Annotated in this window: 52 protein-coding genes and 1 pseudogene (2 of these 53 running past the window's edge); 24 read left to right on the top strand and 29 right to left on the bottom strand. The window is 46.2% G+C overall.

Annotated elements, in window-relative coordinates; all coding sequences use genetic code 11:
- Nucleotides 1–133 carry the 3' end of a DNA polymerase III subunit delta gene (holA, locus tag H3S94_RS04255; protein ID WP_198240361.1) on the top strand. It extends 905 nt beyond the left edge of the window, so only the last 133 of its 1,038 coding nucleotides appear in the window; its start codon lies off the left edge, out of view; its stop codon occupies nucleotides 131–133.
- A gap of 21 nt (nucleotides 134–154) precedes the next feature.
- Here holA and H3S94_RS04250 read toward each other — a convergent pair whose 3' ends face one another.
- Nucleotides 155–1,003, bottom strand: coding sequence for a D-amino-acid transaminase (locus tag H3S94_RS04250; protein WP_198240360.1), 849 nt, complete (start codon nucleotides 1,001–1,003; stop codon nucleotides 155–157).
- 239 nt (nucleotides 1,004–1,242) lie between these two features.
- Between H3S94_RS04250 and H3S94_RS04245 the strand changes: the two genes are divergently transcribed.
- The 5 genes from H3S94_RS04245 (at nucleotide 1,243) to modC (ending at nucleotide 5,650) form a co-directional block, all read left to right on the top strand.
- The gene (locus H3S94_RS04245) at nucleotides 1,243–2,187 is read left to right on the top strand and encodes a glyoxylate/hydroxypyruvate reductase A (protein WP_198240359.1); all 945 of its coding nucleotides are present in this window, start codon (nucleotides 1,243–1,245) and stop codon (nucleotides 2,185–2,187) included.
- A gap of 132 nt (nucleotides 2,188–2,319) precedes the next feature.
- Nucleotides 2,320–3,111 carry a TOBE domain-containing protein gene (locus H3S94_RS04240; protein WP_198230372.1) on the top strand — a complete coding sequence of 264 codons (792 nt, stop codon included), beginning with the start codon at nucleotides 2,320–2,322 and terminating at the stop codon, nucleotides 3,109–3,111.
- A 9-nt stretch (nucleotides 3,112–3,120) separates the two neighbouring features.
- Complete coding sequence (modA, locus tag H3S94_RS04235) at nucleotides 3,121–3,870, top strand: molybdate ABC transporter substrate-binding protein (protein ID WP_077994295.1); 750 nt, start codon at nucleotides 3,121–3,123, stop codon at nucleotides 3,868–3,870.
- A 5-nt stretch (nucleotides 3,871–3,875) separates the two neighbouring features.
- Complete coding sequence (gene modB, locus H3S94_RS04230; RefSeq protein WP_077973323.1) at nucleotides 3,876–4,562, top strand: molybdate ABC transporter permease subunit; 687 nt, start codon at nucleotides 3,876–3,878, stop codon at nucleotides 4,560–4,562.
- Nucleotides 4,559–5,650, top strand: a complete 1,092-nt coding sequence (gene modC, locus H3S94_RS04225; RefSeq protein WP_198230373.1) for a molybdenum ABC transporter ATP-binding protein — start codon at nucleotides 4,559–4,561, stop codon at nucleotides 5,648–5,650. The genes modB and modC overlap by 4 nt, the downstream gene beginning before the upstream one ends.
- Here modC and H3S94_RS04220 read toward each other — a convergent pair.
- Genes H3S94_RS04220 through H3S94_RS04210 form a run of 3 tightly spaced genes read right to left on the bottom strand, consistent with a single transcriptional unit; the run spans nucleotide 5,613 to nucleotide 8,418 of the window.
- Nucleotides 5,613–6,608, bottom strand: coding sequence for a phosphotransferase enzyme family protein (locus H3S94_RS04220; protein ID WP_198230374.1), 996 nt, complete (start codon nucleotides 6,606–6,608; stop codon nucleotides 5,613–5,615). The two genes, modC and H3S94_RS04220, sit on opposite strands and share 38 nt — an antisense overlap.
- Complete coding sequence (metW, locus tag H3S94_RS04215; protein ID WP_077994298.1) at nucleotides 6,605–7,237, bottom strand: methionine biosynthesis protein MetW; 633 nt, start codon at nucleotides 7,235–7,237, stop codon at nucleotides 6,605–6,607. Before metW ends, H3S94_RS04220 begins: the two co-directional genes overlap by 4 nt.
- Nucleotides 7,234–8,418, bottom strand: coding sequence for a homoserine O-acetyltransferase (locus tag H3S94_RS04210; protein ID WP_198230375.1), 1,185 nt, complete (start codon nucleotides 8,416–8,418; stop codon nucleotides 7,234–7,236). The genes metW and H3S94_RS04210 overlap by 4 nt, the downstream gene beginning before the upstream one ends.
- 133 nt (nucleotides 8,419–8,551) lie before the next feature.
- Here H3S94_RS04210 and hisC point away from each other — a divergent pair, with 133 nt between their 5' ends.
- Together hisC and H3S94_RS04200 are read left to right on the top strand one after the other, a co-directional pair.
- A complete protein-coding gene (hisC, locus tag H3S94_RS04205) occupies nucleotides 8,552–9,658 on the top strand; it encodes a histidinol-phosphate transaminase (RefSeq protein WP_198230376.1) in 1,107 nt (368 codons plus the stop codon).
- 4 nt (nucleotides 9,659–9,662) lie between these two features.
- Complete coding sequence (locus tag H3S94_RS04200) at nucleotides 9,663–10,607, top strand: prephenate/arogenate dehydrogenase family protein (RefSeq protein WP_198230377.1); 945 nt, start codon at nucleotides 9,663–9,665, stop codon at nucleotides 10,605–10,607.
- Between the two features lie 245 nt (nucleotides 10,608–10,852).
- Here the strand turns inward: H3S94_RS04200 and mnhG are convergent, their stop codons facing one another.
- The 7 genes from mnhG to H3S94_RS04165 form a co-directional block, all read right to left on the bottom strand.
- Nucleotides 10,853–11,269, bottom strand: a complete 417-nt coding sequence (gene mnhG, locus H3S94_RS04195) for a monovalent cation/H(+) antiporter subunit G (protein WP_075869468.1) — start codon at nucleotides 11,267–11,269, stop codon at nucleotides 10,853–10,855.
- Entirely contained in the window at nucleotides 11,266–11,547 is a 282-nt protein-coding gene (locus H3S94_RS04190) for a K+/H+ antiporter subunit F (protein WP_077994303.1), read from the bottom strand. The genes mnhG and H3S94_RS04190 overlap by 4 nt, the downstream gene beginning before the upstream one ends.
- Complete coding sequence (locus tag H3S94_RS04185; protein WP_198230378.1) at nucleotides 11,544–12,035, bottom strand: Na+/H+ antiporter subunit E; 492 nt, start codon at nucleotides 12,033–12,035, stop codon at nucleotides 11,544–11,546. The genes H3S94_RS04190 and H3S94_RS04185 overlap by 4 nt, the downstream gene beginning before the upstream one ends.
- Nucleotides 12,032–13,711, bottom strand: a complete 1,680-nt coding sequence (locus H3S94_RS04180; protein WP_210327966.1) for a monovalent cation/H+ antiporter subunit D — start codon at nucleotides 13,709–13,711, stop codon at nucleotides 12,032–12,034. The genes H3S94_RS04185 and H3S94_RS04180 overlap by 4 nt, the downstream gene beginning before the upstream one ends.
- Nucleotides 13,708–14,049, bottom strand: coding sequence for a Na+/H+ antiporter subunit C (locus H3S94_RS04175; RefSeq protein WP_077994306.1), 342 nt, complete (start codon nucleotides 14,047–14,049; stop codon nucleotides 13,708–13,710). The genes H3S94_RS04180 and H3S94_RS04175 overlap by 4 nt, the downstream gene beginning before the upstream one ends.
- Complete coding sequence (locus tag H3S94_RS04170; protein ID WP_198240358.1) at nucleotides 14,049–16,970, bottom strand: monovalent cation/H+ antiporter subunit A; 2,922 nt, start codon at nucleotides 16,968–16,970, stop codon at nucleotides 14,049–14,051. The genes H3S94_RS04175 and H3S94_RS04170 overlap by 1 nt, the downstream gene beginning before the upstream one ends.
- 215 nt (nucleotides 16,971–17,185) lie before the next feature.
- Nucleotides 17,186–17,644, bottom strand: a complete 459-nt coding sequence (locus H3S94_RS04165; RefSeq protein WP_077994309.1) for a BA14K family protein — start codon at nucleotides 17,642–17,644, stop codon at nucleotides 17,186–17,188.
- 176 nt (nucleotides 17,645–17,820) lie between these two features.
- Here H3S94_RS04165 and H3S94_RS04160 point away from each other — a divergent pair, with 176 nt between their 5' ends.
- Genes H3S94_RS04160 through H3S94_RS04150 form a run of 3 tightly spaced genes read left to right on the top strand, consistent with a single transcriptional unit; the run spans nucleotide 17,821 to nucleotide 21,378 of the window.
- Complete coding sequence (locus H3S94_RS04160) at nucleotides 17,821–18,918, top strand: carboxynorspermidine decarboxylase (RefSeq protein WP_198240357.1); 1,098 nt, start codon at nucleotides 17,821–17,823, stop codon at nucleotides 18,916–18,918.
- 56 nt (nucleotides 18,919–18,974) lie between these two features.
- Nucleotides 18,975–20,213 carry a saccharopine dehydrogenase family protein gene (locus H3S94_RS04155; RefSeq protein WP_198240356.1) on the top strand — a complete coding sequence of 413 codons (1,239 nt, stop codon included), beginning with the start codon at nucleotides 18,975–18,977 and terminating at the stop codon, nucleotides 20,211–20,213.
- 40 nt (nucleotides 20,214–20,253) lie between these two features.
- Nucleotides 20,254–21,378, top strand: coding sequence for a TraB/GumN family protein (locus tag H3S94_RS04150; protein WP_198240355.1), 1,125 nt, complete (start codon nucleotides 20,254–20,256; stop codon nucleotides 21,376–21,378).
- Nucleotides 21,379–21,773: 395 nt separating this feature from the next.
- Here H3S94_RS04150 and lpdA read toward each other — a convergent pair whose 3' ends face one another.
- The 10 genes from lpdA to H3S94_RS04100 all read right to left on the bottom strand — a co-directional run bounded on the left by lpdA (nucleotide 21,774) and on the right by H3S94_RS04100 (nucleotide 33,904).
- A complete protein-coding gene (gene lpdA / locus H3S94_RS04145) occupies nucleotides 21,774–23,180 on the bottom strand; it encodes a dihydrolipoyl dehydrogenase (RefSeq protein WP_198240354.1) in 1,407 nt (468 codons plus the stop codon).
- Between the two features lie 46 nt (nucleotides 23,181–23,226).
- Complete coding sequence (locus tag H3S94_RS04140; RefSeq protein ID WP_198240353.1) at nucleotides 23,227–23,865, bottom strand: LysE family translocator; 639 nt, start codon at nucleotides 23,863–23,865, stop codon at nucleotides 23,227–23,229.
- A gap of 3 nt (nucleotides 23,866–23,868) precedes the next feature.
- Entirely contained in the window at nucleotides 23,869–24,264 is a 396-nt protein-coding gene (locus H3S94_RS04135; RefSeq protein WP_198240352.1) for an MAPEG family protein, read from the bottom strand.
- A 16-nt stretch (nucleotides 24,265–24,280) separates the two neighbouring features.
- Nucleotides 24,281–25,501, bottom strand: coding sequence for a 2-oxoglutarate dehydrogenase complex dihydrolipoyllysine-residue succinyltransferase (odhB, locus tag H3S94_RS04130; protein WP_077994325.1), 1,221 nt, complete (start codon nucleotides 25,499–25,501; stop codon nucleotides 24,281–24,283).
- Between the two features lie 33 nt (nucleotides 25,502–25,534).
- A complete protein-coding gene (locus H3S94_RS04125) occupies nucleotides 25,535–28,531 on the bottom strand; it encodes a 2-oxoglutarate dehydrogenase E1 component (RefSeq protein WP_198240351.1) in 2,997 nt (998 codons plus the stop codon).
- A gap of 133 nt (nucleotides 28,532–28,664) precedes the next feature.
- Nucleotides 28,665–29,567 carry a succinate--CoA ligase subunit alpha gene (sucD, locus tag H3S94_RS04120; protein WP_077994329.1) on the bottom strand — a complete coding sequence of 301 codons (903 nt, stop codon included), beginning with the start codon at nucleotides 29,565–29,567 and terminating at the stop codon, nucleotides 28,665–28,667.
- 4 nt (nucleotides 29,568–29,571) lie between these two features.
- Nucleotides 29,572–30,768, bottom strand: coding sequence for an ADP-forming succinate--CoA ligase subunit beta (gene sucC, locus H3S94_RS04115; protein WP_077994331.1), 1,197 nt, complete (start codon nucleotides 30,766–30,768; stop codon nucleotides 29,572–29,574).
- Nucleotides 30,769–30,861: 93 nt separating this feature from the next.
- Nucleotides 30,862–31,824 carry a malate dehydrogenase gene (gene mdh, locus H3S94_RS04110; RefSeq protein WP_077994333.1) on the bottom strand — a complete coding sequence of 321 codons (963 nt, stop codon included), beginning with the start codon at nucleotides 31,822–31,824 and terminating at the stop codon, nucleotides 30,862–30,864.
- 334 nt (nucleotides 31,825–32,158) lie between these two features.
- Nucleotides 32,159–33,301 carry a cell division protein ZapE gene (gene zapE / locus H3S94_RS04105; protein ID WP_077994337.1) on the bottom strand — a complete coding sequence of 381 codons (1,143 nt, stop codon included), beginning with the start codon at nucleotides 33,299–33,301 and terminating at the stop codon, nucleotides 32,159–32,161.
- 60 nt (nucleotides 33,302–33,361) lie between these two features.
- Nucleotides 33,362–33,904, bottom strand: a complete 543-nt coding sequence (locus H3S94_RS04100) for an AprI/Inh family metalloprotease inhibitor (protein WP_077994338.1) — start codon at nucleotides 33,902–33,904, stop codon at nucleotides 33,362–33,364.
- A gap of 501 nt (nucleotides 33,905–34,405) precedes the next feature.
- Here H3S94_RS04100 and dapF point away from each other — a divergent pair.
- From dapF to H3S94_RS04070, 6 genes and pseudogenes are all read left to right on the top strand, one after another.
- Nucleotides 34,406–35,251, top strand: coding sequence for a diaminopimelate epimerase (dapF, locus tag H3S94_RS04095; RefSeq protein WP_198240492.1), 846 nt, complete (start codon nucleotides 34,406–34,408; stop codon nucleotides 35,249–35,251).
- Nucleotides 35,251–36,534, top strand: coding sequence for a tRNA (N(6)-L-threonylcarbamoyladenosine(37)-C(2))-methylthiotransferase MtaB (gene mtaB / locus H3S94_RS04090; RefSeq protein ID WP_198240350.1), 1,284 nt, complete (start codon nucleotides 35,251–35,253; stop codon nucleotides 36,532–36,534). Before dapF ends, mtaB begins: the two co-directional genes overlap by 1 nt.
- Before the next feature lie 441 nt (nucleotides 36,535–36,975).
- Nucleotides 36,976–37,896, top strand: a pseudogene (gene ftsY / locus H3S94_RS04085) (signal recognition particle-docking protein FtsY); the annotation flags it as partial.
- On the top strand, nucleotides 37,893–38,567 hold the full coding sequence (locus H3S94_RS04080; RefSeq protein ID WP_077994341.1) for a septation protein A: 675 nt from the start codon (nucleotides 37,893–37,895) through the stop codon (nucleotides 38,565–38,567). The pseudogene ftsY and the gene H3S94_RS04080, both read left to right, overlap by 4 nt.
- Before the next feature lie 34 nt (nucleotides 38,568–38,601).
- The gene (gene gloB, locus H3S94_RS04075) at nucleotides 38,602–39,363 is read left to right on the top strand and encodes a hydroxyacylglutathione hydrolase (RefSeq protein ID WP_198240348.1); all 762 of its coding nucleotides are present in this window, start codon (nucleotides 38,602–38,604) and stop codon (nucleotides 39,361–39,363) included.
- Nucleotides 39,364–39,849, top strand: coding sequence for a hypothetical protein (locus tag H3S94_RS04070; RefSeq protein ID WP_198230390.1), 486 nt, complete (start codon nucleotides 39,364–39,366; stop codon nucleotides 39,847–39,849). It abuts the gene before it with no gap.
- Between the two features lie 517 nt (nucleotides 39,850–40,366).
- Here H3S94_RS04070 and H3S94_RS04065 read toward each other — a convergent pair.
- From H3S94_RS04065 to hemE, 8 genes are all read right to left on the bottom strand, one after another.
- Complete coding sequence (locus H3S94_RS04065) at nucleotides 40,367–41,242, bottom strand: ParB/RepB/Spo0J family partition protein (RefSeq protein WP_198240347.1); 876 nt, start codon at nucleotides 41,240–41,242, stop codon at nucleotides 40,367–40,369.
- Nucleotides 41,243–41,277: 35 nt separating this feature from the next.
- Nucleotides 41,278–42,072: a ParA family protein gene (locus H3S94_RS04060; protein ID WP_077994345.1), complete on the bottom strand. Its 795-nt coding sequence runs from the start codon at nucleotides 42,070–42,072 to the stop codon at nucleotides 41,278–41,280.
- Between the two features lie 5 nt (nucleotides 42,073–42,077).
- Entirely contained in the window at nucleotides 42,078–42,725 is a 648-nt protein-coding gene (rsmG, locus tag H3S94_RS04055; RefSeq protein ID WP_198240346.1) for a 16S rRNA (guanine(527)-N(7))-methyltransferase RsmG, read from the bottom strand.
- Nucleotides 42,725–44,596, bottom strand: coding sequence for a tRNA uridine-5-carboxymethylaminomethyl(34) synthesis enzyme MnmG (gene mnmG / locus H3S94_RS04050; RefSeq protein WP_198240345.1), 1,872 nt, complete (start codon nucleotides 44,594–44,596; stop codon nucleotides 42,725–42,727). Before mnmG ends, rsmG begins: the two co-directional genes overlap by 1 nt.
- A 229-nt stretch (nucleotides 44,597–44,825) precedes the next feature.
- Nucleotides 44,826–46,133: a tRNA uridine-5-carboxymethylaminomethyl(34) synthesis GTPase MnmE gene (gene mnmE, locus H3S94_RS04045; protein ID WP_198240344.1), complete on the bottom strand. Its 1,308-nt coding sequence runs from the start codon at nucleotides 46,131–46,133 to the stop codon at nucleotides 44,826–44,828.
- A 378-nt stretch (nucleotides 46,134–46,511) separates the two neighbouring features.
- A complete protein-coding gene (rho, locus tag H3S94_RS04040) occupies nucleotides 46,512–47,777 on the bottom strand; it encodes a transcription termination factor Rho (RefSeq protein WP_077994731.1) in 1,266 nt (421 codons plus the stop codon).
- A gap of 141 nt (nucleotides 47,778–47,918) precedes the next feature.
- Nucleotides 47,919–48,464 (bottom strand): protoporphyrinogen oxidase HemJ, encoded by a 546-nt coding sequence (gene hemJ / locus H3S94_RS04035; RefSeq protein WP_198240343.1) that lies wholly within the window; start codon nucleotides 48,462–48,464, stop codon nucleotides 47,919–47,921.
- Complete coding sequence (hemE, locus tag H3S94_RS04030) at nucleotides 48,461–49,486, bottom strand: uroporphyrinogen decarboxylase (RefSeq protein WP_198240342.1); 1,026 nt, start codon at nucleotides 49,484–49,486, stop codon at nucleotides 48,461–48,463. The genes hemJ and hemE overlap by 4 nt, the downstream gene beginning before the upstream one ends.
- 414 nt (nucleotides 49,487–49,900) lie before the next feature.
- Between hemE and H3S94_RS04025 the strand changes: the two genes are divergently transcribed.
- From H3S94_RS04025 to H3S94_RS03995, 7 genes are all read left to right on the top strand, one after another.
- The gene (locus H3S94_RS04025; RefSeq protein ID WP_077994356.1) at nucleotides 49,901–50,722 is read left to right on the top strand and encodes a pyruvate, water dikinase regulatory protein; all 822 of its coding nucleotides are present in this window, start codon (nucleotides 49,901–49,903) and stop codon (nucleotides 50,720–50,722) included.
- 21 nt (nucleotides 50,723–50,743) lie between these two features.
- Complete coding sequence (locus H3S94_RS04020) at nucleotides 50,744–51,340, top strand: Maf family nucleotide pyrophosphatase (RefSeq protein WP_198240341.1); 597 nt, start codon at nucleotides 50,744–50,746, stop codon at nucleotides 51,338–51,340.
- Between the two features lies 1 nt (nucleotide 51,341).
- Nucleotides 51,342–52,199 (top strand): shikimate dehydrogenase, encoded by an 858-nt coding sequence (locus H3S94_RS04015; RefSeq protein ID WP_198240340.1) that lies wholly within the window; start codon nucleotides 51,342–51,344, stop codon nucleotides 52,197–52,199.
- The gene (coaE, locus tag H3S94_RS04010) at nucleotides 52,200–52,787 is read left to right on the top strand and encodes a dephospho-CoA kinase (protein WP_198240339.1); all 588 of its coding nucleotides are present in this window, start codon (nucleotides 52,200–52,202) and stop codon (nucleotides 52,785–52,787) included.
- Nucleotides 52,788–53,138: 351 nt separating this feature from the next.
- A complete protein-coding gene (gene dnaQ / locus H3S94_RS04005) occupies nucleotides 53,139–53,840 on the top strand; it encodes a DNA polymerase III subunit epsilon (protein WP_077990210.1) in 702 nt (233 codons plus the stop codon).
- A gap of 629 nt (nucleotides 53,841–54,469) precedes the next feature.
- Nucleotides 54,470–57,433 (top strand): DNA polymerase I, encoded by a 2,964-nt coding sequence (polA, locus tag H3S94_RS04000; RefSeq protein WP_369805691.1) that lies wholly within the window; start codon nucleotides 54,470–54,472, stop codon nucleotides 57,431–57,433.
- A gap of 121 nt (nucleotides 57,434–57,554) precedes the next feature.
- Nucleotides 57,555–57,671 carry the 5' portion of a hypothetical protein gene (locus tag H3S94_RS03995; protein ID WP_188318054.1) on the top strand. Its footprint extends 36 nt past the window's final position, so the window shows 117 of its 153 coding nt (coding positions 1–117); its start codon is at nucleotides 57,555–57,557; its stop codon lies off the right edge, out of view.

Raw genomic sequence — 57,671 nt, 5'->3', positions numbered from 1 at the left:
GAAGCGGATTGCGGAAGCCATGGAACGGCTACAAAAAGCTGTTCTTGAAAGCAGGCAAAATACAGCTCTTGCCGAACCGATTATCCGGCAGGCACTTCTGGCGCTTGCTGTCCAATCAAAGCGCCAGAACTAGAACCCATTTTAAACAAAAGCTCTAACTGCGCTTGACGTGTTCGATATAAAGTTCGCGTAAGCGCATTGTTACTTTTCCGGGCTTACCATCGCCAATTTTACGCCCGTCAACGCTCAAAACAGGAGCGGCAAAATTGGTGGTCGAGGTAATCAGCGCCTCACTGGCGGCATAAGTTTCTTCCAATGTAAAGAGCCGTTCTTCGACATTAATGCCGTTTTTGCGGGCAAGTTCGAGAATCGTACCGCGGGTAATACCGGGCAAAATGGAGTGATCCAATTGGCGGGTTATGAGTGTTCCCTGACCATCGACAATGAAGAAATTGGACGAGGTTGCTTCGGTCAGATAGCCATCTTCGACATAAACAGCATCATCAACACCCTCGGCATGGGCGTGAGTCTTGGTCAATGACGAATAAAGAAGCTGCGTCGTCTTGATGTCGCGGCGGCACCAACGGCCTTCTTTCACCGATATCATTTTCAACTGCGGCATTTTATCGAGATTTTTGACAATGCCTGTCTGGGTGAACATGAAAAGGCAAGGTTTCAATTCGCTATTGTCATAAACAAAATTACGATCACCGGCGCCACGCGAAACCTGAAGATAGACAGTGCCGTTATCAAGACCGTTTCGTTTGATAAGCTCGCGATGAATATCAAGAAATTCATCTCTATCCACGTTGAATTCTATCTCCAGCGCTTTCAGAGAATTTTTCAGCCTTTTGATATGTCCGTCAAAGTCGAGAAACTTTCCGTCAAGAAAAGAGGTGACTTCATAAACGGAATCGGCAAACATGACAGACCTGTCAAAAATCGAAATCCGGGCATTTGTTTCATCAAACCAATCGCCGTTGACATAAACGGTGCGTGTCATCGTATTTTAACCTCTTCAACATCATTCACCAGTGGAAAACATTTATCCTGCCGGAGAGAATCCGGATATTCCGGTTTTAGAAACCGGAAGTCTTCCAGTCTTTCCGGACGATCATTTTCCGCGTTTAAAAATCACTATGGAATTTTGGCTGAACTTAAGGCAGATTTGACAGAGCAGCAATAGCCGAGATGTCGCGGCCAATCAATTCATGCCGCTTTTTTTCATGAGGAAAATATCCGATGGCAGAACCGATCGCTTTTGTCAGCCGTAGCGCACAAACCGAAAGAGATAACTGGTTAAAAGTCCTTTCCGAAAATTTGGGCGATGAAAAGATTGTAGATTTCAACGATTTGAAACCGGAAGATTATGGCGCAATCGAACTTGCCATTGTTGCAAACCCCGATCCCGACCAATTGAAAAAACTCAAAAATCTGAAATGGATACAAAGCCTATGGGCAGGTGTCGAACGGATGGTGAAGGAATTACCCGAAAATGCACCACCGATTGTCCGGCTCGTTGATCCCGCTTTGACCGAAGCCATGGCCGAAGCTGTTCTTGCGTGGACGCTTTATTTAACCCGCGATATGCCGCGCTATCATCGTCAGCAACAAAAGCGACTCTGGCAACCGCATAGCTATAAGCCCGCCTCACAATGGAAAATCGGCCTTCTTGGTTTAGGTCAATTGGGAAAAGCTGCGGCCAAATTGCTGACACTTACCGGATTTCAGGTAAACGGTTGGTCAAAGAGCCAAAAAACACTTGATAATGTCACATGTTCGAGTGGAAGAGCCGGTTTTATGCAAGTTGTTGAAACAAGTGATATTGTCGTTCTGCTTATACCGCTCACCAATGAAACAACAGGGCTTCTCGGAAAAAACGAATTTGCCCATATGAAAAAGGGAGCAAGCCTTATCAATTTTTCCAGAGGGCCTGTTATTGATACTGATGCTCTTGTTGAGGCTCTTAATAAACATGAGCTCGATCATGCGGTTCTTGACGTTTTCGATCAGGAACCTTTGCCGCCCGATTCGCCCTTATGGCAAAATGAAAATATAACCGTACTCCCCCATATTTCGGCTCCTACAAACAAAGAAAGTGCCGCAAAAATTGTGGCAAAAAATATAGCTCATTGGCGAAAAACCGGAAACTTGCCGACCGTAGTCAACCGGATGCGCGGCTATTAATCGGCCACTCAAATAGTCGTTCGATAAAACACCGGAAAAACATGGAAAACCGGCTTTAGAAAAATTGGTGCGGAAACCTTGCTTTCGTCATGAACGTTATATAGTTAATCTATATAACAGAATGGTGTATCTATGTCGGTCAAAGCAACCTTATCTTTCACAGAAGATCATATCGGCTCGGTCGGTCGGGAGCGTATCAAGCTTCTTGAGGCTGTCGGCCGTGAAGGTTCGATTTCTGCCGCCGCCCGTTCTGTCGGGCTTAGCTACAAAGCGGCATGGGATGGCATTGGCGCCATGCAAAACCTCGTTGCAAAACCGCTCTTGAAAAAGAACATCGGCGGGAAAAATGGTGGTGGTGCTACCCTGACACCGGAAGCGCTAAAACTCATCGAAACTTTTCACCATCTTGAAACCGGACTTGCCACAATGATGAAGCAAGCCTCCGATAATCTGTCGGAAATAGGTCTGAGTTCGACAGGGCTTTTACAAGGTTTCATGATGAGAACCTCGGCGCGCAATGTTTTATCAGGCCATATTTTAACCATCAAAAGTGCACCGCCCGCCGCATTTGTAACCATCGGTATTTCCCGAAAAATCGAAATCAAAGCCGAAATTACCGAAAAAAGTGTCGAACGGCTCGGACTTGTCAAGGGGCGGCAGGTTGCAGCTCTTATCAAAGCACCCTTTGTGAGGGTCGTACCTTTTGAAGACAAGGAAGATTTTTCTGAACAAAACCGGATTCCGGGAATTTTAGAGTCGATAACGATTGGCAAAAAAAGTGTCGAGCTTAACGTTGAAATTGGTGAAGACAAAACATTGATTGCAACAACCCGACCGGACGACCCAGTACTTAAAGGACTTACGGCCAATCAACCTGTTCTTGCGCTTATCAAGGCTGAAAACATCATTATTGCAACATGTTAGGAGAAGGCAATGAAATCCAAACTCGCTTTATCGATAGGTCTGTTGCTGGCAAGTGTAACCTTTGCCCATGCCGGTGAAACCGTTGTTGCGGTGGCTGCCAATTTTACCGAACCCGTCAAGGAAATTGCCGAACAATTCAAAGAAAAGACCGGGCACACGGCAACACTTTCATTCGGTGCCACCGGTAATTTCTATACACAGATAAAGAATGGTGCTCCTTTCGAGGTATTTCTTGCAGCCGATACCGAAAGGCCAACCAAGGCCGTTGAAGAAGGCTATGGTGTCAAAGGAACCGAATTTACCTATGCAATCGGCACATTGGTGTTGTGGAGCGCAAAAGATGACCTTGTAAAGGGTCCTGAAACTTTGACGGATAGCAAAATCACCCACATTTCCTTCTGCAATCCCGATGCTGCCCCTTATGGCAAGGCGGCTGTCGAAACCATGGATGCGCTCAAAGTTCACGACAAAATCAAGGACAAACTTGTCGAAGGACAAAACATTTCGCAAGCCTACCAGTTTGTCAAAACCGGAAATGCCGAAATCGGCTTTGTCGCTCTTTCGCAGATTATCAATGAAAAAGGCGGCTCGAAATGGGTTGTTCCTCAAACCGACTATAACCCGATCCGTCAGGATGCCGTGCTTTTGAAAACCGGTGAAAATAATGAAGCGGCAAAGGCTTTTGTGAGCTTCCTCAAAGGTCCGGAAGCAGCAACCATTATCAAAAAATATGGCTACGCCCTGCCGGAAACAAAGTAGCAAGCATGATGCTTCTTTCCAATGAGACATGGACCGCGATCAAGCTTACGGCCGAATTGGCGACGGTAACCACATTTTTTCTGATGGCTATCGGAACGCCGATTGCTTTGTGGCTGTCGCGATCCAAAACTTATGGAAAAGAAATCGTCGCGTCCATTATCTCCATACCTTTGGTTTTACCACCAACGGTTCTGGGCTTTTATCTTCTGGTATTTCTGGGGCCTAATGGACCGGGTGGCTTTATTGCACCATGGTTCGGCATGGATAAATTTGCCTTCACTTTTGAAGGGCTGGTCATCGGCTCGGTCATTTATTCCATGCCTTTTGTTGTTCAACCCATCCGCAATTCATTCGAGGCTATGGGAAAGCGGCCGATGGAGGTCGCAGCAACGTTGCGTGCTTCGCCCTGGAAAGCATTCTGGAAAGTAGCGCTTCCGATTGCGAGCCCCGGTTTTATGACTGCCGCTGTTTTGGGCTTTGCCCATACAGTGGGCGAATTCGGTGTTGTGCAGATGATTGGTGGAAACCTGCCCGGCAAGACGGCCGTGATCTCGACCACCATTATGAGCTATGTCGAAGCCGGTCAAATGCATGAAGCCAATGTTTTATCAATCATTATGGTTATCTTTTCATTCTGCATCATTCTTACTGTTTCACTCTTGCAAAAATTCATGCAGGCGCGAACATTATGAGTGAAACTATTTCTGTCGATCTTAAAGGGACACTGGGCAATTTTACGCTCGATTGTTCATTTCATGCCCCGCTTCGCGGCGTCATTGCGCTTTACGGCCCTTCCGGATGCGGGAAAACTTCTGTTTTACGCGGCATTGCCGGACTTAACCGGTTTTCAGGAAAAGTCGAAATCGGCAATGAATGCTGGCAGAACGAAACCGGTTTCGTTCCTGTTTATAAACGTCCCCTCGGCTATGTTTTTCAGGAAGCCAGTTTGTTTCCGCATTTGTCTGTCAGAAAGAACCTTACCTTTGCTATGGCGAAAGGCGAAAACAATCTCTCGCCGACATTCGACGAAGTGGTGGAATTTTTGAATATTGCCCACCTTATCGATCGGGCACCCCACAATCTCTCCGGTGGTGAACGTCAACGTGTAGCGATTGGCCGCGCACTCTTGTCGCATCCCAAGATTCTCCTTATGGATGAACCGCTATCGGCACTCGACAAACGGTCGAGAGATGAAATCCTTCCCTTTCTGATTGGTCTGCGTGACCGTCTTTCAATGCCGATCATTTATATCACCCATGATATTTACGAAGTCGAACGGTTGGCCGACACATTGGTTTTGATGGATAGTGGCAAAGTTATTGCCTCCGGCAGTTTGAGAGAAATCGAAGCAAATCCTGATCTGCCGCTTGCCAATACTCGCGAAGCCGCTGTCAATCTTGACGGCTATGTCAAATCCTATAACGAACATACCGGCCTTGTCGAAGTGGATGTACCGGGCGGCACGTTCATTGCCCCGTCCGCACCTTTTGTAGGGGGGAAAAAAATGCGCATTCGCATTGCTGCCAATGATGTGAGCCTTGCTGTCGAAAAACCGCTGAAAAGCTCGATCCTCAATGTGATGCCGGCGCGTATTCTGACAATGCGGGAACAGGGGCATTTTGAAGTTCTGGTCAAACTGGAATTGGGTGGCAATGGAGAGGGAGCGCATTTTCTTTCACGCCTCACACGCCATTCATGGCAAATATTAGGGCTTAAAGAAGGAATGGACGTTTATGCCCAAATTAAAGGCGTTGCCCTGATCGACCAGCAAGAGGGCTAACTTTTTCAAGATAGATTCGCGCAAGTTCAACCGTGCCTTTCAAAAAAGTTTTGCGAAGTTTTTCAGCTGTTGGCGTTTGATTGTGCGTTTCAAGCCAAGCCGTCAGTTGCAAACGGCGCATCATGACGAGGTGGACAATCATATCTGCCATTTCCCGGTTTACCGGCATCACTTCTCCATAGCCTTGAAGCCATGCACTGATATAGCTTGGTACAAATGGATTATCTTCAATAAAGCTCAAAGAATTGGCAAGATCCAGTCCGAACCATGAAAAGCCGCAATCATCAAAATCGATCGCGGCAAGGTTTTCGCCATCAATCAACAGATTTGCAAGCCGCAAATCGCCATGGATAAGACCGTAATGGGCTTTATCTTTCGGAAAAGTTGAAGAAAAAAATTCAAGCATTCTATCGCAATTTTCAAGAATTTCACGGTCAGCGGGCTGAAGATTTTCGGCCTTTCGCCAATCTCCCCAGATAGCATTCGGGCCGATCATTGTTTCATAAGTCCAATGTTTACGATTGAACCTTTCCGGCCTTACCCAATTTATAGATTGTTGATGCAATTTGGCGGAAATTTTACCAAGTTCAAAAAACCGGCGCACAAGTCTGTCATCCGCCTGCGGTTCATGACCGCTTATAAAAGAAAAACAGGCAAGCCTGAAAATGCCCGCTTCGACAAACAATTGACCAAAACGGGAAACGAAAAGATGTGGAACGGTCACAATGCCGGATTGCTCGATTGCCTGAAGCCAAAGGAGTTCGGATAAAATTTCATCATTTTGATGATAGGAAGGCCGATAAACCCGTATAATTCTCGTCTCGTTCCCGAACGTTACCCGAAAAGTCGCATTTTCCGATATGGTAAGAAGGTCGATGCGGGCGCTATCTGGAATATCCCAACAAGCAAGATGATCCCTTACCAAAGTCGGAAGATCGTTTTCGGCTTTCATCATCATCTATGTAACAGAAACACTGCCTGCTGCCCGAACAAATTCCAGGCTCCCAAAGGCAATTTGCGTTTGACGGGTTTTCCCTGCCGGTTCAACACCACCGCTTCTTCTATTTTTGCCCCTATTTCATTGACCAGATCGACAAAATCCTCAATCGTACAGAAATGGATATTCGGCGTATCATACCAGCTATAGGGAAGCTCTTTGGTAACCGGCATACGACCGAGAAAAAGCAGATGTGCGCGGGCGCGCCAATAACCGAAATTGGGAATCGAGACAACGGCCCTCTCGCCGATGCGCAAAAGTTGTTCAAGCACAGCTTTCGGATTGCGCGTTGCCTGCAAGGTTTGTGACAGAACAACATAGTCGAAGCCGGAATCAGGATAATAGATAAGATCGCTATCGGCATCTCCCTGAATGACCGAGAGACCTTTAAGCAAACATTGGTCAACACCCTGTTGCGACAATTCGACACCGCGTCCATCGACATTGCGCCGCGTTTGCAACAGATAAAGCAAACTGCCATCGCCGCAACCGACATCAAGAACACGCGCCCCCGGCCTGATAAAATTGGCGATTACTTCAAAATCGGTACGGGATTTTAACGCCGACAACAATTCTTCATCCTCGTTCATGCCGTCAATCCCCTCTGTTCTGCAGCCGCTGTCAGGAAACTGTGAATGGCAGAAAACATCACCGGTTCATCAAGCAGAAAAGCGTCATGGCCTTTGTCGGTTTTGATTTCAACGAATGAAACCCGCGCTCCGGCAGCGTTGAGTGCGTGCACAAAGGTACGGCATTGTGCGGTGGTAAACAGCCAGTCACTGGAAAACGAAGCAACAAAAAACCGCCCGCGCGAACCCTTGAAAGCGTCTGCCAGATGGCCGCCATATTCGGCTTCAAGATCGAAATAATCCATCGCACGCGTCAAATAAAGATAGCTATTGGCATCAAAGCGCTCGACAAATGTCATCCCCTGATGACGCAAATAGCTTTCAATCTGGAAATCGGCATCGAAACCGAATGTTATCTGATCTCTATTTTGTAAATTCCGCCCGAATTTACGATGGAGTGCTGCTTCCGAAAGATAGGTCACATGGGCTGTCATTCTGGCAACTGCCAAGCCTTTTGTCGGGCGTTTTCCCGCTTCGAGATACCGCCCGCCCAACCAGTTGGGATCGGCCATAACGGCTTGTCTGCCAATTTCATCAAAAGCGATATTTTGTGCCGAATGGCGCGCGCCGGTTGCAAGAATGACAGATGAAAACACTTTTTCCTTATAGGCTGCAGCCCATTGCAATGCCTGCATTCCGCCCATGGAACCACCAACCACACAAAACAATGTCTTGATTCCCAGTTTTTCGACAAGCATTGCCTGCGCGCGCACCATATCGCCTATCGTGATGACAGGAAAATCGAGTGCATAGGGTTTTCCCGTTTTCGGATTTTTCGATGCCGGACCGGTCGAGCCGAGGCACCCCCCTAACACATTGGAACAGATTACATAATAGCGTTCGGTATCAATAATTTTACCAGGCCCCACCAATATATCCCACCAACCGGGCTTTCCGGTTACCGGATGGGTATTGGCAACATGCTGGTCGCCAGTGAGGGCATGGCAGATTAAAATGGCGTTGCTTTTGTCTTCATTCAATGTGCCATAGTCCTGATAGGCAATCTGGAAAGGCGATAAAACAACGCCGCTATCAAGCTGTAGCGGCTCGTCTTGCCCGAACAGCGCTACTTTACTGTCAGGAAAATCGGCTTGGGAATTTTTCGCGCCGGAAGATTTTCCGGACGATTTTATTTGTGTCATGTCGGTTGCACCGTCTTGAAAGAAAAAGAATAGCTAGTCGCCTCCTCTGACAAATGTCAAGAATTTCTCTCGACTTCCGATGAAAGCAAGGGTATTTCCTAAAATATTAAACTACCAGACCGGATAAATATCGATGAAAAAAGATGTTCTTGTTGACCGTCCACAGCCTAGAAAAGGTATTCTGGATATTGCAGCTTACGTTCCCGGATCAAGCGAGACCGAAAATACAAGAAAAGTTTTCAAACTTTCTTCCAATGAGTCGCCGCTTGGCCCCTGTCCTGCAGCGATTGATGCTTATCGTCAGGCCGCAGCACATCTTGAACTCTATCCGGATGGTTCGGCCACACCCCTTCTTGAAGCCATTTCCGAAGTGACAGGGCTTGCAAGAAGCAATTTGATGGCGGGAAACGGTTCGGATGATTTGTTAGGTCTTTTATCCAATACCTATCTTACAGCCGGTGATGAAGGAATCATGACCGAACACGGCTTTAGCGTTTACGAGATACAAATCAGAGGGACCGGCGCAAAACCTGTTATTGTGAAAGAAAAAGACTGCCGCATTGACATTGACGCTATTCTTGCCGCAGTAACAGAAAGAACAAAAATCGTATTTATCGCCAATCCCGGTAATCCGACGGGCACTTATCTGACAGCAACCGAGGTCAAAAGACTTCATGCGGGGCTACCTAAAAATGTACTTTTAGTTCTTGACGGTGCCTATGCCGAATTTGTTACCGAGGATGATTACGATACCGGCGTCGAACTTGTTTCGGCCAATGAAAATGTTGTCATGACGCGCACATTTTCCAAAATCTACGGACTTGCCGGTTTGCGTGTGGGGTGGATGTATGCGCCTCTTCATGTCATTGATGCGGTCAACCGTATTCGTGGAGCTTTCAATGTCAGTGTTCCGGCACAGGCTGCTGCAAGTGTTGCTTTTCGTGACCGTGCCTATATCCGGAATGCGATAGCCTATAATTCAAAATGGCGTTCCTGGCTCACACATGAAATCGAGGCTTTGGGGCTCAAGGTTACGCCTTCTGTCACCAATTTTCTGCTCATCCATTTTCCGGCAGACAAGGAAAAATCGGCTGCTCTGGCTGATGATTATCTGAAATCCAACGGGTATATTTTGCGCCGCGTTACCGGATACGGATTTCCGAACGCGTTGCGCCTTTCCATTGGATCCGAAGAAGCAAATCGCGGCGTTGTCGCCACATTGAAAAATTTTTTGAAGTAGAAAAATGTCTGAAGTGAAATTTAAAAAAATCGCCCTTATCGGTATCGGCCTTATCGGCTCTTCTCTTGCCCGTGTTATCCGTGAAAAAAAATTGGCCGATCTTATTGCCATTTCCACCCGCACAGGCACAACGCTTGAGCGGGCACGCGAACTCAAACTGGGTGACAGCTATACCACCGACAATGGCAAAGCGGTTGAAGATGCCGATCTCGTTATTGTTTCGGTGCCGGTCGGTTCATCCGGTCAGGTCGCAAAAGAAATTGCACCACATCTAAAACCCGGTGCCATTGTTACCGATGTCGGTTCTACCAAAGCTTCGGTTATTCGCCAGATGAAACCGGAACTGCCAGATAATGTTATTTTTATCCCCGGTCACCCTATTGCCGGTACAGAATTTTCCGGTCCCGATGCCGGTTTTGCCGACCTTTTCATCAATCGCTGGTGCATTTTGACACCGCTTCCCGATACGGATGAAAAAGCAATCGCCAAATTGACCGAATTCTGGGAAGCCTGTGGTGCAAAAGTTGACAGAATGGACCCCGAACATCACGATCTGGTTCTGGCAATCACATCGCATCTGCCACATCTTATTGCCTATAACATTGTCGGCACGGCAAGCGACCTTGAAAAAGTCACCAATTCCGAAGTTATTGCCTATTCGGCTTCCGGTTTTCGCGATTTTACCCGTCTTGCCTCTTCCGATCCGACAATGTGGCGCGACATCTGCCTGAACAATAAAGACGCTATTATTGAAATGCTCGGACGTTTCAGTGAAGACCTTGCTTCGCTCCAACGCGCAATCCGCTGGGGAGATGGGCAGGCTCTGTTTGACCTTTTCACGCGTACACGTGCCGTAAGACGCGGCATTATTGATGCGGGACAGGAAGTCGACGCACCCGATTTTGGTCGTCAGGTTGCCCGCAAACACCCCGAAGATCTGAAAAAATAACCCATTTTGAAAAGGGAGCGCATTTGAACAGAACCAGATGCGCTTCTTTGCATTCTTTTCCATAATTCGATTTTCTATTGTCCGGATATAGGATTGCGGCTTTTCCGGCGATAGAATTGAAGGGCATGTGGCGCAAAACATTCGCCGGTTTTTTTTAAGCCACAATCAGGTAGTCACATTATCAATCATGCGGGATAATTGCTTCGGCATTTGCCCGAACAATATATGACTGCACGTTTCACAATTTACTTGAAATCATCAAGGCTCGGCGTTTTTTCAAGAAGCTCTTGCGGCGTCGGCAAACTATCGTCGATCTTTTGATAGCGCATTTTCTCCGGCAATTCGGTTGAATTGGAGGATTGATCGCGCTGCATAGCTGCCCGCGATAACAACATGAGTGTGACAGGTGTTGTTACGATAATAAATATGGCAAGCAATATAGAATGGGAAATGAGTTTGTGACCGCTTACCGTTGAATAGATGATCGAGGCAATGATAATGCCACTGACACCCCAGCTTGTTCCAAGCGTTGGCATATGTAAACGTTCATAAAAGCTTTTTGCACGATTAAGACCGATGGCGCCGATCAATGTCAGCCCTGAGCCTAAAAGCAGGAAAAACACAATGACAATAGAAAGCCAAAGAGGAAAGTCTTCAATCATTCGATCACTTCCCCGCGCATCAGAAATTTCGCCAAAGCCGAACTTGAAACAAATCCCAAAAGGCCGATAACCAATGCGGAATCGAAATAGATTGTCGTGCCGGTACGCATGCCGAAGGTGACAAATAACATCAATGTCGCTGTGTAGAGTGCATCAAGCCCCAAAATTCTGTCCTGTGCACGGGGACCGCGTGCAAGCCGTATGAACGACAATATCATTGCTAATCCCAGAAACAGTTGCGAAATATTGATGCCCCAATAAAGAATAACAATACTCATTGGAATATCTCCAGAAGCAGACTTTCATAACGGTTTTTAATGAAATCTCTCCAATAATTTTCATCATCCATATCAAAATCGAGAATATGGACAAGAAGACTGCTTTCCTTGCTGTGATAGGCTATCCAGGCAGTCCCCGGCGTTGCCGTCATAATACAGGATAAAACAGCCAGTCCTGTGCGATTTTTGAGTGCCAGCGGAACCGTTATAAAGCCTGATTTTTTCCGTTTTGTTCCGTTAAAAAGCACATAGAGGGCAACATCATAATTCGATTTCACAATATCCAGCGTAACACGGAAAAACAGCTTTATAACAGAACTCCAATTATGGATGTGCACCTTCTGCGGTTTTAAAAGCCGAATTAAAAACCCGCCCGCAATGCCAACGACAATACCGATGACGCCCTGCCCCAAGGTAAAGCCGTTCAAAATCATCCACATGAGAAGAAGCGACAAGGTCAACAAAGGATAGGGGATTATGCGGGTCATTCCATACCCCTTTCAACTTCAACCTTATCAATAAACCCCGCCGTTATTTCTTCTGACGAGATCCGGCTTGCTGTGACTGTTTTTTGTGGCAAAACACTGCCGATATAATTTTGCGGATGATGCAATTCTCTGGCAGTCTGTCCCATATAATCGGCAACCGGACCGGCAGCAATGGTCAATAGAAGACACAAGCCGAGCAAACCTGCAACGGGAGCAAATTCTATCACTTGTACGCGTGGCACTTTACCTTCAATCGAAGCCCAGAAAGTGCGGATACCGGTTCTTGTCATAGCGATAAGTGCGGCAAAACCGGAAAAAATGAGAAGAGCAACAAAAGTCCAATCCCGCGCGCTAGGTTGGTAACCATCGCCATTCAACCCGTCCGGATTGAAAACACCGGTAATCATCATGAATTTTGCGACAAACCCCGAAAATGGCGGCATACCGATAATGAGAATGGCCGTTATTCCGAAACATGCACCCAAAATTGCAAGCGTTGCCGGAAGATAAGTGCCGACTTCATCCTCTTCATCTTCCTCGTCTTCGCCGTAAACTTCCATTGTTACCGCAAGAACATTGGCTGCTGTGTCCTGAGTGCGTTCGACAAGCTCGACCAACAGAAAAAATGCCGCAAGAGACAAAGTGGAGGAAACAATATAAAAAAGCGCACCAGCGGTAAGTGAAGCATTGCCGGTTCCGATAGCGGCAAGCAGTGTTCCCGACGACACCAGAACGCTATAAGAAGCAAGTCTTCCCAGAGCCTGACTTGCGAGCACGCCGATAAAGCCGAATATCAAAGTTGCAAGGCCGCCATAAAACAATATGTCATTGCCAAAACCGCTTAAAGTTCCGCCATCCGTTCCGAAAACCAGTAATGTAAGGCGCAAAACAACGTAAATGCCGACCTTGCTTAAAATAGCAAATGTTGCTCCAACCGGTGCCGCCGCAGCACTATAAGTCGGTGTCAGCCAGAAGTTGAGTGGCCACATGCCGGCCTTGACCAGAAAGGCAATGCCGAGAATTGCCGCGCCGGACTCGAAAATAATACGATCGGCCGATTTGAGAGTTTGGAGTTTCAAGGCAAGATCGGCCATATTCAATGTTCCGCAAACACCATAAATGAGTGCTGCGCCGATCAGAAAAAACGAAGAGGCAATAAGATTGACCACCACATAATGCATACCGGCGCGCACCCTCGCCTGCCCGCTACCGTGAAGGGCAAGCCCATAGGATGCTGTCAACATAACTTCAAAGAACACAAAAAGATTGAACAGGTCTCCGGTCAGGAAAGCGCCGTTTACACCGGCAATCATGAATTGCATGAGAGAATGGAAGTGCGGACCGGCTTTATGCCAATGGGCAGCCGAAAAAACCAATGAAGCTGCCGCAAGAATGCTTGCCAGAAAAACCATCGCCGCACTTAACCGGTCGAGCACCAGAACTATTCCGAAAGGCGCTTGCCAATTTCCGAGGTTATAAACCTCTGCTTCAGGTGAAAAATCAATAGCGCGCCCGATCAACCCGATAGAAACAAGAATGAGAAGCCCTATCGACGAAAGGCTTATCCATAATTTGAGTTTGCGGCGTCTTTCATCATAAAAAAGGAGAAGTGCCGCAGTCGCAATAGGAAGGAGGATGGGCAAAATAACGAGATGTTGGAGAAAATTTTCTATCATTTATTTTCCCTTCCATCGACATGGTCCGAACCGGTTAGACCGCGTGAAACCAGCAGAATAACAAGAAACAATGCGGTTGTCGCAAAACCGATCACAATGGCTGTAAGAACCAGCGCTTGCGGTATCGGATCGGCATAATTTGCCGGATTGACAGGATTGGAGGGGTCAACAATCGGTGCTGCGTTCGAGCGGGGACGCGCCATCGAAAAAATAAACAGATTGACCGCATAGGAAATAAGTGAAAGCCCTAGAATGACCTGATAGGTTCTTGGCCGCAAAACGAGCCAGATTCCTGAACCGGCAAGCACACCAATCCCCAAAGAAAGAACAATTTCCATCAGCGTTCCTCCTCTTTACGGATTGTGCGTTTACCAACACGATAATGCCGGATTGATTGGTGGGCTATTGCGATGAGCATCAGCACGGTTGCACCGACCACCAGTGAAAAAACACCGAGGTCGAATGCCATAGCGCTGGCTGTCGGCATTTTTCCGATAAACGGAATCTTCGTATATTGAAAATAGGAGGTAAGAAACGGATAGCCGAAAAACCACGAACCGATACCGGTTACCAATGCCAGAAGAATACCGAAACCGATCCAGCGCAGTGGTAAAACTGTCAGATGACTTTCCACCCACCGCGTTCCCGATGCCACATATTGTAAAATAAATCCGATGGCCATGGTGACACCGCCGGCAAAACCGCCACCCGGCAAATCATGCCCGCGCATGAACAAATAGACGGCAAAGGCCATAATAACCGGAAACAGCCAATGCATGATGATGCGCGGAATAACAAGATAATCGGAAACTGTGTCTCCGACCTCGCGATCGGGTCTTGCCTCGTCAAAAGCTGACTGAACCCGTTGTTGTGTGGGGGCCTCGATACTTTCAACGGCCGGACGGAAGCGACGCAGCAGGGCAAAAACGGTGAGCGCCACAATACCAAGCACCGTTATTTCGCCCATCGTATCAAAGCCACGGAAATCCACGAGAAGCACATTGACGACATTGCGCCCACCGGCATCCGCATAGGAATGGGTGAGGAAAAAGTCGGAAATCGTTGCGCCCTGCGGGCGCGTCATCACACAATAGGAAAGCCACGCAAGCCCGCCCCCGCCTGCAACAGCGATAAGGAAGTCGCGGCCTCTTCGCAACCAAGGTCTAAAACCATCCGGTATAGGGTCAGGAGCCTGCAAGCGTTTGGGCAACCATCTAAGCCCCAAAAGCAGAAGAACTGTTGTGACAACCTCCACAACCAGTTGTGTCAAGGCAAGGTCGGGGGCGGAAAGCCACAAGAATGTGGCACATGTCATAAGCCCCGTGACACCCAGAAGTATCAACGAAGCGAAGCGGTGGAATTTTGCCTGCCATGCAACCAATATTGCGCAAACACCACCGATCAACCAGATTATTAAAAATGGCAGATCAAGCGGGAAAAGCGGCAATGCTCCCGCATCAATCCATTGATTTCCGGCAATCAACAACAAGAGTGCAACGATTGGCGCAAGGATAATCCAGCGCACTTCAACTTGCAGGCGACGGGTAGAAAGAAAAGCTTCCGCCGAACGCGCCCATTTCCATGATATTGTTACCAATACGCGTTCAAAAATACGCTGCCCTTTCAAATGTCTGAAAAATGGCGGGCCACCTTCACAGGATTTCAGATATTTGCGCGTGAGAATATAAAGTATGAGCCCGCCTATCAAAGCAATGAGGCTCATGACAAGCGGCGTATTGAAACCATGCCAGAGAGCGAGATCATAATGTGGCGTTTCTGCCCCCAATACCGAATGGACGGCTGTTCCCAAAATGCCACCGATAGCAAATTCCGGAAATATACCGATGAGAAGGCACAAAAACACCAATAATTCGATAGGAAAACGCATGAAATGCGGTGGTTCGTGTGGAGTTTTTGGCAAATCATGCGGTTTTCCGCCAAAAAACACCCCATGAATAAAACGTACCGAATAGGTAACACTCAACAATCCCGCCAGCGTTGCAAGATAGGGTGTAATCTTGTCGAGCCAGGATTCCAGATGGACTTCAACAGCTTCGGCAAAAAACATTTCCTTCGATATGAAGCCGTTGAGAAGCGGCACACCTGCCATGGCAGCGCTTGCAACCAGCGCCAGCGTTCCGGTAAACGGCATATAGCGGAAAAGCCCCGATAATTTGCGCATATCGCGGGTTCCCGTTTCGTGGTCGATAATGCCCGCAGCCATAAATAACGATGCCTTGAAGATGGCATGGTTGACGGTATGAAAAATTGCTGCAACGCAAGCAAGCGGGCTTGCAAGACTTAAAAGCGTGGTTATCAACCCCAGATGGCTGATTGTCGAATAGGCAAGCAGACCTTTAAGGTCTTGTTGGAACATAGCAAAATAGGCACCGATCAAAAGCGTAATCAAACCGCAAAGGCCGATAATCCAGAACCATGCTTCTGTTCCCGCCAGTACCGGCCAGAACCGCACCATAAGAAACACACCGGCTTTGACCATTGTTGCCGAATGAAGATAGGCAGAAACCGGCGTTGGCGCGGCCATTGCATTAGGAAGCCAGAAATGGAACGGAAATTGCGCGCTTTTTGTCAATGCTCCGAGAAGCACACAGACAAGTGCCGGAATATAAAGCGGACTTGCCTTGATGAGTGCCCCCGACTTCAACACCACATCGAGATCATAGCTGCCGACAATGTGACCGATAATCAACATCCCGACAAGAAGCGCAAAGCCGCCAAACCCTGTCACCGTCAGAGCCATGCGTGCGCCGTCACGCGCACTTGCGTTATGATACCAGTAGCCGATCAAAAGAAACGAGAAAATACTGGTGAGTTCCCAGAAGACAACGAGGAGAACAATGTTGCCCGACAATACCATTCCGAGCATCGACCCCATAAAGGCAAGCAGGAATGAAAAAAACCGCGGCACGGGGTCGGCCGGATTCATATAATAACGGGCATAGACAACAACGAGCAGGCCGATACCCGTTATAAGAACCGAAAACAACCAGGAAAAACCATCCATCCGTAAGGTGAAATTCAACCCCCATTGCGGCAACCAGACAATATCCAATCTTATAACATTGTCGGCTGAAATGGTCGGATAAAGCATGATGGTACAAAACAGTGCCATAAGCGCAATCGCACCGACAAACCATGCTTCATTGTTTTTTGCTGTAGAACGAAAAAAACCGATAATGGCACTACCGACAAAGGGAAGTATTACCAGCAATATCAAGATTGCTTCCCGTGTTGTCATTATCTATAAACCATCCTCTTTTTCGGGGCCTCGTTTCTATATAGGTCACCGGAAATGAATCGGTATCACCTGAGTTTTATATTGGATGGTTTCAAGCATATAACGCAAGCCTTTTCAAAAGCTTAATCGGGAAAAATTTGTCGTTTTTTTTAAATTTCTTCATTTCACCGGAATGGGGAGTTTATAAAGCCCGATTTCCATCAACCGGACGATTTTCATTTCGGGCTGTAATAACGCGATACACATTGTTTTCGCGGGCCGTCAAAAGGCTGGTAACTGTTGTCGGAACTTGTATAAGATTTATATTTTGACGAGCAAAAATCGACATGGTTTTTGATAAGCCATGGCTTGTCATCTTCTTTTTTGGATTTTTGTGGCGTTTTTTTAAGTTTTACATTGCTGCTATCGGCATGTGCTCCGGGCTCAAATGCTGCTTCCGGATACCACCAGCCATCTGTATGTTTTTTATAACCGGTACGATGGTGACGATAGCCTTTGAAACCGTTCAATTCGCCACGGCTCTGGCTGGTTACGGCTGCAGGTTCGGTTGTTCTGGAGTTTTGTGCAACTGCAATGTTTCCATCAAAGTCGGCCGCCAATGTGGAAAAAACTGTAACCAATCCGACCAATGGCAGTCCAACAAAAAAACAAAAAGATTTATTGATTTTAGGCATTAAGAATCCTTCCCAGAACGACACATGAGGACTATAGCAGACATCAAATCGAGAAAACTGCACTCTTTTTTGCTATAGTTAATGAAGAACATATTTGCGCTTATAGAAATGTGTTTCTATATGTGTTCGAGGCTTTGAAAGCCATCATACAAAACCGGCCATTACAGGATTGAAAAATGCTTCAAACGCCTTACTACCTTGTCGATAAATCAAAGTTGCTGCGCAATATGGAAAAAATTGCGCGCCTTCGTGATTTGTCGGGTGCAAAATCGCTTTTGGCGTTGAAATGTTTTGCAACATGGGGCGTTTTCGATTTTATGGCGCAATATATGGATGGCACCACATCGTCATCGCTTTATGAACTGCGTTTGGGAAAAGAAGAATTCGGTAAAGAAACCCATGCCTATTCCGTCGCTTGGGCCGATTACGAGATTGATGAGGCAATCTCTTATGCCGATACAATCATATTCAATTCCATCAACCAGCTTCACAGATTTGCAAAAAAATCCGAAAATATCGAAAGGGGTTTGCGATTAAATCCGGGGGTCAGTTGTTCCGGCTTCGACCTTGCCGATCCTGCCCGTCCTTTCAGTCGTCTTGGCGAGACAAGTTATGAAAAGATCGAAGCGGTTTTGCCGCTCGTAAACGGTTTCATGATTCATTATAATTGCGAGAATGGCGACTTTTCGTTATTTGACCGGATGCTTTCCGATATAGAACAGAAATTCGGCCAACTTTTTCACCACGTGCAATGGATCAGCCTTGGCGGCGGTATCTATTTTACCGGCAAAGATTACCCGCTTGAAGCGTTTGCCGACAGGCTCAAGCGTTTTTCGGATAAATATGGCGTTACGGTTTATCTTGAACCGGGAGAAGCGGCTATTACCAATAGCGCAACACTCGAAGTTACCGTGCTCGACACCATGCATAATGGCAAAGATCTCGCGATTGTTGACAGTTCGATCGAAGCCCATATGCTTGACCTTCTCGTTTATCGTGAAAAAGCAAAAATTTCGCCAAATCAGGGGGCGCATGAAATTATGATTTGTGGCAAATCATGCCTTGCGGGTGATATTTTCGGAACGTTCCGTTTTCCCGAAAAGCTGAAAATCGGCGATCATTTGTCAATAGAAGATGCAGCCGGTTATACAATGGTGAAAAAAAACTGGTTCAACGGTCTTAATATGCCCGCTATTGCGATAAAAGAATTGGATGGAACCATTCGTCTTCAACGAGAATTCGGCTATAAGGATTACCGTGACAGCCTTTCTTGAAAAAGGCTCCAGCTTAAACAAAGGTTTTAAAACAAGATTTAGGAGATAAACCGGGAATGAAAAAGAATATCCTGATTATTGGCGCAGGTGGAGTAGCTCAGGTGGTTGCTCATAAATGTGCTCAACATAACGATATTCTCGGTGATCTTCATATCGCATCACGAACATTGCAAAAATGCGAGTCGATCATTGCATCTGTAAAAGAGAAAAAATCCATGAAGGTGAAAGGTGTGTTTGAAACTCACCACCTTGATGCAATGAATATAAAATCGACAGCAGACCTTATTCGCAAAACAAAAAGCCGAATTGTTATCAATGTCGGCTCGGCTTTTCTCAATATGTCGGTTCTGTCGGCCTGTATCGAAACCGATGCAGCCTATATTGATACCGCCATTCACGAGGACCCGCTAAAAATATGCGAGACACCCCCTTGGTACGCCAATTATGAGTGGCCGCGCCGCGAAGAATGTGAAGCCCGTAAAGTAACGGCCATTCTCGGTGCAGGATTTGACCCCGGAGTGGTCAATGCTTATGCAGCGCTTGCCCATCACGACTATTTCGATAAAATCAGCGATATTGACATTATTGACATCAATGCCGGTAGTCACGGGCGCTGGTTTGCCACCAATTTCGATCCGGAAATCAACTTCCGCGAATTTACCGGTCAGGTCTGGTCGTGGCAGGACAGCAAGTGGGTTTCAAACAAAATGTTTGAAATCGGTCATGAATGGGATTTGCCGGTTGTCGGCAGGCGCAATACCTATATGACCGGCCATGACGAAATCCATTCTTTGTCAAAGAATCTTGATGTGCCGAATATCCGCTTCTGGATGGGTTTCGGTGAACGTTACATCACCGTATTCAATGTGTTGAAAAATCTTGGACTTCTATCCGAACAGCCTATAAAAACGGCTGAAGGTCTGGAAGTTGTGCCACTCAAAGTGGTCAAAGCTGTTTTACCGGATCCGTCTTCGCTTGCACCCGATTATACCGGCAAAACCTGTATTGGCGACCTTATCAAGGGTGAAAAAGACGGCAAAGAGCGTGAACTGTTCATCTATAATATTGCCGACCACAAAGAAGCTTATCTTGAAACAGGCTCACAAGCTATTTCCTACACAGCCGGTGTTCCGGCCGTTGCAGCGGCCATATTGGTTGCACTTGGTGATTGGGATGTAAAAACCATGGCCAATGTGGAAGAATTGCCACCGAAACCATTTCTGAAGAAGCTTGATGAAATGGGGCTTCCCACCCGAATCCGCGAAGGAAAAGAAGATAAAAAGCTTGATTTATAGCTTTAATGACTGACACGAGCTGATAAACCGGAAGGCTGTGATGAAAAAGAAAAGCCGAATAAATTTCAGGACGATCGCAAGATTTTCGAGACGTTTTGCTTTTCTTTTTGCTTTTTTTGCCGGCACTTTTTGCTTTTCTTCACCGGCATCAAGCAGTGAAGAGACAGCGTCACAACCAAAATTTTTTGAAAAATTTTTACCGAAGGCGCTGCTTGAGCAAAAAAAACATGAAGAGCCGCCTATCTGCTCCGGCGAGGATTTAACCGAAAAATTTTCAAAAGAGGAAAACCGGAAATTTCTGAACCGTGCCAAAAAAATAAAAAATGGCAATGCGCGATTCTGGAAGGTTGAAAAGAAAGGAACCAGACCGTCCTATCTTTTCGGCACAATGCATGTTAGCGATCCGGCCATTGTCAATCTTGCTCCGTCGGTTAAAACCGCGCTCGAAAATGCAGATCGTGTCGCCCTCGAACTGAGCGAGGCGGCCGATGATAATGGTAAAGCCATGGCAACAAAGCTTGCGGCCTCGCCCGATTTTCTTACGCCTAAAAAAGGCGAGAGTTTCAAGGACGGGCTTTCGAGGGAAGAATTCCAAAAGCTTAAAACCACATTTGAAGCCCACGGCCTACCTTTTCAGCTTATTGCCAATAACAAGCCATGGTTCATCTGGATGACATTGAGCCTTCCGGCCTGTGAAGCGCGTCGAGAAGCCTATGGATACCATGCACTTGATGTAGAAATCGGGCAAAACGCCAAAAAACTTGGAAAACCGGTTCTCGGCCTTGAAACAGTTGATGAACAATTATCGGCGATTGAAAAATTACCGTTGAGTTTTCAGGCGAACTCGATTGAAGACTACCTCGATAATCCCAAGTTTTACGCCAATTTGTTTTATACGGAAATGCAACTTTATAAACAAAGTCGCATTGGCGAAATATTGGCTCTTGATACCATGTTCAAAACGACGGTCAGCGAAAAAGATCAGGACATTTTTAAAGATATTTTAATGACTAAACGCAATCTACGCATGTCTGAACGCGCACTTCCTTTGATTGAACAAGGAAACAGCTTCATAGCGGTCGGTGCGGCGCATATGGTTGACGATAGTGGCCTTGTTGAACAATTACGCAAACATGGCTATCAGGTTAGCCCTATCAAACTCTGACAATTTTAAACGCAACAAAACGGCAGAAGGTTTTCTTTTGTCGCGACCCTATTTACTCTCTAAGATAGGCTCTTCAAGATCAGAAATAGCGCCCTCACCCTATTGTTTGCGACAGGTAACGGATAACGGCTTTTTCCGTTTATCCGGTTTGGTCACTTTTATTAAATCAACAATAGCTTCTTTAACCGACAAAGCTCAAAGCAAAGTTTTGCCATCGCATTCATTAATACGAATAATATTGACGTATTTTCGTGATTGAACCCCGATTGTCAGAGAAAATTGCCGCTTCTCTTCCAACCTGACCTGAAAATTCCGGAGTAACCTAATAAATCCGGTTTAATTACAATAAAAAGGCCACCCGAAGGCGGCCTTTTTTGAATGATATGTCAATTCGCTTACATATTGATCGGTTTTGAAAAAGCAGCCAATGCAGCTTCTTTCACAGCTTCCGACATTGTCGGGTGAGCATGGCAGGTCCGTGCCAGATCTTCCGACGAACCGCCAAATTCCATCAAGACAGCAATTTCGTGGATCATTTCACCGGCACCGAAGCCGAGAATATGACCGCCCAGAACCTTGTCGGTCTTGGCACAAGCAAGGATTTTTACAAATCCGTCGGTCTTCAACATAGCGCGGGCACGACCATTGGCCGAGAAGGGGAACTTGCCAACGCGATATTCAATACCGGCTGCTTTGAGTTCTTCTTCGGTTTTACCAACAGATGCGACTTCCGGCTCGGTATAAACGACACTCGGAATGACATCATAATTGACATGGCCTTTTTGACCGGCAAGAATTTCAGCCAGAGCAACGCCTTCATCTTCCGCTTTATGGGCAAGCATCGGACCTTTGACAACATCGCCAATTGCGTAAATTCCGGCAATATTCGTTTGCCAATGTGAATCAATATTCACCCGACCACGTTCGTCCAGTGTTACACCGGCTTCTTTCAAACCAAGCCCTTCCGTGTAAGGACGACGACCGGTTGCAACTAGAACAATGTCGGCCTCAAGAGTTTCAGCCGAACCACCTTTGACCGGTTCAAAGGTAACCTTTGCACCGGATGCGGTTTTTTCAACGCCGGTTACTTTTGCGCCGAGTTTATATTCGGTGCCCTGTTTTTCCATGAGTTTCTGGAACTGTTTGGACACTTCACCATCCATCGGCCCCAAAACTTTGTCGAGGAATTCGACAACCGTTACCTTTGCACCAAGCCGGCTCCAGACCGAACCAAGCTCGGAACCGATCACACCGGCGCCGACAACAACCATGTGCTGGGGCACTTTGGCAAGCGACAAAGCTCCGGTTGAGGAAACGATAACTTTTTCGTCAATATCGATCTTCAGCCCCGGAATACCGGCAACGTCGGAACCTGTTGCGATGATGATATTTTTGGTTTCGAGAGTCTGCTTCGAGCCATCCTTGGCAGCAACTTCGACTTTGCCTGCCCCAAGAATTTTGGCCGTGCCGTAAATGGTGTCAATCTTGTTTTTCTTCATCAAAAAAGCGACACCGCTTGTGTTACCATCAACGGTTTTCTGCTTGTGAGCCATCATGCCCGCAAGGTCGAGTTTGGGTTTGGAAACCGAAACCCCAAGAGCCTCGAAACCATGTTGAGCCGAGGCAAAAGTTTCTGAAGCATAGAGCAAAGCTTTGGAAGGAATACAGCCGACATTAAGACATGTACCACCCAATGTATCGCGCTTTTCAACGATTGCTGTTTTTAGTCCGAGTTGCGCAGCCTTGATTGCTGCAACATAGCCACCGGGACCTGCTCCAATTACGACAACATCATAAGACATTCTTTTTCCTTTCGTTACGGCCGCTGAGACCTGAATTTTCTAAAACTTACGAGGCTTTCTGAAACATAAGCCTGATACTGAATGCGATGAAAACTGCTCCGCAAAGACGATCAATCCATTTGGCGGCGCGTTGATATAATGAGCGGATGGCAGGGGTCGTCATAAAAATGCCAACCAAAACGAACCATCCAATAAGAAGTGCCGACATCGATAAACCATAGCCGAACTTGACGGCCATAGGCGTTACCGGTGCGACAAATGTCGAAAAAATCGAAAGAAAGAAAAACACCGCTTTCGGATTAAGAGCATTAACGGTAAATCCGGCAAAAAATGCTTTTTTCAAACTCTGCCGTGTTTTCCTACTTTTTCCATTTTCATTTTCTCCACCAGCAATACCACGCGAGGTGATGCTTTTAATGCCGATATAGAGAAGATAGAGAACACCGAGCCATTTAACGACATTAAACAGAATAAGGGATTTCGAGATGAGCAACCCAAGTCCCAGAATTGTGTAACTCACGTGAAAAAGCAAAGCCGCGCCAATGCCGAAAGCTGTCGCAAAAGCAGCCTTACGCCCATGAACCAGAGATTGGCGCAAAATCAATGCAAAATCGGCACCCGGTGTTATTGCCGCAATTGCGAACACAGCCATCAATGTTGACCATTCGACCAGATAAGGAGCCATCAATCATCTCCAGAAAGCAGCGACAAGCATGATAACCAATCCGAAAATGGAAATTAGCCAGACAATGCTACGAATATAGGGGATGCCCGAAAGGTAAAGCGGAATATAGATAATTCTTGCTATGACCCATATAGATCCACCGGCCACGGTCAACATGATATTATTGGGTGCAAAATCACCAAGCAACATCAATGCCAGAAATGCCGGATAAGTTTCGCGGAAATTGGCGCTGGCACGCATTGCCCGACCGGCATAAACAGATTTCGGTGTTTCTCCGCCATCTCTTGGTCCGGCGTTCCAGCTTCGCCCCAATTCACGTGTTGTGAGAAAAGCCTGCAAAAAAATATGCACCAACAACAATATGACACTTATGGCCAATAATGCTGCTGGTGCATTCATTTGCGACTATCCCTTTTTAAAGATCGAGAACAAGACGTTCCGGATCTTCAAGGCATTCTTTAACGCGAACGAGAAATGTAACAGCTTCCTGACCATCAACGATACGATGGTCATAAGAAAGAGCAAGATACATCATCGGACGGGCAACAACTTCACCATTGACGACGACAGCACGTTCCTTGATGGCATGCATACCAAGAATACCCGATTGAGGTGCATTCAGGATAGGTGTGGACATCAATGAACCATAAACACCGCCATTGGTGATGGTGAATGTGCCACCTTGCATATCGGCGACAGCAAGCTTGCCATCACGTGCCAGACGACCGAGGCGACCGATTTCTTTTTCGATTCCTGCGATTGAAAGCTGGTCTGCGTCACGGACAACCGGAACAACAAGGCCTTTGGCTGTACCAACGGCAATACCGGCATTAACATAATTTTTGTAAATAATGTCGGTACCATCAATTTCGGCATTAACAGCAGGAACTTCTTTCAAAGCATGGCAAACAGCCTTGGTGAAGAAGCCCATGAAGCCGAGCTTGACGCCATGTTTCTTCTCGAACATTTCCTTGTAACGTTTACGCAAGTCCATAACAGCCGTCATATCCACTTCGTTGAAAGTGGTGAGCATTGCCATGGTATTTTGTGCGTCTTTCAAACGACGGGCGATTGTTTGGCGCAATTTTGTCATGCGGACGCGTTCTTCACGTGCAGCATCTTGCGGCTGGGAAGCCGCGCGCGGTGCTGCAACCGGAGCAGCCGACGAAATGCCTTTCGCAAGTGCATCAAGAACATCACCTTTGAGAACCTGTCCACGCTTGCCCGAACCGTCAACCTGACCGGCCGACAGATTGTTTTCAGCCATGAGCTTGGCTGCTGAAGGAGCTGGCTGCATCGAGCCGGAAGCGGCTGCCGGTGCACTTGCTGCCGGTTGTGGTGCAGGAGCACTCGGAGCCGGTTGTGCAGCTTTCGGCTGCGGAGCAACATTGCCGGCAGCACCGGCTTCAATTGCGCCTAGAAGCGCACCAACTTCGACATTGTCACCTTCTTTGGCAGTGATTTCTGTCAGTTTTCCGGCGACAGGCGAGGGAACCTCGACTGTCACTTTATCAGTTTCAAGTTCAACCAGCGGCTCGTCCATAGCGACAGCATCGCCAACCTTTTTGAACCATTTCCCAATGGTTGCTTCAGTAACGGACTCGCCCAGAGTAGGAACACGGATTTCATTAGCCATAATTTTTTTCCATACGTCAGAGTGATTTGAGAATTAAGCCAACGCGTCTTCAAGGAACGCGGCAAGCTGTTGAAGATGTTGCGACATGAGCCCTGTTGCCGGCGAAGCGCTTGCGGGACGACCGGCATAGCGGGCGCGCGGATATTTCGCACCGATATGAGCCAGTACCCATTCAAGATACGGTTCGATAAACGACCAGGCACCCATATTTTTCGGCTCTTCCTGACACCAGACGATTTCCGCCTGCAAGAAGCGGGAAAGCACAGTAATCAAGGCTTTTGCCGGGAACGGGTAGAGCTGTTCGACGCGCAACAGATAGACATCGTCAATGCCGCGTTTTTCGCGCTCTTCGTAAAGGTCGTAGTAAACCTTGCCAGAGCAGAGAACGACGCGACGGATCTTGTTATCCTTCTGCAACTTGATTGCCTGATCCTTGAGCTGTTGGGCGTCATCAAGCAACAAGCGATGGAACGTTGTATCGGCTCCCATATCGCTCAACGAAGAAATAGCGCGTTTATGACGCAACAAGGATTTCGGTGTCATCAGGATCAGCGGTTTGCGGAAATCGCGTTTGATCTGACGGCGCAAGATGTGGAAGTAATTTGCCGGTGTCGTACAATTGGCAACCTGCATATTATCTTCTGCACAAAGTTGCAGATAACGTTCAAGACGGGCTGAAGAGTGTTCAGGTCCCTGACCTTCAAATCCGTGTGGCAACAGGCAAACAAGGCCGCTCATACGCAACCATTTGCGTTCGCCAGACGAGATGAACTGGTCGAAAAGAACCTGTGCACCATTGGCAAAGTCACCAAATTGGGCTTCCCACAAATTCAAGCCGAGCGGTTGCGCCAACGAATATCCATATTCAAATCCCAAGACACCTTCTTCCGAAAGCATCGAGTTGACAGGTTCATAAATGGCCTGACCCTTTTTGAGATTATTCAACGGGATATAGCGGTTTTCGTTTTCCTGATCGTAAAGAACAGAATGACGCTGGCTGAATGTACCACGTTCGACATCCTCACCGGAAAGACGAACCGGAGCACCTTCGATTACGAGCGAACCGAAAGCCAGAGCTTCACCGGTTGCCCAATCGATTCCTTCACCTGTTTCAAACATTTTTGCACGGTTATCAAGGAAGCGCTTAATGGTCTTGTGAACATGGAAATCGGCAGGAATGTCAACCAGACGTTCACCAATTTCTTTCAGTGTCTTGATCGGCACACCGGTTGCACCGCGACGTTGATCGTCGGCATTGTCGGCGGCTTTCAAGCCTGTCCATGTGCCATCAAGCCAATCGGCCTTGTTGGGCTTATAGGAAGTGGCTGCTTCAAATTCCTGTTCAAGTTTGTCGTGCCACTCGCGCTTTTGCTGGTCGAGTTCTTCGGCTTTGATAAGGCCTTCTTTTTCCAGCTTCTCGCCATAAAGTTCCAAAGTGGTTTTATGACCACGAATGGCTTTATACATCAATGGCTGTGTGAAGGATGGTTCATCACCTTCATTGTGACCGAACCGGCGATAGCAGAACATGTCGATAACAACCGGTTTATGGAAAATCATGCGGAATTCTGTTGCAACCTTGGCAACATAAACAACAGCTTCCGGATCATCGCCATTGACGTGGAAAATCGGCGCATCGATCATTTTGGCAATATCTGACGGATAAGGCGTCGAGCGACCAAAACGCGGATTGGTGGTAAAGCCGATCTGGTTATTGATGATGAAGTGGATAGAACCGGCAACACGGAAACCTTTCAGCCCCGAAAGACCCAATGTTTCCTGAATAACGCCTTGCCCTGCAAAAGCCGCATCACCATGGATAAGAACCGGCATGACTTTCGCCCGTTCACTGAGCGGAACAAGATCACTGCGGCTCGGACCGGCGAGCAAATCCTGTTTTGCACGGGTTTTGCCGATAACAACAGGGTCGACAATTTCGAGGTGTGACGGGTTGGCAAGAAGTGACAAATGCACCTTGTTGCCATCGAACTCGCGATCGGAAGAAGTACCCAAGTGGTATTTCACATCGCCCGAACCTTCAACATCATCAGGCTTATAAGAGCCACCCTTGAATTCATGGAAGATTGCGCGATGGGGCTTGGAGAGCACCTGCGAGAGAACGTTAAGACGCCCGCGGTGAGCCATGCCGAAAACGATTTCTTCAACACCAAGAGCACCACCGCGCTTGATGATCTGTTCAAGAGCCGGAATAAGCGATTCACCGCCATCAAGACCGAAACGTTTGGTCCCTTTATATTTTGTATCCAGAAACTTTTCAAAACCCTCGGCTTCGACGAGCTTATGGACAATCGCCTTTTTGCCTTCAGGCGTGAACGATACCCAATTGTTCGGGCCTTCGATCCGTTCCTGAATCCAGCTTTTTTCTGCCGGATCGGAAATATGCATGAATTCGACACCGATTGTATTGCAATAGGTGTTCTTCAATATTTCCAGCATTTGTGGAATGGTCGCATATTCAAGACCGAGAACATTATCGATAAATATTTTGCGATCATAGTCAGCCGTTGTGAAACCATAGGTCTCAGGCGACAATTCGTTATAATCTTCCGGTGCTTCACGCAATTGTAGCGGATCGAGTTTCGCATGGAGATGGCCGCGCATACGATAGGCGCGGATCATCATTATTGCGCGCACTGAATCGCGTGTAGCCTGAATAATATCGGCATCACTGACAGCCGAGCCGCCTTTTTTGGCTGCTCCTGCTGCTTTGCCTTTGAGCTTGTCGCCCATGTGTTTTTCAACAGCCGACCAATCGCCGTCAAGAGCCGATACCAGCTCGCCTTCCGGTTTTACCGGCCAATTGTCACGCTGCCAGGATGCGCCTTCAGCATTTTTGAGCACATCTTCCTTGTTATCTTTCAAATTTTCAAAAAACTCGCGCCATTGCGGATCAACGCTTGCGGGGTTTTTCTCATACTCGGCATAAAGCTGATCTATATAGTCAGCATTGCCACCATATAAAAACGAAGTTTGTTCAAAAAGATCGTTTGTCTGGTCCTGCCTTGCCATATATTCTGCCGGAACGCCTGTTCCGTCTCCTTGATATCCGTGGGAGTACCCTACGAATTGGTGTTGAAGAAGCATTTGCTTCTGTTAAAAATTCAAGCCACCCGAACCGGCCGTCCGAGTGGCTTTTTTGTAATTAGCCTTTAAGAACCTCTACGAGAGTCTTGCCGATTTGTGCGGGCGACGGGGAAACCCGAATACCGGCTGCTTCCATAGCAGCGATCTTGTCTTCGGCTCCACCTTTGCCACCCGATATGACCGCACCGGCATGACCCATTGTGCGGCCTTTCGGTGCTGTACGACCGGCGATAAAACCGACAACCGGTTTCTTGCGCCCTTTCTTGGCTTCATCAATCAGGAATTGGGAAGCGTCTTCCTCGGCAGAACCACCAATTTCACCGATCATAACAATCGACTTGGTTTCGTCATCTGCAAGGAACATCTCCAGCACATCAATGAATTCTGTGCCTTTGACCGGATCGCCACCAATACCGACGGCTGTTGTTTGGCCGAGACCCTCAACCGTTGTCTGGTAAACAGCTTCATAGGTCAAAGTTCCGGAGCGCGATACAACACCGACCGAACCTTTTTTGAAGATCGATCCCGGCATAATGCCGATCTTGCATTCATCGGGTGTGAGAACACCGGGGCAGTTCGGGCCGATAAGGCGGGACTTCGATTTTCTCAATTTCGCCTTGACCTTGACCATATCGAGAACCGGAATACCTTCCGTGATACAAACAATAAGGCCTATTTCGGCATCAATTGCTTCCATAATTGCAGCAGCAGCACCTGCCGGCGGAACATAAATGACAGATGCATCGGCACCGGTCTTGTCCTTGCCTTCGGCAACTGTTGCAAAAATCGGCAATTCCTCGCCATTGGAACCGTGCCAGGTTTCGCCACCCTTTTTCGGGTTAACGCCACCAACCATTTTGGTTCCATGATAGGCAAGTGCCTGTTCGGTGTGGAACGTACCGGTTTTACCGGTCAAACCCTGCACGAGAACTTTTGTATCCTTGTTGATAAGAATCGACATGACTTCAAGCTCCCTTCACGGCTGCAACAATTTTCTTGGCGGCATCATCAAGATCATCCGCCGAGATGACATTCAGACCACTCTCGTTGATAAGAGCTTTACCCTTATCGACATTTGTACCTTCAAGACGGACAACGAGAGGAACCTTCAAACCGACTTCCTTGACCGCAGCCAGAACACCTTCGGCAATAACATCACAACGCATGATGCCACCGAAAATATTCACCAAGATGCCCTTCACATGGGGATCGGCTGTAATAATCTTGAAAGCGGCAGTTACGCGTTCTTTGGAAGCACCGCCACCAACATCAAGAAAGTTTGCCGGCTCGCCGCCATAAAGCTTGATGATATCCATCGTTGCCATAGCAAGACCGGCACCGTTGACCATGCAACCGATATTGCCATCAAGAGCAATATAGGCAAGATCATGTTTGGAAGCTTCGATTTCCTTCGGATCTTCTTCGGAAGTGTCGCGCAACTCGACAATATCGGGATGACGGAAAAGTGCGTTATTGTCGAACGATACTTTTGAATCCAGCAACCGCAAATGGCCGTTTTTCATGACGATCAGCGGGTTGACTTCAAGAAGGCTCATGTCTTTTTCGACAAAAGCTTTGTAAAGAATCGGAAAGAGCTTCAATCCGTCTTCACGAGCAACGCCATCAAGCTTCAGTGCATCGCAAAGTTTTGCGCTGTCTTCAGCAGTAACGCCCTTGTCCGGATCAATCGGAAGGGTGAGGATTTTTTCCGGTGTATCATGTGCAACGGTCTCGATATCCATGCCGCCTTCTGTCGAAACGACGAAAGCGATCTCTCCGACTGTACGGTCGACGAGAATTGACAGATAAAGTTCGCGTTCAATATCGGCACCATCTTCAATATAAAGACGATTTACCTGTTTTCCGGCCGGACCCGTCTGCTTGGTGACAAGTGTTTTGCCAAGCATTTCCTTGACATTGGCAACAACTTCTTCAACCGATTTTGCAAGACGGACGCCACCTTTAGCATCGGGACCAAGTTCTTTAAACTTACCCTTGCCGCGGCCACCAGCATGGATCTGGCTTTTAACGACATAAAGCGGTCCGGGCAATTTTTTTGCCCATTCCTCTGCCTGCTCTACAGAATAGACAGCAACACCGTTTGCAATCGGTGCGCCATATTCATGAAGCAGACGCTTGGCCTGATATTCATGGATATTCATTCATTTTTCCTTTTCTATTATGGGCCGAAAGTCCGGTCCCGGAAAATCGGTATATCCGACTTATGTGAATGAAAAAGTGGGGCAATCCCCCACTTATTTCAAGTTTGGTGCAAGTTTTAAGCAAGCTTCACAAAGTCCATGAACAGCATGGACAGATTTATCGAAAGCTTCTTTTTCTTTCTTATCAAGTTCAATTTCGATAACGCGTTCGACACCACCAGCGCCCAGAACAACAGGAACACCGACATATGTGTCTTTAACGCCGTACTGGCCGGAAAGATGCGCAGCAACCGGTACAACACGCTTTTTATCTTTCAAATAAGCTTCTGCCATCGAAACGGCCGATGCTGCCGGAGCATAATAAGCAGAACCGGTTTTCAACAAACCGACAATTTCTGCACCGCCATCGCGGGTACGTTGAATAATTTTTTCAAGCTTTGCCTCGGTTGTCCAACCCATTTTGACAAGATCAGGCAAAGGAATACCGGCAACTGTCGAATAACGGGCAAGCGGTACCATTGAATCGCCGTGACCGCCCAGAACAAATGCCGTTACATCATCAACCGAAACTTTGAATTCTTCAGCGAGGAAATAGCGGAAACGTGCGGAATCGAGAACTCCGGCCATGCCGACAACCTTGTTTGCCGGAAGACCTGAAAATTTTTGCAAAGCCCAAACCATTGCATCAAGCGGGTTGGTGATGCAGATAACAAATGCGTTGGGAGCGTATTTTTTAATTCCGGCGCCAACCTGTTCCATAACTTTGAGGTTGATGCCAAGAAGATCATCACGGCTCATTCCGGGCTTACGGGGAACACCTGCTGTCACAATAATAACATCGGCTCCCTCGATAGCTGCATAGCTATTGGCGCCGGTGTATTTGGCGTCGAAACCTTCAACCGGTGAAGATTCGGCAATATCAAGACCTTTTCCCTGTGGTACACCTTCGGCAATATCGAACAAGACAACGTCGCCAAGTTCTTTGAGACCTATCAAGTGTGCCAATGTGCCCCCGATCATACCTGAACCGATGAGAGCTATTTTATTGCGTGCCATTCTGGTTTCTTCCCTAAAAAATTGTCGGAATTGTAAAGCAGATTTGCTCCTCTCCGACGTGATACAAACGCCCCTCATTTTTACCTGGCTCGAAAGACCGGATAGAAAGTCGGGTTTGTTAAAACTCCCGTATAGATTTTGTCACGTCGATACGCCGCTTCAAGATCTACACCTCTATCGTCGATAGGCTGAATCGTGGAAAATTACAATAGAATTATCGAAATCCAATAAATTCAAACGGTTATATTGAATTCACTTTACGTAAACGTCAATTTTTCTTCACTTTTGTGCGTCAAATCGACACAATTTACACGTGTTGGGCGATTTTTTCGCATTATTTGACCTGTTTTTCACTCCAATTGGCCAAATATTCCTCGCTTTGCATTTCAAAAAGACGTGATGCAGTACGTTCAAACTCGAATGTTTCGGTCGTCTGGTTCTTTCCCTGATAGAGTTTATCGGGAGTTGCCGCCGCCGAAATAAACAAACGGATATGACGATCATAAAGCGTATCAATCAACAAAATGAAACGTTTTGTCTCGTTCCGGTGCTCGTCATCCATAATCGGCACATTGTCAACGAAAAAAGTATCGTAACGGCTTGATAAAGCAAGATAATCAGCAGCAGCCAAGGGAACGGAGCAAAGATCTATATAATCGAAGCGGGCAGCATTATTTACAACGCGCGGCACGTGAACCGGATGACCGCGAACATCGACAATTTCCGGTTTTGCTATGTGCCCTTGTTCAATGAGTGCCCATGCTGCATCCATCTTTTCCTGTGCGACATGGCCGAGCGGTGTAATATAAACCGGCTTTCGATCAGCTTTTTCCAACCGGTAATCTGTATCGGCATCAAGATTGAAAACCTCGACATTTTCTTCGAGAATCTTGATGAAAGGCAAAAATAATTGCCGGTTGAGACCGTTTTTATAAAGATTTTCGGGTGCAACATTGGAAGTGGCAACAAGCGTTACACCGTCCTTGAATAAAGCGGTAAACAGCCTTGAAAGCACCATTGCATCGGCAATATCGGTAACGGTAAACTCGTCAAAACAAAGGACTTTCGCTTCTTTGGCGAGGCTTGAAGCAACCGGAGGAATAGGGTCGTTCTGTTTGGTTTCGCCACGTGTCAATGCCTGTCGGTGACGGTTTATCCGATCATGCACATCTGCCATAAAATCATTGAAATGGGCGCGCCTCTTGTCGCCATCGGGCAGGCAGGAAAAAAACAAATCCATAAGCATGGTTTTGCCACGACCGACTTCGCCGTAAACATAGAGGCCATGCACACCTGAATGATTGTCTTTATGTTTGCCAAAAAGCCAGCCGAGCGGCGAACTTTTTTGCGATACACGCTTGACAGAAAGCTCGTCAAGAAGACGGTCAAAATGGGAAATCAAGGCAATCTGTGCTTCATCACGGCTGATTTCACCGTTTTCAACCAAAGCATCATAGCGCTCACGCATCGATCCCATTAACAAGCCCCTCCTTGTATCAAAAAATTGAAGAGGCCTTATGGCCTCTCCGAAAACTGTTTAACGACTCAAGATAACGGCTTGACCGTTTACCGTATTTCCCTCGAACCGGCTTGGTCCGGCAGAATAAAGTGTTGCGACAGGACTACCTGCACCATCATAGAAATTCAGTTGCTTTCCGCTTACCGCCCATGACGCAACCTTGGTGAAGGCTTCAGGACAATGCAACGGTCCGGCGCGATAGCCTTGACCATATTTGGTCTGTGGTGTTGCAATCTGGCAATTCAGCCCGCCAACCGACGCCTTCCATACACCGGCAATGGCTCCGGGCGTTAAATCGGAAGCGTTTGCAGGTGGTTGAAGACTGGCTACATCGGTTTGCGACTGCGGGATACTGCTACTTACGCTATTATTAGGCGCTGACGGAAAATTATCCGGCGGCGGCAACTCCGATTGACTGACACCGCCCGAACTTGCCGGTCCCGGCATAACGACTTGCGGTGGCTCACCACCGCCATTGTTGCCGAATCGCGAATTCGCACAACCGGCAAGCATTGTTGCCATAACTGTCAACACCAGAAGTGAATTCTTCGAGACTGTCATATTCCTACTTTCTTCAATCGCATGATTGCGCAGTAAAATCCGTACAAAGGAAAGGCATGATGGTTAAATTTTATTTAAAGACTATACATAGCAAAAAAGTATCAGAAAAAAAGAAAAACATCCGCTTCTCTTCATGATTCACAAAGAAAGCGGACAATGAACGGGACTTTCATACGATGAGAAAAATAACCAGTATTGATAGGATTTTTATAACATATTGTTTTTATTATACTTTTTTAAAACTTATTCATTCCGGAAAGCTGTTTACCTTAAATCGAGAAATTACCGGAAAGAGCAATAAAATATGGCCGCAAACCGGCTTTTAACACAGACAACCGCAATCATTTTCAAAATCCGGTCAATATTTTAGACATTTCCGGGTTTTATATTCTCCGGGTTTTATATATCTCCGGTCTATTCCGACTGTAAAAAGTGCTTGTGCTGGAATTTTTTTGGATTTTCAGCCATATTATCGTAATAAATATCAGGTAGATGGCAAATATGATCCCTTTTGAAAAAATGAATGGTCTTGGCAACGAGATAATTGTTGCCGATATGCGCGAGGCCAAAACAGACATTACGCCGGAGGCAGCGATTGCTCTTTCTAAAAAACGCGATACGGCGTTCGACCAGATAATGGCAGTCCACAAGCCGACAAAATCCGGTGGTGATTATCACATTGTGATATGGAACTCGGATGGATCCAAGGCTCAGGCCTGTGGAAATGGTACACGTTGCGTCGTTGAATGGCTCTATAACCAAAATCTGGGTGATGATTTCAAACTGGACACGGCTGCCGGCATTGTCAGGGCAAAACGTCGTGAAAACGGTTTGGTATCGGTCGATATGGGGATTCCCCATCTTGAATGGCAGGAAATACCTGTGTCACACGCTATCGACGACACAAATCATGCTTCTATCGGTCGCGGGCCGCTTCGTGATGCCTCGCTTGTTTCTATGGGAAACCCGCATGCAATTTTCTTTGTTGGCGATGATATAGAGAAAATAGCTCTTGATAAATTCGGTCCCGAACTTGAACATGACCCGTTTTTCCCCGAACGCTGCAATATTTCGATTGCCCATGTCACATCGCCCACTTCTTTGACTTTGCGGACTTGGGAAAGGGGAGCAGGCCTTACACGCGCCTGTGGCACCGCTTCTTGTGCCGCAACTGTTGCCGCATCAAGACGTGCGCTCACAAAACGGCATGTAACGGTAACCTTACCGGGTGGAAAACTCGATATTTTATGGGATAAAGACAACCATATCATCATGACGGGACCAACGGAATTCGAGTTTGGCGGGGAGTTCGATCCGGTTTCGGGTGAATATCAAAGGATTTCGTAATGGCAACTGAAATTGTCACCTTCGGCTGTCGGCTGAATGCATTTGAATCAGAAGTCATGCGCAAAGAAAGTGCTGAAGCCGGCCTTGATAAGCTGGAAAACGGCGCTTTCATCTTCAATACATGTGCTGTCACGGCTGAAGCCGTCCGTCAGGCAAAACAGGCAATTCGCAAAGCAAGGCGCGAAAACCCGCTTGCACGTATCATTGTGACAGGCTGTGCTGCCCAAACTCTGGGGCAGGATTTTGCCGATATGGATGAAGTTGATCTGGTTTTGGGGAATGAAGAAAAACTGCATGCCCATTCCTATCGTCAGCTCCCTGATTTCGGTGTCAACAATTACGAGAAACTCAAAGTCAACGACATTATGGAAGTGAAAGAAAATGCGCCCCATATGGTTGACTCGATCGAAGGTCATTCGCGCGCTTTCGTGCAAGTGCAAAACGGTTGCGACCATCGTTGCACTTTCTGCATTATTCCCTATGGAAGGGGTCCGTCACGCTCGGTTCCAATGGGTGCAGTTGTCGAACAGATAAAACGCCTTAACGGAAACGGTTATCAGGAAGTTGTCCTCACCGGTGTCGATCTTACCAGCTATGGACCTGATCTTCCCGGAAAGGCAACGCTCGGAAAACTTGTCGGTTCGATTTTGCGAAACGTTCCCGATCTTGCGCGTTTGCGCCTCTCTTCGATAGATTCAGTAGAAGTCGATGATGAATTGATGGAATTACTGGCTTATGAACCACGGTTAATGCCGCATTTGCACCTTTCGCTTCAAGCTGGCGACAATATGATTTTGAAACGGATGAAAAGGCGCCATTTACGCGACCAATCAATCCGGTTTTGCAATGATTTACGCGACAGACGCCCCGAAATGGTTTATGGCGCCGATCTTATCGCCGGTTTTCCGACCGAAACCGATGCAATGTTTGAAAATACATTGGCACTCGTTGATGATTGTAAACTGACACATCTTCATGTCTTTCCCTATAGCCCGCGGGAAGGCACGCCGGCTGCCCGTATGCCGCAGGTTGATCGGCATATTATCAAACTGAGAGCGGAAAAACTGCGGCAAAAGGGGCAAAAAGCCTATAACGACCATCTCAAGCATTTACAAAACACCGAACACATGATTCTTGTCGAACATGATGGAATCGGCCGTACGGAGGATTTCACACTGACCAAAATCGACGGTGCAATTGCCGGAACCATTGTTAAAGGCCACATTGTCGGCCAGGATGGTGACAAGCTTATTGCCAAGCTCGACGAACGTAACGCTGCCTGACCGGGGATTTTTATGGCTAAAGGTTTATTTAAAAAAGTTTTTTCTTTTGGCTCGAACCCGAAAACGGATTCAGACAACGATGTGACAAAAGATGCGGCAACACCCGCTTTGTCACCCTTTGAAGCCTATAAGGCAGCTCAGGCAAAAAAACAGAGCGAAGCCACAAACACCGAAAACAAAAAACCGGTCGAAACGAAAGAAGAGCGGCCGGATATTCCGTCGGAAAATCAGGAACCCGATTTAACCGAAAAGAAAAAGGTTGAAAATCAACCGGCAAAAAAACCGATAATTCCGGAAGCGGAGTTTGTCGGTTCACAAAGGGTAGAGACAACCGAGGCCGGAACCAACCTTCCTGCTCACAACACCGTAACAATTACCGACAAGGTAACAAGCAACGAAAACAAGGTCAGCAAACCGGATTTGCCCCTCCATGAACCTAAAAAAATGTCATGGTTTGAACGGTTGAAAACCGGTTTGGCCCGTTCATCCCGTCAACTTGGTGATTCGATCAGTTCCATTTTTACCAAGCGCAAGCTTGACGAAGCGACATTGCAAGATCTCGAAGATGTACTCATTCAGGCCGATCTTGGTCTTGAAACCGCTCTCCGTATTACCGATACTCTCGCATCAAGTCGTTATGGTAAAGATATATCAACCGACGAAGTACGCACGATCATGAGTGACGAGATCAAGAAAGTACTTGAACCGGTTGCCCGCCCGCTTGAACTGGACTTGAGCCATAAGCCGCATGTCATATTGGTTGTCGGTGTGAATGGAACGGGAAAAACCACAACAATCGGAAAATTGGCGGCCAAGCTTACCGCCGGTGGATTAAAGGTGATGCTCGCGGCTGGTGATACTTTTCGTGCGGCTGCTATCGAACAACTCCATATCTGGGGAGACCGTGTCAATGCACCGGTTGTTTCAACCAAACTCGGTGCCGATGCGGCAAGCCTTGCCTATGACGCTTATGAAAAAGCCAAAGCTGCCGGAAGTGATGTTCTTATCATTGACACGGCAGGACGGTTGCAGAATAAAACCGAACTGATGGACGAGCTTGCCAAGATTGTGCGTGTTTTAAGCAAGCATGATCCGGATGCGCCACACACTGTTTTGCAAACACTTGATGCGACAACCGGCCAGAATGCGCTGAACCAGGTGGAAATATTCCGCAACATTGCCGGTGTGAACGGCCTTGTCATGACAAAACTTGACGGAACAGCGCGCGGCGGCATTCTTGTTGCAATAGCGGCAAAATACAAGTTGCCGGTATATTTTATCGGGGTAGGAGAGGGCATTGATGACCTCGAACCCTTTGCAGCTTCGGACTTTGCCGAAGCAATAGCAGGAAAACACGAATGACCAATTCACTTTTTGAACCCGATCCGGAAGATACCAAAGCGGTGAAAGAGCTTCATATGTCACCGGCGCTCAAACTCGTTCTCGAAATGGGGCCACTGGTGGTGTTTTTCTTTGCCAACTACAAAGGCGAATGGCTTATCAAACATGTCGGCCTGTTTCAGGGGTTTGAAAAACCGATTTTTCCTGCCACGGCGATTTTCATGGTTGCCATTGTTATCGCACTCGTCGCCTCGTGGATTATTGCACGAAAACTCCCGATCATGCCGCTTATTTCCGGTGTGTTTGTTTTGATTTTCGGGGCTTTAACGCTTTGGCTCCATAATGATACATTCATCAAGATGAAGCCGACAATTATCAACACACTGTTCGGCCTTATCCTGTTCGGTGGTCTCGCTTTCAATAAATCGCTTCTCGGTTATGTGCTCGACTCTGCCTTTCAACTTGATGATGAGGGTTGGAAAATTCTAACCCGTCGTTGGGCATGGTTTTTTATTTTTCTTGCCGTGTTGAACGAATTGGTATGGCGAAATTTCAGCAATGATTTCTGGACGACATTCAAGGTCTTCGGTGTCATGCCGATCACCATTATTTTTATGATTGCACAAATGCCGATTGTCATGAAACATGCAACCTCGCCAATAGGTGTGAAACAGACAAAGCTCGATGAATAGGTCGGGAATTTCAAAAACGGACGGGATTGAAACAATGGAAATTACACAGTTCATCTGCCGCAGTGATAATTTCGGAGTGCTGCTTCATGACGAGGCAAGCGGACTGACTGCGGCTATTGATGCGCCGGATGCAAAGACAATCCGTGAAACGCTTGACCGCAAAGGTTACAAGCTTGATGTCCTTTTCATAACCCATCATCATATGGATCACATCGAAGGAATTACCGCACTTAAAGCCGTTTATGGTACGAAAATCATCGGACCTGAGCGTGAAGCCGACAAAATTGGTGGACTTGATGAAGCGGTCAATGAACAATCAGGCTGCAAATTTGCAAAATTCGATGTCAAAGTGCTTGAAACTCCCGGTCATACGCTTGGATCCGTCTGCTATTATTTTCCTCATGACAAACTGGTTTTTACCGGTGATACGTTGTTTTCTCTGGGCTGCGGAAGACTGTTTGAAGGAACAGCCGAGATGATGTTTTCTTCGCTTGAAAAGCTCAAAGCTCTTCCTGACGAGACAAAGCTTTATTGCGGGCATGAATATACCAAAGAAAATGCGCGGTTTGCACGTTCGGTCGATCCCGATAATGTTGCGCTTATCAATCGCGCTGCTGCTGTTGACCGGCTTATCGCAGTCGGTGAAACCTCGCTCCCAAGCTCGATCAAAAGCGAGAAAGCGGCAAATCCCTTTTTACGCTGTAATGACCCCGATATACGCAAAACATTGAAGATGGAAAATGCTTCGGATGTCGCTGTTTTTGCCGAATTAAGAAAACGCAAGGATCATTTCTGAATGTTTATCAAGCGATTTGTGATTGCCCTTTGTTTGATTGTTTTTCCGGTTGCCGCTTTTGGCGAAGATGCGCCAAAGCAGAATGACAAGCAAAGCGAATTCTATCTCTCTCCAACGGGTAATCCTAAGATTGTAGCGGAATATCCTTTGAATGAAGCTTTTCTGGCGAAGATGGAAAATGTCCAGAAGGAAATGTCGGAGTCCACGATCAGGCTTTCGGAATCCGAAACCGGTAATGATGGTAGTATTGACGGGCTCGTTAAAACCATTTCAAAAGATGAGCGCGTCATGAACATTTTGAAAAAAAATGCGCTTGAACCAAAAGATTACGTTGTCGGTTATCTGGCATTACAAGCAAGCCTGGCTGCTGCATCCTCGCTTGAAGATCAGGATGCAATATTTGACGACAGCACAACAGTTTCAAAGGAAAATCTCGAATTCGGAAAACAATTTGCCGACCGCATTCGTAAGGTTCTCGAACAATAGAATTTTATTGCCGACTGTCAAATCCGGACTACTTTGAATAGTGTAAGATTTGATTAATTTTTTCCTGTGCTTTTTCGTAACGCGATCAGTTAAACACCGGACTTGTATAAAACAAAACATCGTATTCAGATATAAATGTAATAGTTCAGTAAATTATAAATATTTAAACCTAAACAATACTTTTAAAAATATAAATTTCCACATTAAGAAAAGAGATTTATGTTATTTGTATTATCTTATAGGAGACATTTATATAATTTTCCGTGAATATATTTTGGCTCTTGTTCGATGTTCTTTTCAGGTCATTTTTTTACGATCGGGACAAACCGGATGTCATTTTGATAAGCAATGTTACAAAGAATTTTCACATGGATAAGAGCGACTTTGGAGAGCTTCCGGAGTGAAAAAGACATCGCCACACACGAAAATACATGCCGTTACACAAACTTCAAAGCCCGATAACGTCAAGCGTCACCTCTCCCGAAAAAACGGGGTGCGAGATTGACTGCAACCCGCCCTAGTTTTGTAAACGCCTGCAAATATCGTCAAGCTGTTCCAGCGAAGAATAATGGATTTTTACATCCCCGCCTTTTTTCCCGTGTTTGATGGCAACTTTCATGCCTATGACATCGGCAAGCAGTTTTTCAAGCGACTTGGTGTCGGCATCCTTTTCGCTCGGTGTGCGTCTTTTTGCCTTTGCGGTTGATTGTCCATTTGCCAGAGCTTCGGCCTGACGCACAGACAAGCCATCACGGATAATTTTTTCGGCAAGTGCCAAAGGGTCATCGACTGTTATCAGACAGCGCGCGTGGCCTGCCGACAATTGGCCATCATTGATGAATTGTTGCACCTTGGCCGGAAGTTTCAACAATCTCAATGTGTTGGCAACATGACTGCGACTTTTGCCGATCACTTGTGCAAGATCGGCTTGTGTATAATCATGTTCATCAATCAGTTGTTGGTAACCCATGCCTTCTTCCAACGGATTGAGATCGGTTCTTTGGACATTTTCGATAATGGCAAGTTCCAAAGCCGTGCGATCATCGACATCGCGGATAATAACCGGTATTTCAGTGAGATTTGCGCGCTGGGCAGCACGCCAGCGACGCTCACCGGCGATCAATTCAAACCGGTTCGGATGGTCGGGCGAGGGACGAACAACAACCGGCTGAACCACGCCATGTTCACGGATAGATTGGGCGAGATCATCAAGCTCGGTCTCGGTAAAGTGTCGCCGCGGATTTTGCGGGTTACGGGAAATAAATTCGATAGGAACCTGACGTTCCGACGATGTTTTCGGAGCATTGGCAGGTTTATCAATACCAAGATCAACATCGCCGATAAGAGCAGCAAGACCACGTCCAAGCCGTTTTTTCGATTGATCGTCACTCATCTTTATTTCCTTGATTATTCAATAGGTTAAAAAATTCAAGCGGCGCGCAATTGGCGTTCGCGTTGGATGACTTCGGAAGCAAGTTGCAAATAGGCCTGACTGCCAGCACATTTCAAATCATAAAGCAAAGCCGGTTTACCGAATGAAGGAGCCTCCGACACGCGAACATTGCGTGGTATAACGGTTTGATAGACTTTGTCTCCCATAAAGGAGCGTACGTCCTCTACAACCTGATTGGAAAGATTGTTACGGCCGTCATACATAGTGAGCACAATACCCTGTATTTCCAGCGCAGGATTAAGGGAACTGCGAACCTGTTTTACCGTTTCCAATAATTGGCTTAAGCCTTCAAGTGCCAAAAATTCGCATTGCAGAGGCACAAGAACGGAATCGGCCGCGCCCATTGCATTAAGTGTCAAAAGGTTGAGGGAAGGGGGGCAATCAATCAGAATATAAGAAAACTTCTCTGTCACCATAGGATTTTTTCGCAAAGCTTTTTGTAGCCGTTGTATCCGGTCATTTGCCGGTGCAATTTCCATTTCGATTCCAAGAAGATCGAGTGTCGAAGGCACAACATAAAGGTTTGGCACTTCTGTTTCCAAAGCGGCGTCATTGACCGATGCACCTGAAACAATAACATCATAAGAAGATAGCGGGCGCCTGTTACGATCTATTCCCAGTCCGGTGCTGGCGTTCCCCTGCGGGTCTATATCCATAACCAATACAGTCTCGCCGATGGCCGCAAGCGCAGTAGCAAGGTTGATAGCTGTTGTTGTTTTGCCAACCCCGCCTTTCTGATTTGCAATGGCGATAATACGTGTGTCGCTCATTTCTCTCACCCCTTACGTGAATCGATCTTGCTAATTTCGAGAATAACAGACTGCTTATCGATCTTGCTTTGATGAACTTTAAAATCGAATGTCCAGTTTTTCTCTGCTTCGGCTATTTCCTTCTTATAATCACGGCCCTTCTGAAATAGGGCGGTTGCGCCTTGTTCGAACCAGGGTTGTGTCAACTCAAAAAGTTTTTCGAGCGATGCCAAGGCACGTGACGTGATAATTTCCGGCTTGTTAATATGGATGTAACTTGTTTCAATACGGCATGTATGAACTGTAGCAGGCAAATTGAATTCGGCGCTGACACTTCTTAAAAATGCAGCTTTTTTGCTATTGCTTTCGACGAGATCAATATGAAAACCGCTTTGGTCTTTTAAAAGAATGGCTATGACAATTCCGGGAAAACCGCCACCGGAACCAATATCACACCAGTTTTTTGCTTGTGGCTTAAATCCGGCGACTTGTGCGCTATCAAGAATGTGCCGTTTCCAGAGATCGGGCAAAGTCGCATTTGCAATCAGATTGATATGGGATTGCCACTTTTTAACCGCCTCCTCGAATGCCATCAAAGTTTCTGCTGTTTCACGTGAAACCGAAGGTACAATTTGCAGCAATGATTGATATTTTTCTTCTACCCATTCAATCATCAGGCGCTTCTCCGGTTTTCGCGGTGTAACCGCTGGATATGGGTAATAATAAGAGACAGAGCTGCCGGTGTCATGCCGTCAATTTTTTGTGCCTCGGCGATTGATTGAGGCGCGCGCTGACGGATTTTTCCTTTCAGTTCATTCGACAGACCGGAAATCACATCAATGTCGAGTTCTGCCGGAATACGGAGTTGTTCATCGCGCTGAAGATTGGCAATGTCTTGTGCCTGACGATCAAGATAAACCGCATATTGCGCTTCAATTTCCAATGTTTCGGCCGTTTTTTTATCAATCTGGTTGAGTGATGGCCAAATTTCACTCAAACGCGAGAGTGACATTTCCGGATAGGAAAGCAAATCATAAACATTCCGGCGAATTCCGTCGTGTTTTATTTGCAATCCTTTTTCTGTCGCTTCATTTGGCGTGATAAATACCGATTGACACAGATGACGGGCTTTATCCAGTAAATCCTGTTTATGTTGAAAACTCTTCAGTCTCAGCGAGCCTACAATTCCCCATTTTAATCCCGATGGTGTCAACCTCTCATCGGCATTATCCGCTCTTAGAGACAAACGGAATTCTGCACGAGAGGTAAACATACGATAAGGTTCACTGACGCCACGCGTAATCAAATCATCAACCATAACACCGATATAGGCCGTTGACCGGCTAATCGTTACCTGATCTGTCCCTGAAGCTCTGTTTGCAGCATTCAATCCTGCAAGTAAACCTTGTGCTCCTGCCTCTTCATAACCTGTCGTTCCGTTGATCTGACCGGCCAGAAACAGGCCGGGAAGTGCTTTCAATTCCAATGTTGCATAAAGTTGGCGCGGGTCGACAAAATCATATTCGATTGCATAGCCCGGCTGCAACACCTTGGCGTGTTCCAACCCTTCAATGGTTTTGATAAAATCGAGTTGAACCTCTTCCGGCAGAGATGTGGATATGCCGTTCGGATAGACCGTATCATCATCCAGTCCTTCCGGTTCCAGAAATATCTGATGTCCGTCACGCTCGCCGAATTTTACAATTTTATCTTCAATCGAAGGGCAATATCTCGGACCAATACCTTTAATAGCACCCGAATACATCGCCGAACGATGAATATTATCTTTTATGATCTGGTGGGTTTTATGATTGGTCCTTGTAACAGCACAGTCAATTTGCGGTTGACGAATTTTGTCAGTCAAAAACGAGAACGGTACAGGATCCTCGTCAGCACTCTGCTTTGGAAGATTGTCCCAATCTATTGTCTTTTTACTCAAGCGTGAAGGAGTACCCGTTTTCAACCGTCCCAAACGAATACCATATTGCCCCAGATGTTCTCCCAGAAGATTACTGGGTTCTTCACCCATTCTTCCGGCAGGCCATGTTTTTTCACCTATATGGATAAGGCCACGCAAAAATGTACCCGTTGTCAAGACAACCGCACCGGATTCAACTGTTCCACGAGTCTTACATACGACACCCGCGACGGTGTCATTTTTTACAATAAGATCAATGACTTCATCTTCTATAACCGTGAGATTGGGCTGTTCCGAAATCAAAGTCTGCATAGCTTTTTTATAGAGCTTGCGGTCTGCCTGCGTTCGCGGCCCCCTGACCGCCGGGCCTTTTCTCCGGTTAAGCAAACGAAATTGTATTCCGGCTTCATCTGCTGCACGACCCATCAGCCCGTCAAGTGCATCAATTTCTCTCACAAGATGGCCTTTTCCGAGTCCACCAATTGCCGGATTACATGACATCGTCCCGATGGAAGCAAAATGATAGGTTATGAGCGCCGTTTTTGCACCGGTACGTGCAGCAGCAGAAGCAGCTTCACATCCGGCGTGTCCGCCCCCGACAACAATTACATCAAATTTATCAGCCAATTTTATACAAACACCGTTAAAGTTTTAACGTTTCACGTGAAACAAAGAACCATACCTTGTTGCGGAATATCAGTGTGCTTTGCAACGTGCACGAATTATCTCACCTGTCTAACACATGGAATGTTTCACGTGAATCATTATTTTTAAAGATTGAACATTTTATTTTTAAAATGTTTCACGTGAATCACTGTTTTTCAGCGGAAAAATTACTCGCACTCTCTTATTCAAATCATTTACCAATACAGAATTGCGAAAAAATAACATCCAATATGTCTTCAACATCAATGTCTCCGGTAATTCGACCAAGCGAATCGGCAGCGAGTCGTAAATGTTCGGCTCTCAACGATAAATCGAGATTGGAATGTTGAACCGCATTGTCTATCTCGGAGACAGCAATCTTCAGCAATGCTAATTGTCTTTTTCTAGCGGTGACCACTTCACCCACATCATATGAAAATCTTGAACAGAAAGATGCAATAGCTTTGACAAAAGCATCAAACCCTTCCCCCGTTTTGGTTGAAAACCGGATTGGCCATTTTCTTATTGAACCGTTTGCCAAATCGCTTTTATTTCCGATATGCCAGATTTCCGCATCGGTTTCGGGAAGTTTTATCGGAACCGGATGTGCCAAATCATCAACAAGCAGTACGAGATCTGCGTCTTTCACACGATCATAGGCGACCTCGATACCGAGTTTTTCAACCTTGTTATCGGTTTCTCGCAAGCCGGCTGTATCAGTCATCAAAACCGGATAGCCATCAATCACAATACGCGTCTCCAAAGCATCGCGTGTTGTGCCGGCTTCATCTGTTACAATGGCCACATTAAAACCAGCTAACTTATTGATAATACTAGATTTTCCCGCATTCGGAGCACCGGCAATGACAATTTTTATCCCGTCGCGCATTGATGCAACACGTTCGCTTTTTATGATAAACTCCGAGATTGACCGGCTTAAATTTTGTAAATGATCCCAAACAATATCGCTCACAGAACCCGGTACATCTTCCTCGTCGGAAAAATCAAGCTCAGCTTCGATCATGGCACGCGCTTTGATAAGATCGCTCCGCCATTGTCGATAAAGTGTCGCAAGTTCGCCACTTGCGCCCATGATGGCAAGCCGCCTCTGGCTTTCGGTTTCTGCTTCAATGAGATCGGCCAGTCCCTCGGCTTCCGTCAAATCAAGCTTGCCGTTAAAAAATGCCCGTCTTGAAAATTCACCGGGTTCGGCCAACCGACATGAATCGAACTTTGCAAGTTCATTCAAAAACCGGTCGATAACGGCCTTTCCACCATGAAGATGAAATTCGGCACAATCTTCACCGGTAAAACTGTGTGGTGAGGGAAAAAACACCGTTAAAGCACTATCGAGAAAGTCACCATCTTGAGCTACAAGCTTGCCATAACTCATGACACGGGGCGCCGGAATTTTGCCAAGCAATGTCTTAACGATTGCTCTAGTCATATCTCCCGAAACGCGGATGACCGCTACCCCCGAAGGAAGTTTTCCGCTTGATAGAGCAAAAATAGTATCCATAGTCATTATCCTCGTTGCGGAATGTGCTTTACAATCTCGCCCGCTTCATTTTGAACGGACAAAAGTTCAACAATTCAACAAATGTTCTATAAGCCATTTGAAACAGAAGAGACCATTCATTTTTTAGCAAAACTCCTTCGAGCTTCGCTTGACGCCGTTGTTTGGCCAAATCAAAAATAAAAAACCGTCCGAAAAAAAATTCCGGACGGAAAAACTGTTAGGTCTATTTTTTAAAAAACATCTGTCAGACATTATCTCCGGATATTATCCGGAGTGTAAAGTTGCCGATCAAGTATCACCGGATCAGGTGTTTTCAAATTTGCTATTTCCGAATTAGGTATTCCCAAGTCAGGTATTCCCAAGTCAGGTATTACCAAATCAGGTATTCATCGAATCGAAAAATTCCGCATTGGTTTTTGTCTGCTTCAATTTATCGATCAAAAATTCGATTGCATCGGTTGTGCCCATTGGAGCGAGAATACGACGCAAAACAAATATTTTTTGCAGATCCTGACGGGAAACCAACAAATCTTCCTTGCGGGTTCCGGATTTCAAAATATCCATTGCCGGGAAAATTCGCTTATCGGCTACTTTCCGGTCAAGCACGATTTCCGAGTTACCGGTTCCCTTGAATTCTTCAAAAATAACTTCATCCATACGGCTTCCGGTATCTATCAAAGCCGTAGCAATAATCGTGAGCGAACCGCCTTCTTCGATATTGCGGGCTGCACCAAAAAAGCGCTTGGGGCGTTGCAAAGCGTTAGCATCGACACCACCGGTCAAGACCTTTCCTGATGAAGGAACAACCGTATTATAGGCACGACCAAGCCGGGTGATCGAATCAAGGAGAATGACCACATCGCGCCCTTGTTCAACAAGGCGCTTTGCTTTTTCAATGACCATCTCGGCAACCTGAACGTGACGGGATGCGGGTTCGTCAAATGTTGAAGAAACAACTTCGCCTTTGACCGAACGTTGCATATCGGTCACTTCTTCCGGACGTTCATCAATGAGCAACACAATCAGAAAACATTCCGGATGATTGGCTGTAATTGAATGGGCAATGTTTTGCAAAAGAACTGTTTTACCGGTTCTTGGCGGTGCAACAATCAGTGCACGCTGCCCTTTACCCAAAGGCGAGATAAGATCAATTACCCTTGCCGACATATCCTTGTTTGTCGGGTCATTCAATTCCATTTTCAACCTCTCGTTCGGATAAAGAGGTGTCAAATTGTCAAAATGGATTTTATGGCGGATTTTTTCCGGATCTTCAAAATTGATCGTATTGATTTTTAACAGAGCAAAATAACGCTCGCCTTCTTTGGGGCTGCGTATTGGTCCTTCAACAGTGTCGCCGGTTTTTAATGAAAACCGCCTGATTTGCGAAGGGGAAAGATAAATATCATCAGGACCCGGAAGATAATTGGCATCGGCCGAGCGTAAAAACCCGAAACCGTCGAGCAAAACTTCCAGAACACCTTCACCGATAATTTCAACATCCTGAAGGGCAAGCTTTTTCAAAATGGCAAACATCAATTCCTGTTTGCGCATTAACGAAGCATTTTCGACTTCCAGCGTTTCGGCAAAAGCGACAAGCTCGACCGGAGTCTTACTTTTCAGCTCTTGTAGTTTCATCTGTTGAATATTCTGCATCCAATATAAACTCTTATAATCGTGGAAATATTATTTTCCTTTGAAAAGTATCTTGTTCAGAAACTATGGAAAATAAAAAAGGAGGGTAGCTCCATCTAATGCCCTTGTCTGAAGAAATCAAGAAAATTTCATTCAAAACGGTTTCACAATCACAGCAATCACAGCAATAATCATCAAAACAGTGGGAACTTCATTCAAAATGCGCCAGGTTTTTTCAGAAAAATTGTTTCTATCTTCGGCAAAATGGCGAACCCCACGTGATAACAACCCGTGATAGCCCGATAAAATAACGACAGCAAGAAGTTTGAGATGAAGCCAACCGCCTTGAAACTCATAAACTTTCCAGGCCATCCATAAGCCTGTTACCCAAGACGCAATCATCGCGGGATTGATAATTGCCCGCAACAACCGTCTTTCCATTATTTTGAACGTCTCGGATTGTTTCGAGCCGATTTCGGCCTGACAATGGTAGACAAACAAACGTGGTAAATAAAACATTCCCGCCATCCAGCAGATGATGGCAATCACATGAAAAGATTTGATCCATAAAGTCGAATCCGGATATTCATCAGGATTCACGTGAAACAACCCCCATAAAACAACCACGACAATCAAGAGTGAAACGATGGCGCGAAGCCAGATTGTCCCCGTTGTCATATGCGTTTTAGAATTTGTCATTTGTTAAAATTCCTCACCAGTTTGACCAGTCTTTCAACATTTTCGATAGGCGTTTGTGGTGTTATTCCATGTCCCAGATTAAAAACCAACGGCCCATGTCCAAGGTTCTCGAAAATATGATTTATTCCTGTTTCCAGAGCAGTGCCACCCGAAACCAGCCGCAAAGGATCGAGATTTCCCTGAACCGGCGTTATCTGTTGCAATTTTTTGGCAAAGGAAAGCGGAACAGACCAATCAAGTCCGATAGCGGTTACCCCTGTTTTTCGGGCAAAATTTTCGTAAAGCGCGCCGGCACCCTTCGGAAAACCGATTATCGGAACTTCGGGAAAAACTTTTCTGATACGTTGAACCATCCGCTTGATCGGATAAATGACGTATTCATCAAAACTCTGTTCATCAAGAACGCCTGCCCAGGAATCAAAAATCTGTAAAACTTCGGCTCCGGATTTGACCTGATTGACAAGATAATCGGCTGAAACGTCGGCAAGAATTTCGAGAAGAGTTTTCATTGCTTCAGGGTGAGTGAAACCGAACAATCTGGCGGGAGCCTGATCCGGAGTGCCATGTCCGGCGATCATATAGGTTGCCACTGTCCAGGGGGCGCCACAAAATCCGATCAGCGTTGTATCGTGAGCTAAAGCGGTTTTGAGAAGAGATAAAGTTTCAAAACTTGGAGCCAGTCTTTCCTGAGCCTTTTCGACATTCAAATTTTCAATTTCATTGACCGATAGTGGATCAAGAATCGGTCCCTTCTTTTCTTCAAAACGTAAGTTTCTCCCCAAAGCATGAGGAACAACGAGTATATCCGAAAACAGGATTGCTGCATCAAAACCGAATCGTCTGATCGGTTGCATCGTGACTTCAAAAGCAAGGCGAGGATTGTAGCAAAGATCAAGAAAGCTTCCTGCTTGTTTCCTCACCTCACGATATTCGGGTAAAAACCGTCCGGCTTGTCTCATCAACCAGACAGGTGGCGGAGAAAGTGTTTTACCACTTAAGACTTCAATAAGTTTTTTTGTCATGGCTTATGTTGGCTTTTCCATAAGTGGGTTTCAATAAAGAAATTATTTTGAATCTGGGATTCTGATTCTTAGAGTCTGTGTTTTCTGTTAATTATTTATTAACCTTATTTTATCCACAGATTTGGCGGAATTTTAAAAAATTACAAAGCGGCTTTTTTCAGAGCCTCTCTATTTAACCGATAAATTGCAAAATGATATATAAAATCAAGCAGGTTCTTTGTTTTACGATTGGTTATAAAGGGTGCTATAAATTTTTAACGAAACAGGGTTTTCCCCATAATCCAAAAGCGTGAATTTGAATTTCCCACAATGCATTGGCTTGTGTATAACATCATGGAGTTATCCTCACATTTTTTTGGTGTGCACAAAATGCTTGTTTCTTTGCACATCTTTCAACAAGGGCCTGTGAATCCTGTGACAAAAGAAAAATTGGACTTTCATTTATATATGATTTCTGATGCGACCGGAGAGACTCTCCTGTCGGCAGGTCGTGCTGTGGCCTCGCAATATGTAGAAGCGCGTGCAATCGAACATGTTTATCCGCTTATTCGTAACGAAGCCCAATTGCAGGAAGTGATTGGCCAGATCAACCGGAACCCCGGAATTGTGCTTTATACAATAGTGGATGAAAAAATAGCGCATTTATTACATTCGGCATGTGATAAAATGGGTGTGCCTTCGGTTTCTGTTCTTGATCCGGTTTTTCAGGCATTTCATTCCTTTTTAAGGCTGCCGGCAAACCGGCGTGCCAGTGCCCAACACCAACTTGATGCAGATTATTTCAAGCGCATCGAGGCACTCGATTACACAATGGATCATGATGACGGCCAATTGCCGGATGGCTTACAAAATGCCGATGTGATTCTCGTCGGAATTTCGCGAACGTCAAAAACGCCGACAAGTATCTATCTTGCCAATCGTGGTATAAAAACAGCCAATGTTCCACTGGTGCCGGGTGTTGAACCACCCAATCAGCTCTTTTTGTCAAAAAAACCGTTAATTGTCGGTCTTATTGCTTCTGCCGACCGGATAAGTCAGGTGCGGCAAAGTCGCAATATCGGTGGAGGTCTCACCACTGAAAGCTATATCGACAGGGCAAGCATCGCGCAGGAACTCAATAATGCAAAACAGATTTGCATGCGCAACAATTGGCCTATTATCGATGTTTCACGCCGTTCTATCGAGGAAACAGCAACTGCAATTCTCGAACTTTACCTGCGCGATCATCAGATCTGAATATTGATAAAAAGAAAAATTATGCCACATAAACCGCTCATTCTCGCATCATTAAGCCCGTTCCGAAAATCGATTCTGGAAAATGCCGGTCTCGAATTCGGTGTTGAAGGAGCAAAACTAGATGAACGTGAACTCGAAATAGCTTTAAAGAAAATCACGCCTCAAGAGCTTGCCAAAGAATTGGCAATAAAAAAGGCTGAAGATGTTTCCGGCCGGTTTCCCGATGCGCTTGTTATCGGATGCGATCAAACACTCGATCTTGAAGGAAAAGCACTCCACAAAGTTTCAAATCTTGAGGGCGTGCGCCAGCGCCTCGTCGCTTTATCGGGAAAAACACATTATCTTCATAGCGGCATCGCTTTGGCAAAAGCCGGTAAAGCCGATTGGGTCGGGCTTTCGACTGCGAAAATGGCTGTCCGTTCATTATCGCCCGAATTTATAGATTATTATATTGATAAAGCAGGAGAAAATGTTCAATCAAGTGTCGGTGCCTATCAGGTTGAAGGCTTGGGTATCCAGCTATTTGATAAAATAGAAGGAGATTATTTTACCATTATCGGTTTACCTCTCTTATTATTGTTGCAGAAATTACGCGAGACAGGAATCATCATTCAATAAGATGACACATATAACGACAGAAATTCCCCATGCTTTTGTAACCGGCTATCCGGTCGGGCATTCCCTTTCACCGCAAATCCATCGTTTTTGGCTCAAAAAATATAAGTTGGCCGGAACTTATGATGCGGTCGAGGTAACACCGGAAAATTTTGAAACATTTATCAATTCGCTGCAAAAAAAAGGTTTTTGCGGCGGCAATGTTACGCTGCCCCATAAGGAAGAAGCCTTCCGCCTTGCCGAAAAAAAAGACGAGGCTGCATTAAGGATAGGTGCTGCCAATACATTATGGTTCGAGAATAACATACTTTGTGCAAGCAATACCGATGGCTATGGCTTTAAAGCCAATCTTGACGATTTTGCCCCCGGTTGGGGTGGAAATGCGGCACTTGTTATTGGTGCCGGAGGGGCAGCGCGGGCAGTTATCTATACACTCGAACAACGCGGTTTTGACAATATTTATCTTGTAAACCGGACGAGAACACGTGCCGAAAAGCTTGCCGGTTATTTTGGCAATCAGGTAAAAGCACGCAATTGGAGCGAAATAGATGATCTCGTTCCTCTGGCGGATTTAATCGTCAATACGACATCTTTGGGGATGACAAATAACCTTATCGAAAAAGATAGCAAACCGTTTATCCATCTCGATCAGGCAAAGCCGTCTGTTCTGGTGACAGATATTGTTTATACCCCTTTGATGACGCCAATTCTATTGGAAGCCAAAGCCAAGAACCTCAATTATGTCGATGGAATCGGAATGTTGCTTCATCAGGCTGTACCGGGGTTTGAACGTTGGTTTGGAATAAGACCTGTTGTGGACGATGAATTACGACAAGAAATTCTGGGTAAAATGGGCGAATAAATGATTATCCTTGGGCTTACAGGTTCTATAGGCATGGGAAAAACGACAACGGCCGGCTTTTTCGAGGAAGCCGGTGTTCCTGTTTATAATGCCGACAAGGCTGTTCATGAACTTTACGAAAGTAAAGAGGTTATCGAAAATTTAAGCCGTATTTTCCCCGATTGTCTGACTGATGGCCGGATAGACCGGTCAAAATTATCAAAAGCAATTGTCAAAGATCCGTCAAAGCTTTCCGTTTTGGAAAAGTTCATTCACCCTCTGGTACGCAAAAAAGAAAAAGATTTTGTCAAAAAGCACCGCGATCAGGGTGCCCCGCTTGTGGTTCTCGATATTCCTTTATTATTTGAAACGGGGCCGGAAGGACGGGTTGACAAAATAGCGGTTGTTTCGGCTCCGCTTGCAATCCAGCGGCAACGTGTGCTTGCCCGCAGCGGCTGGGATGATGAGAAACTCGACCGCATCTTGTCTCGTCAAATAACCGATGAAGAAAAGCGAAGGCGTGCCGATTTTGTTATTGATACCGGCAAGAGCCTTGATGACGCCAGAGAACAGGTAAAACATCTGATTGCCCGCTTGACCGGCAAGTAAACTGCCCGTCGATAAAAAATAAGGGTATTTTCAGGTGACAATTTTTGTAAAATTGAAATGACGACTTAATCGCAGATTTTGGCGATGTTATATCCGGATTATCCATAGTTTCTTTCAGAGATAGGATGTAGGAATCATCAAAACGTTTTTGCGTCGATTTTTTTTGATTTTCATCCTTCCGGTCGGTTTCACGCGAATATAGGAAACGACAGCATCGGAAACGGGATTTGTTGTTTATTGCGTCTTCAAAATGCAAGAAAGATAGGAAATAATCCATTATGAAGGTGCAATTCGTGCAAAAACAGCAATGCAAGTCAAGGCAGGTTAAAGAGTAGGTGAGAGCAGGTTTTTATGAGAGAAATTATTTTTGATACTGAAACAACAGGCCTTCACAAAGAAACAGACCGTATTGTCGAAATCGGCTGTGTGGAGATGGTTGATCGCTATCTCACTGATAAAACTTTTCATGTCTATCTCAATCCTCAGGGTGTGATTATTCCTGACGAGGTTGTGGCAGTCCACGGTCTTACCAATGAGCGCCTCAAGGACGAGCCGAAATTTGAAGAAATAGCCGATGATTTTCTTTCCTTTATCGAAGGCGCGACACTGATTGCCCATAATGCGAATTTCGACCTCGGTTTTTTGAATGCGGAATTGGGGCGTATTCATAAACCTCTTATCAGTGTTGATCGTATTATTGATACATTGGCGATGGCGCGACGGAAATTTCCGATGGGGCCGAATTCTCTGGATGCTTTGTGTAAACGCTTCGGTATTGATAATTCACGCCGGACGCTACATGGCGCTTTGCTCGACTCTGAAATTCTCGCCGATGTTTATATCGAACTTATTGGCGGCAAACAGGGTGCTCTCGGATTTGACGGTGGAAAAGCTGACAGCCAATCAAACGAAAACGAAGATCAGAGTAAAATTGTTCTGAAAACTCGCCCTCAGCCACTGCCAAGCCGTTTGAGCGAAGAAGATAAAGCTGCCCATGACGCTTTGCTTGCAAAAATCGGCGAAAAAGCCATGTGGAGCCACATTAAAAATTGAAGCGTCGGCAAAAGCCGAATAACGGCAAAATCGGAAATATCCTGACGCGGGGATTGGTTTTTGTGAAATCTTCAAAAAAAATGAGATCAATTTCCGACAGAACCGATTTGAAATTTATAAAAACCGGCTAACACCTTTGAAACTTAGCTAAAAAGCGAATTTACAATCGAGCGGCGCCTATTCTAATGATTGATTTATAGATGTTCTTGCAACCGACTTTATTGCAGTTGAATCTGTTCGATCTTGTTAGAACCTGTTTTCAGGCGGTCTTTTGATAAAAATAGGCCGGTTTATAAAAATAGACCGTTGTGGAGAGGGGGAAACCACAACGGCCTTTTTTACTGCACTTCAATCAACAGTCCGGAGAGGGAAAGTAGACTGTTGCATCCGGTAAACGGCGGGGGACAAAGCCGGACAACCGGACATATCGACGCAGTGTCGATAGGTCATATAAAAGAATTTAAAAATGGCTTTTCAAGGGCAACTATATTAACATTTTGTAACAAATGCGTGAAAAGAACCTATAAGGACCTGACGATAAATTTTGCGCGCTCCACATTTTCTATCGTTTGCCGATGGGCTTTTTTGGTTCAATATGCTTTTAGACTATAAAATGTTTTCAAAATTCGATGTCAGGATTGACGATGCACAAAAATGATCACCTTTTTCTCGTTGACGGTTCAAGCTATATTTTTCGCGCCTATCACGCTTTGCCGCCATTAACACGGAAAAAAGACGGTTTGCCTGTTGGTGCACTGGCGGGTTTTTGCAATATGCTCTGGAAATTGCTGTGTGATGCGCGTGATACAGCAGTTGGCGTTGTGCCGACGCATTTTGCTGTCATTTTTGACTATTCATCGGAAACGTTCCGTAAAAAGATATATCCCGAATATAAAGCGAACCGCCCTACTCCACCTGAAGATCTTATTCCCCAATTCAGCCTTATCAGGCAGGCAACCCGCGCTTTCAATCTACCCTGCATTGAAAAAGAAGGTTATGAGGCTGACGATATTATCGCGACCTATGCTTCTGCGGCTACACGAAGTGGTGCAAAAACGACAATCATTTCTTCCGACAAGGATCTCATGCAACTCGTCAATCAACAGGTCGGGATGTATGACGGCATGAAAGACCGTCCGATCGGCATTAAAGAAGTTATTGAAAAATGGGGTGTCCCGCCTGAAAAGATGATTGATTTGCAGTCTCTTACCGGCGATTCCACCGATAATGTTCCAGGGGTTCCTGGTATTGGCCCGAAAACAGCAGCCCAGCTTCTTGATGAATTCGGCGATCTTGATACGCTTTTGGCTCATGCCGGAGACATCAAACAACAAAAACGTCGTGAAAATATCATTGAATTTGCCGATCAGGCAAGATTGGCACGTCAACTTGTAACATTGAAAACCGATGTCCCGCTTGAAATCGGTCTTGATGGGCTTCTATTGGAACCAACCGACGGGCCGCGCCTTATCGGCTTTTTGAAAGCAATGGAATTCAATTCTTTGACGCGCCGTGTTGCAGAAGCGACCAATTGTGATGCAGCTTTGATCGAGCCGGTCAATCTTGATGTCGAATGGGGCAAGAGTGCCCACGGTCCTGATCTTGAGGTGGGTTCGGATGTCGGCGGAGCGCCGGAAGCGAGTGGCAATCTTGAACAAGAACAAAAAAGCGGCTCTGACGGTGCACAGGAAAACACCCCGCAGCTTCTTGCAGAAAAACGTAAAAAAGAAGCACTCACAGAAAAAATAGATACCACCGCTTATCACACCATAACGGACGAAGCCGAACTGAAACAGTGGCTTGATCGGGCTTTGGAACAGGGATTCTTTGCATTTGATACCGAAACGACTTCACTTGATCCGATGCAAGCGGAACTTGTCGGCTTTTCTATAGGTCTTAATCCCGGTGAAGCAGCCTATGTGCCACTTAACCATGTCGATGGTAGCAATGATTTACTGGGCGGCGGACGCCTGAAGGGACAAATTGATACACAAAAAGCGGTCGCTTTATTGAAACCGGTCTTGGAAAATCCTGCAATTCTCAAAATTGCGCAAAATATGAAATATGATTGGCTGGTAATGCGACAATATCAGGTCACAATCCGGTCTTTCGACGATACGATGTTGCTTTCCTATGTTCTGGATGCCGGAACTTTGACCCACGGGATGGACGCACTTTCAGAGCGTTGGTTGGGACATAAGCCGATTACGTTCAAAGAGGTTGCCGGAAGTGGAAAAACGGCAACGGGTTTTGCAGCCGTCGATTTGAAACGGGCAACACAATATGCGGCCGAAGATGCCGATGTTACGTTGCGACTTTGGCGGGTGTTAAAACCGCAAATTGTCGCGCGCGGTGTTACCCGTGTTTATGAGCGTCTGGAGCGGCCATTGGTGACCGTTCTTGCGCGCATGGAAGAACGCGGTGTTCTGGTCGATCGGCAATTATTGTCACGATTATCCGGCGAGCTTGCCCAATCGGCGGCCGCTTTGGAAGACGAAATCTATCAACTTGCGGGAGAAAAGTTCAATATCGGTTCGCCCAAACAATTGGGTGAAATTTTATTCGGCAAAATGGGTTTGCCAGGTGGCTCGAAAACCAAAACCGGTCAATGGTCAACATCGGCTCAGGTGCTTGAAGATCTGGCGGCCGAGGGCCATGAATTACCCCGCAAGATTGTTGATTGGCGCCAGCTAACAAAATTGAAATCGACTTATACGGATGCTCTTCCGAATTATATTTTACCTGATACGGGGCGCGTTCATACAAACTATTCAATGGCTGCAACGTCGACCGGACGGCTTGCCTCGTCAGATCCGAATTTGCAAAATATTCCGGTTCGCACCACAGAGGGAAGAAAAATTCGTGCCGCTTTTATCGCCGGTCCCGGTAATTTGCTATTGTCGGCCGATTACAGCCAGATCGAATTGCGTGTTCTTGCCCATGTCGCCGATATTAAAGCACTGAAGAAAGCGTTTGCAGATGGCCTTGATATTCATGCAATGACGGCATCGGAAATGTTCGGTGTGCCGATCGAGGGTATGCCACCGGAGGTTCGCCGTCGCGCCAAGGCGATCAATTTCGGGATTATCTATGGCATTTCTGCCTTCGGTCTTGCCAATCAATTGTCGATTCCGCGCGAGGAAGCAGCCCAATATATCCGCACCTATTTTGAACGTTTCCCCGGTATCAAGGACTATATGGAAAAAACCAAAGCCTATGCGCATGAACATGGTTTTGTCGAAACAATTTTCGGGCGTCGTATCCATTATCCGGAAATCAATTCAAAAAATGCGCAAATGCGTGCATTTAACGAGCGGGCGGCAATTAATGCACCAATTCAGGGGGCTGCTGCCGATATTATCCGTCGCGCCATGATAAAAATGGATGACGCGCTGAAGGAAGCCGGCTTGTCGGCAAAAATGTTGTTGCAAGTTCATGATGAACTGATTTTCGAGTTGCCGGAGAACGAGGTTGAAAAAACAATAGCTCTCGTAAAAGACGTGATGGAAAATGCCACTATGCCGGCATTGTCTCTCACAGTACCACTGAAAGTCGATGCGCGCGCAGCAAAAAATTGGGATGAAGCCCATTAAAATGAGCCATACTGAAAGTGTTATTCCGGTTATTCTGAATTGAATACCGGGTAATACTGCCCTTGAAATAGAAAATAGTGCTCCATATTGCTCCCTATTACTTTGAACAGGGAGCAATTTGATGAACCGGAATTTCCTTTTTCTTATTATAGGCATTCTTATCGTTGTTGTTGCAGGCTTGGGTTATAAGACTTACCAACAGAAACAACAGCAAAAACCATCCGGCGTTGAATTGACA

The organism is Bartonella sp. B10834G3 (genome assembly GCF_016102505.1).
GTDB classification, from domain to species: domain Bacteria; phylum Pseudomonadota; class Alphaproteobacteria; order Rhizobiales; family Rhizobiaceae; genus Bartonella; species Bartonella choladocola.
This window is presented reverse-complemented; position numbering and strand designations above follow the sequence as displayed.

What these genes read in the sequence shown, in the direction of transcription:
- H3S94_RS04250 (WP_198240360.1), bottom strand. Translation starts at nt 1,003, where the DNA reads ATGACACGCACCGTTTATGTCAACGGCGATTGGTTTGATGAAACAAAT.
- H3S94_RS04245 (WP_198240359.1), top strand. Translation starts at nt 1,243, where the DNA reads ATGGCAGAACCGATCGCTTTTGTCAGCCGTAGCGCACAAACCGAAAGA.
- H3S94_RS04240 (WP_198230372.1), top strand. Translation starts at nt 2,320, where the DNA reads ATGTCGGTCAAAGCAACCTTATCTTTCACAGAAGATCATATCGGCTCG.
- modA (WP_077994295.1), top strand. Translation starts at nt 3,121, where the DNA reads ATGAAATCCAAACTCGCTTTATCGATAGGTCTGTTGCTGGCAAGTGTA.
- modB (WP_077973323.1), top strand. Translation starts at nt 3,876, where the DNA reads ATGATGCTTCTTTCCAATGAGACATGGACCGCGATCAAGCTTACGGCC.
- modC (WP_198230373.1), top strand. Translation starts at nt 4,559, where the DNA reads ATGAGTGAAACTATTTCTGTCGATCTTAAAGGGACACTGGGCAATTTT.
- H3S94_RS04220 (WP_198230374.1), bottom strand. Translation starts at nt 6,608, where the DNA reads ATGATGATGAAAGCCGAAAACGATCTTCCGACTTTGGTAAGGGATCAT.
- metW (WP_077994298.1), bottom strand. Translation starts at nt 7,237, where the DNA reads ATGAACGAGGATGAAGAATTGTTGTCGGCGTTAAAATCCCGTACCGAT.
- H3S94_RS04210 (WP_198230375.1), bottom strand. Translation starts at nt 8,418, where the DNA reads ATGACACAAATAAAATCGTCCGGAAAATCTTCCGGCGCGAAAAATTCC.
- hisC (WP_198230376.1), top strand. Translation starts at nt 8,552, where the DNA reads ATGAAAAAAGATGTTCTTGTTGACCGTCCACAGCCTAGAAAAGGTATT.
- H3S94_RS04200 (WP_198230377.1), top strand. Translation starts at nt 9,663, where the DNA reads ATGTCTGAAGTGAAATTTAAAAAAATCGCCCTTATCGGTATCGGCCTT.
- mnhG (WP_075869468.1), bottom strand. Translation starts at nt 11,269, where the DNA reads ATGATTGAAGACTTTCCTCTTTGGCTTTCTATTGTCATTGTGTTTTTC.
- H3S94_RS04190 (WP_077994303.1), bottom strand. Translation starts at nt 11,547, where the DNA reads ATGAGTATTGTTATTCTTTATTGGGGCATCAATATTTCGCAACTGTTT.
- H3S94_RS04185 (WP_198230378.1), bottom strand. Translation starts at nt 12,035, where the DNA reads ATGACCCGCATAATCCCCTATCCTTTGTTGACCTTGTCGCTTCTTCTC.
- H3S94_RS04180 (WP_210327966.1), bottom strand. Translation starts at nt 13,711, where the DNA reads ATGATAGAAAATTTTCTCCAACATCTCGTTATTTTGCCCATCCTCCTT.
- H3S94_RS04175 (WP_077994306.1), bottom strand. Translation starts at nt 14,049, where the DNA reads ATGGAAATTGTTCTTTCTTTGGGGATTGGTGTGCTTGCCGGTTCAGGA.
- H3S94_RS04170 (WP_198240358.1), bottom strand. Translation starts at nt 16,970, where the DNA reads ATGACAACACGGGAAGCAATCTTGATATTGCTGGTAATACTTCCCTTT.
- H3S94_RS04165 (WP_077994309.1), bottom strand. Translation starts at nt 17,644, where the DNA reads ATGCCTAAAATCAATAAATCTTTTTGTTTTTTTGTTGGACTGCCATTG.
- H3S94_RS04160 (WP_198240357.1), top strand. Translation starts at nt 17,821, where the DNA reads ATGCTTCAAACGCCTTACTACCTTGTCGATAAATCAAAGTTGCTGCGC.
- H3S94_RS04155 (WP_198240356.1), top strand. Translation starts at nt 18,975, where the DNA reads ATGAAAAAGAATATCCTGATTATTGGCGCAGGTGGAGTAGCTCAGGTG.
- H3S94_RS04150 (WP_198240355.1), top strand. Translation starts at nt 20,254, where the DNA reads ATGAAAAAGAAAAGCCGAATAAATTTCAGGACGATCGCAAGATTTTCG.
- lpdA (WP_198240354.1), bottom strand. Translation starts at nt 23,180, where the DNA reads ATGTCTTATGATGTTGTCGTAATTGGAGCAGGTCCCGGTGGCTATGTT.
- H3S94_RS04140 (WP_198240353.1), bottom strand. Translation starts at nt 23,865, where the DNA reads ATGGCTCCTTATCTGGTCGAATGGTCAACATTGATGGCTGTGTTCGCA.
- H3S94_RS04135 (WP_198240352.1), bottom strand. Translation starts at nt 24,264, where the DNA reads ATGAATGCACCAGCAGCATTATTGGCCATAAGTGTCATATTGTTGTTG.
- odhB (WP_077994325.1), bottom strand. Translation starts at nt 25,501, where the DNA reads ATGGCTAATGAAATCCGTGTTCCTACTCTGGGCGAGTCCGTTACTGAA.
- H3S94_RS04125 (WP_198240351.1), bottom strand. Translation starts at nt 28,531, where the DNA reads ATGGCAAGGCAGGACCAGACAAACGATCTTTTTGAACAAACTTCGTTT.
- sucD (WP_077994329.1), bottom strand. Translation starts at nt 29,567, where the DNA reads ATGTCGATTCTTATCAACAAGGATACAAAAGTTCTCGTGCAGGGTTTG.
- sucC (WP_077994331.1), bottom strand. Translation starts at nt 30,768, where the DNA reads ATGAATATCCATGAATATCAGGCCAAGCGTCTGCTTCATGAATATGGC.
- mdh (WP_077994333.1), bottom strand. Translation starts at nt 31,824, where the DNA reads ATGGCACGCAATAAAATAGCTCTCATCGGTTCAGGTATGATCGGGGGC.
- zapE (WP_077994337.1), bottom strand. Translation starts at nt 33,301, where the DNA reads ATGGGATCGATGCGTGAGCGCTATGATGCTTTGGTTGAAAACGGTGAA.
- H3S94_RS04100 (WP_077994338.1), bottom strand. Translation starts at nt 33,904, where the DNA reads ATGACAGTCTCGAAGAATTCACTTCTGGTGTTGACAGTTATGGCAACA.
- dapF (WP_198240492.1), top strand. Translation starts at nt 34,406, where the DNA reads ATGATCCCTTTTGAAAAAATGAATGGTCTTGGCAACGAGATAATTGTT.
- mtaB (WP_198240350.1), top strand. Translation starts at nt 35,251, where the DNA reads ATGGCAACTGAAATTGTCACCTTCGGCTGTCGGCTGAATGCATTTGAA.
- H3S94_RS04080 (WP_077994341.1), top strand. Translation starts at nt 37,893, where the DNA reads ATGACCAATTCACTTTTTGAACCCGATCCGGAAGATACCAAAGCGGTG.
- gloB (WP_198240348.1), top strand. Translation starts at nt 38,602, where the DNA reads ATGGAAATTACACAGTTCATCTGCCGCAGTGATAATTTCGGAGTGCTG.
- H3S94_RS04070 (WP_198230390.1), top strand. Translation starts at nt 39,364, where the DNA reads ATGTTTATCAAGCGATTTGTGATTGCCCTTTGTTTGATTGTTTTTCCG.
- H3S94_RS04065 (WP_198240347.1), bottom strand. Translation starts at nt 41,242, where the DNA reads ATGAGTGACGATCAATCGAAAAAACGGCTTGGACGTGGTCTTGCTGCT.
- H3S94_RS04060 (WP_077994345.1), bottom strand. Translation starts at nt 42,072, where the DNA reads ATGAGCGACACACGTATTATCGCCATTGCAAATCAGAAAGGCGGGGTT.
- rsmG (WP_198240346.1), bottom strand. Translation starts at nt 42,725, where the DNA reads ATGATTGAATGGGTAGAAGAAAAATATCAATCATTGCTGCAAATTGTA.
- mnmE (WP_198240344.1), bottom strand. Translation starts at nt 46,133, where the DNA reads ATGGATACTATTTTTGCTCTATCAAGCGGAAAACTTCCTTCGGGGGTA.
- hemJ (WP_198240343.1), bottom strand. Translation starts at nt 48,464, where the DNA reads ATGACAAATTCTAAAACGCATATGACAACGGGGACAATCTGGCTTCGC.
- hemE (WP_198240342.1), bottom strand. Translation starts at nt 49,486, where the DNA reads ATGACAAAAAAACTTATTGAAGTCTTAAGTGGTAAAACACTTTCTCCG.
- H3S94_RS04020 (WP_198240341.1), top strand. Translation starts at nt 50,744, where the DNA reads ATGCCACATAAACCGCTCATTCTCGCATCATTAAGCCCGTTCCGAAAA.
- H3S94_RS04015 (WP_198240340.1), top strand. Translation starts at nt 51,342, where the DNA reads ATGACACATATAACGACAGAAATTCCCCATGCTTTTGTAACCGGCTAT.
- coaE (WP_198240339.1), top strand. Translation starts at nt 52,200, where the DNA reads ATGATTATCCTTGGGCTTACAGGTTCTATAGGCATGGGAAAAACGACA.
- dnaQ (WP_077990210.1), top strand. Translation starts at nt 53,139, where the DNA reads ATGAGAGAAATTATTTTTGATACTGAAACAACAGGCCTTCACAAAGAA.
- polA (WP_369805691.1), top strand. Translation starts at nt 54,470, where the DNA reads ATGTCAGGATTGACGATGCACAAAAATGATCACCTTTTTCTCGTTGAC.